General features: G+C 64.7%; 50 protein-coding genes and 1 pseudogene. 30 read left to right on the forward strand and 21 right to left on the reverse strand.

The annotated features are described in order from the left end of the window. The 4 genes from A5777_RS15865 to A5777_RS15880 all read right to left on the reverse strand — a co-directional run. On the reverse strand, positions 1-1031 hold a 1031-nt coding region (locus tag A5777_RS15865; RefSeq protein WP_156529398.1), incomplete at its 3' end, for a DUF222 domain-containing protein. Between the two features lie 132 nt (positions 1032-1163). Next, the gene (locus A5777_RS15870) at positions 1164-2021 is read right to left on the reverse strand and encodes a hypothetical protein (RefSeq protein ID WP_064863374.1); all 858 of its coding nucleotides are present in this window, start codon (positions 2019-2021) and stop codon (positions 1164-1166) included. A gap of 64 nt (positions 2022-2085) precedes the next feature. Then, positions 2086-2502, reverse strand: coding sequence for a type II toxin-antitoxin system PemK/MazF family toxin (locus A5777_RS15875; RefSeq protein WP_064863375.1), 417 nt, complete (start codon positions 2500-2502; stop codon positions 2086-2088). Beyond that, entirely contained in the window at positions 2499-3155 is a 657-nt protein-coding gene (locus A5777_RS15880) for an alpha/beta hydrolase family protein (protein ID WP_064863376.1), read from the reverse strand. Before A5777_RS15880 ends, A5777_RS15875 begins: the two co-directional genes overlap by 4 nt. Positions 3156-3179: 24 nt before the next feature. Between A5777_RS15880 and A5777_RS15885 the strand changes: the two genes are divergently transcribed. Genes A5777_RS15885 through A5777_RS15895 form a run of 3 tightly spaced genes read left to right on the forward strand, consistent with a single transcriptional unit; the run spans position 3180 to position 7706 of the window. Then, complete coding sequence (locus A5777_RS15885; RefSeq protein WP_197502394.1) at positions 3180-3710, forward strand: hypothetical protein; 531 nt, start codon at positions 3180-3182, stop codon at positions 3708-3710. 45 nt (positions 3711-3755) lie between these two features. Continuing rightward, entirely contained in the window at positions 3756-5639 is a 1884-nt protein-coding gene (gene lepA, locus A5777_RS15890) for a translation elongation factor 4 (RefSeq protein ID WP_064863378.1), read from the forward strand. A gap of 3 nt (positions 5640-5642) precedes the next feature. Next, positions 5643-7706, forward strand: a complete 2064-nt coding sequence (locus A5777_RS15895; protein ID WP_064863379.1) for a M3 family metallopeptidase — start codon at positions 5643-5645, stop codon at positions 7704-7706. Between the two features lie 102 nt (positions 7707-7808). Here the strand turns inward: A5777_RS15895 and A5777_RS15900 are convergent, their stop codons facing one another. From A5777_RS15900 to A5777_RS15910, 4 genes and pseudogenes are all read right to left on the reverse strand, one after another. After that, positions 7809-8687 (reverse strand): amino acid ABC transporter permease, encoded by an 879-nt coding sequence (locus A5777_RS15900; RefSeq protein ID WP_064863380.1) that lies wholly within the window; start codon positions 8685-8687, stop codon positions 7809-7811. Beyond that, on the reverse strand, positions 8684-9331 hold the full coding sequence (locus A5777_RS25495; protein ID WP_231895090.1) for an amino acid ABC transporter permease: 648 nt from the start codon (positions 9329-9331) through the stop codon (positions 8684-8686). The genes A5777_RS15900 and A5777_RS25495 overlap by 4 nt, the downstream gene beginning before the upstream one ends. 60 nt (positions 9332-9391) lie before the next feature. Further along, a pseudogene (locus tag A5777_RS25500) lies at positions 9392-10201 on the reverse strand (glutamate ABC transporter substrate-binding protein); the annotation flags it as partial. Between the two features lie 17 nt (positions 10202-10218). Next, a complete protein-coding gene (locus A5777_RS15910; protein WP_064863413.1) occupies positions 10219-10947 on the reverse strand; it encodes an amino acid ABC transporter ATP-binding protein in 729 nt (242 codons plus the stop codon). A gap of 451 nt (positions 10948-11398) precedes the next feature. Between A5777_RS15910 and A5777_RS15915 the strand changes: the two genes are divergently transcribed. From A5777_RS15915 to A5777_RS15940, 6 genes are all read left to right on the forward strand, one after another. After that, the gene (locus A5777_RS15915; protein WP_064863382.1) at positions 11399-12313 is read left to right on the forward strand and encodes a cation diffusion facilitator family transporter; all 915 of its coding nucleotides are present in this window, start codon (positions 11399-11401) and stop codon (positions 12311-12313) included. 212 nt (positions 12314-12525) lie between these two features. Then, entirely contained in the window at positions 12526-12726 is a 201-nt protein-coding gene (locus A5777_RS15920; RefSeq protein WP_064863383.1) for a hypothetical protein, read from the forward strand. Positions 12727-12929: 203 nt separating this feature from the next. After that, the gene (locus A5777_RS15925; RefSeq protein WP_231895089.1) at positions 12930-14045 is read left to right on the forward strand and encodes a sulfate ABC transporter substrate-binding protein; all 1116 of its coding nucleotides are present in this window, start codon (positions 12930-12932) and stop codon (positions 14043-14045) included. Between the two features lie 14 nt (positions 14046-14059). Next, positions 14060-14935: a sulfate ABC transporter permease subunit CysT gene (gene cysT, locus A5777_RS15930; RefSeq protein WP_156529399.1), complete on the forward strand. Its 876-nt coding sequence runs from the start codon at positions 14060-14062 to the stop codon at positions 14933-14935. Continuing rightward, entirely contained in the window at positions 14932-15858 is a 927-nt protein-coding gene (gene cysW / locus A5777_RS15935) for a sulfate ABC transporter permease subunit CysW (RefSeq protein ID WP_064863385.1), read from the forward strand. The genes cysT and cysW overlap by 4 nt, the downstream gene beginning before the upstream one ends. 1 nt (position 15859) lies before the next feature. Next, entirely contained in the window at positions 15860-16855 is a 996-nt protein-coding gene (locus A5777_RS15940; protein ID WP_064863386.1) for a sulfate/molybdate ABC transporter ATP-binding protein, read from the forward strand. Positions 16856-16942: 87 nt separating this feature from the next. On the opposite strand, the gene A5777_RS15945 is transcribed toward A5777_RS15940, so the two are convergent. After that, complete coding sequence (locus tag A5777_RS15945) at positions 16943-20290, reverse strand: NAD-glutamate dehydrogenase domain-containing protein (RefSeq protein ID WP_064863387.1); 3348 nt, start codon at positions 20288-20290, stop codon at positions 16943-16945. Positions 20291-20470: 180 nt separating this feature from the next. On the opposite strand from A5777_RS15945, the gene A5777_RS15950 reads away from it, so the two are divergent. The 3 genes from A5777_RS15950 (at position 20471) to A5777_RS15960 (ending at position 23017) form a co-directional block, all read left to right on the forward strand. Continuing rightward, complete coding sequence (locus A5777_RS15950; protein ID WP_064863388.1) at positions 20471-21607, forward strand: pyridoxal phosphate-dependent aminotransferase; 1137 nt, start codon at positions 20471-20473, stop codon at positions 21605-21607. Between the two features lie 32 nt (positions 21608-21639). Next, positions 21640-22302: a 4-carboxy-4-hydroxy-2-oxoadipate aldolase/oxaloacetate decarboxylase gene (locus tag A5777_RS15955; protein WP_064863389.1), complete on the forward strand. Its 663-nt coding sequence runs from the start codon at positions 21640-21642 to the stop codon at positions 22300-22302. Between the two features lie 115 nt (positions 22303-22417). Further along, entirely contained in the window at positions 22418-23017 is a 600-nt protein-coding gene (locus A5777_RS15960) for a TetR/AcrR family transcriptional regulator (protein ID WP_082933703.1), read from the forward strand. Positions 23018-23038: 21 nt separating this feature from the next. Here the strand turns inward: A5777_RS15960 and A5777_RS15965 are convergent, their stop codons facing one another. From A5777_RS15965 to A5777_RS15985, 5 genes are read right to left on the reverse strand one after another with little or no spacing between them, the layout of a single operon-like run. Continuing rightward, positions 23039-23770 carry a sirohydrochlorin chelatase gene (locus tag A5777_RS15965; protein WP_064863391.1) on the reverse strand — a complete coding sequence of 244 codons (732 nt, stop codon included), beginning with the start codon at positions 23768-23770 and terminating at the stop codon, positions 23039-23041. Continuing rightward, on the reverse strand, positions 23767-25077 hold the full coding sequence (locus A5777_RS15970) for a sulfate adenylyltransferase subunit 1 (protein ID WP_064863392.1): 1311 nt from the start codon (positions 25075-25077) through the stop codon (positions 23767-23769). Before A5777_RS15970 ends, A5777_RS15965 begins: the two co-directional genes overlap by 4 nt. Further along, on the reverse strand, positions 25077-26021 hold the full coding sequence (gene cysD, locus A5777_RS15975; protein WP_064863393.1) for a sulfate adenylyltransferase subunit CysD: 945 nt from the start codon (positions 26019-26021) through the stop codon (positions 25077-25079). Before cysD ends, A5777_RS15970 begins: the two co-directional genes overlap by 1 nt. Further along, the gene (locus A5777_RS15980) at positions 26018-26767 is read right to left on the reverse strand and encodes a phosphoadenylyl-sulfate reductase (protein WP_064863394.1); all 750 of its coding nucleotides are present in this window, start codon (positions 26765-26767) and stop codon (positions 26018-26020) included. Before A5777_RS15980 ends, cysD begins: the two co-directional genes overlap by 4 nt. Continuing rightward, on the reverse strand, positions 26764-28527 hold the full coding sequence (locus A5777_RS15985) for a nitrite/sulfite reductase (protein WP_064863395.1): 1764 nt from the start codon (positions 28525-28527) through the stop codon (positions 26764-26766). Before A5777_RS15985 ends, A5777_RS15980 begins: the two co-directional genes overlap by 4 nt. Before the next feature lie 436 nt (positions 28528-28963). Here A5777_RS15985 and hemW point away from each other — a divergent pair, with 436 nt between their 5' ends. Together hemW and A5777_RS15995 are read left to right on the forward strand one after the other, a co-directional pair. Further along, positions 28964-30175: a radical SAM family heme chaperone HemW gene (gene hemW, locus A5777_RS15990; RefSeq protein WP_064863415.1), complete on the forward strand. Its 1212-nt coding sequence runs from the start codon at positions 28964-28966 to the stop codon at positions 30173-30175. A gap of 63 nt (positions 30176-30238) precedes the next feature. After that, positions 30239-31336 carry a GGDEF domain-containing protein gene (locus tag A5777_RS15995; RefSeq protein ID WP_064863416.1) on the forward strand — a complete coding sequence of 366 codons (1098 nt, stop codon included), beginning with the start codon at positions 30239-30241 and terminating at the stop codon, positions 31334-31336. A gap of 59 nt (positions 31337-31395) precedes the next feature. Here A5777_RS15995 and A5777_RS16000 read toward each other — a convergent pair whose 3' ends face one another. Next, positions 31396-31863 carry a MarR family winged helix-turn-helix transcriptional regulator gene (locus tag A5777_RS16000; protein WP_064863396.1) on the reverse strand — a complete coding sequence of 156 codons (468 nt, stop codon included), beginning with the start codon at positions 31861-31863 and terminating at the stop codon, positions 31396-31398. 83 nt (positions 31864-31946) lie between these two features. On the opposite strand from A5777_RS16000, the gene A5777_RS16005 reads away from it, so the two are divergent. Next, positions 31947-33014, forward strand: coding sequence for a substrate-binding domain-containing protein (locus A5777_RS16005; RefSeq protein ID WP_064863397.1), 1068 nt, complete (start codon positions 31947-31949; stop codon positions 33012-33014). Here A5777_RS16005 and A5777_RS16010 read toward each other — a convergent pair. After that, entirely contained in the window at positions 33002-34090 is a 1089-nt protein-coding gene (locus tag A5777_RS16010; RefSeq protein ID WP_064863398.1) for an AAA family ATPase, read from the reverse strand. The two genes, A5777_RS16005 and A5777_RS16010, sit on opposite strands and share 13 nt — an antisense overlap. A 287-nt stretch (positions 34091-34377) precedes the next feature. Between A5777_RS16010 and A5777_RS16015 the strand changes: the two genes are divergently transcribed. Next, positions 34378-35415: an aliphatic amidase gene (locus A5777_RS16015; protein ID WP_064863399.1), complete on the forward strand. Its 1038-nt coding sequence runs from the start codon at positions 34378-34380 to the stop codon at positions 35413-35415. A gap of 27 nt (positions 35416-35442) precedes the next feature. Here A5777_RS16015 and A5777_RS16020 read toward each other — a convergent pair whose 3' ends face one another. Beyond that, complete coding sequence (locus A5777_RS16020) at positions 35443-35925, reverse strand: type II toxin-antitoxin system VapB family antitoxin (protein WP_064863417.1); 483 nt, start codon at positions 35923-35925, stop codon at positions 35443-35445. 252 nt (positions 35926-36177) lie between these two features. Between A5777_RS16020 and hrcA the strand changes: the two genes are divergently transcribed. The 4 genes from hrcA to A5777_RS16040 all read left to right on the forward strand — a co-directional run bounded on the left by hrcA (position 36178) and on the right by A5777_RS16040 (position 40038). After that, complete coding sequence (gene hrcA / locus A5777_RS16025) at positions 36178-37212, forward strand: heat-inducible transcriptional repressor HrcA (protein ID WP_064863400.1); 1035 nt, start codon at positions 36178-36180, stop codon at positions 37210-37212. Between the two features lie 93 nt (positions 37213-37305). Further along, the gene (dnaJ, locus tag A5777_RS16030) at positions 37306-38451 is read left to right on the forward strand and encodes a molecular chaperone DnaJ (RefSeq protein WP_064863401.1); all 1146 of its coding nucleotides are present in this window, start codon (positions 37306-37308) and stop codon (positions 38449-38451) included. Positions 38452-38506: 55 nt separating this feature from the next. Then, positions 38507-39256 (forward strand): 16S rRNA (uracil(1498)-N(3))-methyltransferase, encoded by a 750-nt coding sequence (locus tag A5777_RS16035; protein ID WP_064863402.1) that lies wholly within the window; start codon positions 38507-38509, stop codon positions 39254-39256. Between the two features lie 11 nt (positions 39257-39267). Then, positions 39268-40038, forward strand: coding sequence for an alpha/beta hydrolase family protein (locus tag A5777_RS16040; RefSeq protein WP_064863418.1), 771 nt, complete (start codon positions 39268-39270; stop codon positions 40036-40038). 13 nt (positions 40039-40051) lie between these two features. Here the strand turns inward: A5777_RS16040 and A5777_RS16045 are convergent, their stop codons facing one another. Next, positions 40052-40438 (reverse strand): winged helix-turn-helix transcriptional regulator, encoded by a 387-nt coding sequence (locus A5777_RS16045; RefSeq protein WP_064863419.1) that lies wholly within the window; start codon positions 40436-40438, stop codon positions 40052-40054. Between the two features lie 161 nt (positions 40439-40599). Here A5777_RS16045 and A5777_RS16050 point away from each other — a divergent pair, with 161 nt between their 5' ends. Beyond that, on the forward strand, positions 40600-41511 hold the full coding sequence (locus tag A5777_RS16050; protein ID WP_064863403.1) for a zinc-binding dehydrogenase: 912 nt from the start codon (positions 40600-40602) through the stop codon (positions 41509-41511). Between the two features lie 76 nt (positions 41512-41587). Here A5777_RS16050 and A5777_RS16055 read toward each other — a convergent pair whose 3' ends face one another. Then, a complete protein-coding gene (locus tag A5777_RS16055) occupies positions 41588-42016 on the reverse strand; it encodes a nuclear transport factor 2 family protein (protein ID WP_064863404.1) in 429 nt (142 codons plus the stop codon). Between the two features lie 227 nt (positions 42017-42243). On the opposite strand from A5777_RS16055, the gene A5777_RS16060 reads away from it, so the two are divergent. The 9 genes from A5777_RS16060 to A5777_RS16100 are packed head-to-tail and all read left to right on the forward strand — an operon-like array spanning position 42244 to position 50413. Continuing rightward, a complete protein-coding gene (locus A5777_RS16060) occupies positions 42244-43338 on the forward strand; it encodes a PhoH family protein (RefSeq protein WP_064863420.1) in 1095 nt (364 codons plus the stop codon). Continuing rightward, positions 43335-43928: an rRNA maturation RNase YbeY gene (gene ybeY, locus A5777_RS16065; protein WP_064863405.1), complete on the forward strand. Its 594-nt coding sequence runs from the start codon at positions 43335-43337 to the stop codon at positions 43926-43928. The genes A5777_RS16060 and ybeY overlap by 4 nt, the downstream gene beginning before the upstream one ends. A gap of 2 nt (positions 43929-43930) precedes the next feature. Beyond that, entirely contained in the window at positions 43931-45406 is a 1476-nt protein-coding gene (locus tag A5777_RS16070; RefSeq protein WP_197502396.1) for a hemolysin family protein, read from the forward strand. Further along, positions 45403-45738, forward strand: coding sequence for a hypothetical protein (locus A5777_RS16075; RefSeq protein WP_064863407.1), 336 nt, complete (start codon positions 45403-45405; stop codon positions 45736-45738). The genes A5777_RS16070 and A5777_RS16075 overlap by 4 nt, the downstream gene beginning before the upstream one ends. After that, entirely contained in the window at positions 45735-46649 is a 915-nt protein-coding gene (gene era, locus A5777_RS16080; RefSeq protein WP_064863408.1) for a GTPase Era, read from the forward strand. The genes A5777_RS16075 and era overlap by 4 nt, the downstream gene beginning before the upstream one ends. A gap of 27 nt (positions 46650-46676) precedes the next feature. Further along, complete coding sequence (locus A5777_RS16085; protein ID WP_064863409.1) at positions 46677-48311, forward strand: YhgE/Pip domain-containing protein; 1635 nt, start codon at positions 46677-46679, stop codon at positions 48309-48311. 48 nt (positions 48312-48359) lie between these two features. Then, positions 48360-49166: a DNA repair protein RecO gene (gene recO / locus A5777_RS16090; RefSeq protein WP_039855844.1), complete on the forward strand. Its 807-nt coding sequence runs from the start codon at positions 48360-48362 to the stop codon at positions 49164-49166. Next, entirely contained in the window at positions 49132-49968 is an 837-nt protein-coding gene (locus tag A5777_RS16095) for an isoprenyl transferase (protein ID WP_064863410.1), read from the forward strand. Before recO ends, A5777_RS16095 begins: the two co-directional genes overlap by 35 nt. Before the next feature lie 13 nt (positions 49969-49981). Continuing rightward, positions 49982-50413: a hypothetical protein gene (locus A5777_RS16100; RefSeq protein WP_064863411.1), complete on the forward strand. Its 432-nt coding sequence runs from the start codon at positions 49982-49984 to the stop codon at positions 50411-50413. A 13-nt stretch (positions 50414-50426) separates the two neighbouring features. On the opposite strand, the gene A5777_RS16105 is transcribed toward A5777_RS16100, so the two are convergent. After that, entirely contained in the window at positions 50427-50891 is a 465-nt protein-coding gene (locus A5777_RS16105; RefSeq protein WP_064863412.1) for a Fur family transcriptional regulator, read from the reverse strand. Beyond that, on the reverse strand, positions 50888-51252 hold a 365-nt coding region (locus A5777_RS16110; RefSeq protein WP_064863421.1), incomplete at its 5' end, for an ArsR/SmtB family transcription factor. The genes A5777_RS16105 and A5777_RS16110, both read right to left, overlap by 4 nt.

Genomic DNA, 51252 nt, shown 5'->3' on the forward strand with positions numbered 1-51252 from the left:
GTTTCGGGTTCGATGAGCGCGGCCTCGTTGCAGACGACGTGGATGACGAACCGCGGATCGGCCGGCGGGACGGTGCCGGGTTCGGGGATTGCCGCCACGCAGTCGGTGCTGTCGCAGGCACATTCGAACCGTGAACCAGAGAGCAGCGCGAACATGGCATCCGAGGCGCGTTGCTGACGAGTCCGACCGTCCCCGTCACAGACCGCGTCAGCCAAACGCCGGACCGCCGCGACCGCGATCTGGACGTTCTCCGCCGACATCACGGCGGTGATTTCGCCGACCCCGTCGCCACAGTTGTCGGTGAACACCCCGCGCTTGTCCAGGGCGCGTTCGCGGCGTTCCCGTATCGCGTCGGGGTCGTGGCGGAACACGATCCGATCGACCATGTCGCGCAGGCGGGGCCGTTTCCACGACCCGCGCCGCGTCCGCAAAGTGGTCGCGATCTGTTCATCGACAGCGGCGACCACCGCCGGCGGGGTGTCCGGTCCGCGCACCAGGTCGGTGCGTGAGATCACCAGTCGCGCTTGCTCGATCGAGATGATCCCCTCGCGTAGACAGCCGAACACCTGTGGCAGGTCATCGCGTAACACGATCGCCTCGTCGATCATCCGTTCAGCCTGCGGACGTGACACCGCGAAGATCCCCGAGATGCGTGCCGCCACATCGGAAAAGCCGTCGACGATCAGGCCATCAGACGCAGCGCGCTCGACGACCAGCCTGTCGTAGAGCACTCCGATCGACTGATACCGCGCCCACGCCAAAAACGCCTCACCGCAACGTAATCGGGTCAGACCCTCCAGAACAGCAACCGTGTCCGAACCATCGGGAGCGGCGGGATCGACACCACCCAACAACCCGAGCGGCAGGTCCTTCGCCCAGTCCAGCGGATCAGTATCGGGCGTCGACTCTTCAGCTTCCTCGTCGGCTCCTGACTCGTAAACGTCAGAACCGTCGGGCCCGAGACTGGCATTCTCCGAATCATCTTCTCCCGCACCAGAACCTGCGCTTGGCTCCACCGACTCGATCGACACCCCACACCTCCTTCCGGAAACCGATTCGAACGTTTGAGCCCATTGTACGACCAGCCACCGACAAGAACTTTTCGAAGAATTCCGGCCGTTCAGTTCTCGATGTCGATTGCCGAGCAACCGCCGAGGGCCGAATTATCGGCTACGGTACTGCTGCTCCATTGCCTCGAGGGTGTGCCGATCGCTGGCGGTGAAGTCTCCTCGAAATTGCCCGATGGGCGTCGCAATGATCGACTCTGCGCCGAATTCGGTCACGTCGAGGAGTTGCATCAGTGCTGCGCGCGCTTCGGCCTCGCTGTCGGCGGCGGTGATAACAGAAAGAACATCCTGCGCTCGTGTTTGTGCGGCGACACGGGATCTCATGAATTCGATGCGTTGATCCTCGTCGTCCCCGTCGTCCCCGTCGTCCTCGGTGCTCCGAGTGCGTCCGCGGCCGGGTCGTGCTGCGTGAACACGCCCGTCCCACACGAATAGTGACTCGGAGAATGAACCCAGTTCGTTCAGATCACTGACCTGCAGGCGAGTAACCCCAGCGGCGTCCTCGAGGCGCACCAGCACGCCCGTCGCGTCGTCGAACGTCATGATGATGTCGTGTCCCCCGGAGCCGAGGAGTGTGATCGACCACGCTGCTCGCCCGCCCACCTCGACGTGGTGTGCGGCGCCTTCGACGGAAACCGTGGTGCTCATCCTGTGCAGGAGTGAGCTGGGGCCCAACAGATCGAGCGGGCTGAACTGTGCGCCCATGATCGGCAGTCGGAAGTCGCCGTCGAGCCGCTGCATCTCACCGTCGACTCGAACAACAGAACTGCTGCCGCTCGAGAGATAGATCGGCTGTCCCTCGTGTTCGATACGCCACCGGCCCCCTTGCGCGTGTCGGAAGTCGAAACGGACGCTGCCCGAAAGTGGTTCATCGACAGCCATCATTCCGACCACGTTCACGGACTCCGCGGCCGCGTTGCGGCCCGCAAGCTCAACCCACGACGGTGTTCGCATGGGTGCAGCATAGGGTGACGCGCCGTAGAGCCGAGAGGTGTTGGAGATCAGCGGTATCGGCGACTCAGCGCCAGCCGTAGTCGCGGCGCAGTCGGTCGGCGACGGCGCCGAAACGTTGTTCGTCGAGGATTGCGCCTTCGCGTCGAATTCCGTGTTCGAGGACGTACAACACGCGGTCGAGACGGATGTAGCTCTCGCGGTGTTCGTCGTCCCAGACGCCGGTCCCCAGTTCCATCCAGTTCGGGTCGTCGCGGTGGTAGTCCTGGCTCGAGAGCATCAGGCCGAGGAGATGCGTGTGCTCTTCGCCGCGGTCACGTCCGACGACCAGCACCGGACGATCCTTGCCCTTGCTCGGGTCGTCCTCGTAGCGCACCCAGGTCCAGACGATCTCACCGGGATCGGCGGCACCGTCGAGGTCGGGGGAGTAGACGATCTCGCGCGCCGCCTCATGAGTGGGGCGTGCCTGCGTCCGGCCCGTCATCGAGTCGACCCGCTCAGAATCAGGTCGTCGACGGCGTCGGCCGCGAGCTGAGCAGTCGGCTTCTTGTCGGGTTTCAGGTCGTGGCCGGTTTTCTCGATCTCGACGAGCCGCGTCGGCGCGGCAATGAGCGCGATGGCGTCGGTGATCTCCGCAGTCGTCGCGAACGGATCGGTGGACCCGTGGACGATGACCGTCGGGACGGTGATGTCGCCGAGGTGATCGGTGCGTGCGCGTTCGGGCTTGCCCGGCGGGTGCAGGGGATAGGACGAGAGCAATAGACCTGCCACGTCGATGGCGTCGCCATCCTCTGCAACGACCATCGAGGCCTGCCTACCCCCGTAGGAATGTCCGCCGAGAATGAGCGGGCCGTCGGATTCGGAACGGAACAGCGACGCCGCCGCGCGTATCCCGTCCCGATCGCCGCCCGCACCCGATGGGCTCGGCGGCCCCTTCGGTCTGCGCTGCCGATACGGCAGGTCGATGCACGCGACGAAGACCCCACGGCCGCTGAACTCCGCGCCATACGCCCGCATGATCGCGGTCTGCCGGTTGCCTCCCGCGCCGTGCGCCAGCACGAGCACCGCGCGCGGTCGGCCGTCCGGTCGGTAGATATCTGCAACGACGCCGTCGGCGGTGAAGGTCTCGGGGCTCACAGTCTCACGCTATAAGTTGGCGTGGTGCGCGCGATACGAGTGGTGTGGATCGTGGCTGCCGTGACGGCGGCCGCCTACGCCATCTACTGCGGCTTCATCCAGGTCGGCGAGGTGACGTTGGGCTGCAGCAAGGGCGGCGAGCTGTCGGTCTACGATGCGCGCCCCGGCGCAACCTGCGAGGATTCGGTCTTCACCGCGTTGGGTCCCCGCCGGCCGGTCGTGTTGGGCCTGCTGTTGATGACGCCGCCCCTGATCGCTGCGTGGGCGCTGCGCATCTGGGTGTCGTGGCTCGTAGTACCCGCGATGGCAGTGTTGATCTTCGTGGGCATCGCAAGATGGGCTGACTTCTGGCTCCTGCTCTCGTTCGGCGCGCTTGTGCTGCTCGTCGCCTCGATCGTCGTGGCCACTGCACATCTCGTCGTGCGTGCACGCACGGATTCACGCCGAGCCCGTGACGAGGCAACTGGTTCGCTTCGCGATGTCCTCGACTCCGACAGAGCGACCCCGGGACGAGCGCCGACAACCCGGCCACGACGCGTCGACGGTGAGGCGTGAGAAACTGGACTCGACGACCACACCCGCATCGCACCCCGAGCATCGGTGCGTACCTGTAGGAGCAGTTCGATTCCCACCTTCGCCGACACCACGTTCACCGATCCCGCACGGATCCGGAACTTCTGCATCATTGCGCACATCGACCACGGCAAATCGACGCTGGCCGACCGGATGTTGCAGCTCACGGGCGTGGTCGCGGAGCGGGACATGCGCGCCCAGTACCTCGACCGCATGGACATCGAGCGCGAGCGTGGCATCACGATCAAGGCGCAGAACGTGCGCCTGCCCTGGAAGTCCGACGGTCCCGACGGGCCGCAGACCGACTATGTGCTGCATCTCATCGACACCCCTGGTCACGTCGACTTCACCTACGAGGTGTCGCGTGCGCTCGAAGCGTGCGAGGGTGCCGTTCTACTTGTCGACGCCGCGCAGGGGATCGAGGCCCAGACCCTGGCAAACCTGTACCTGGCGATGGACAAGGACCTGACCATCATCCCGGTGCTGAACAAGATCGACCTCCCTGCCGCCGACCCCGACCGCTATGCCGAGGAGATCGCGCACATCATCGGCTGCGAGCCCGACGACGTGCTGCGTGTGTCGGGCAAGACGGGTGCGGGCGTCACGGAACTGCTCGACGAGGTGATCAAGCTGGTGCCCGCTCCCCAGGGAGACCCCGATGCACCTGCGCGAGCCATGATCTTCGACTCCGTCTACGACACCTACCGCGGCGTGGTCACCTACGTCCGCGTGGTGGACGGCAAGATCGTCCCGCGCGAGAAGATCGCCATGATGTCGACCGGAGCGACGCACGAATTGCTCGAGGTCGGCATTGTCTCGCCGGAGCCGAAGTCGACCAAGGGGCTCGGCGTCGGCGAGGTCGGTTACCTCATCACCGGAGTGAAAGACGTGCGACAGTCGAAGGTCGGCGACACCGTCACGACCGCCCGTCATGGCGCCACCGAGCCACTGACCGGCTATCGCGAACCGCGCCCGATGGTCTACTCCGGCCTCTACCCGCTCGACGGCTCCGACTATCCGGTGCTGCGCGACGCTCTCGACAAGCTGCAACTCAACGACGCCGCGCTCACCTACGAGCCGGAGACGTCTGTCGCGCTCGGCTTCGGTTTCCGCTGCGGCTTCCTCGGGTTGCTACACATGGAGATCACCCGTGAGCGGCTTGAGCGCGAGTTCGATCTGAACCTGATCTCCACGGCGCCCAACGTCGTCTATCGGGTGGTCATGGAAGACGGCTCCGAGTCGATCGTCACCAACCCATCCGACTGGCCGGAGGGCAAGGCACGCCACATCTACGAGCCGATCGTCAAGACGACGATCATCGCGCCGAGCGAATTCATCGGCGCGATCATGGAGCTGTGTCAGTCGCGGCGCGGTGAACTCGGCGGCATGGACTACCTGTCGGAGACGCGCGTCGAGATGCGCTACACCATGCCGATGGCGGAGATCATCTTCGACTTCTTCGACTCCCTGAAGTCGCGCACCCGCGGTTACGCCAGCCTCGATTACGAGGAGGCGGGCGAGCAGGAAGCCGACCTCGTGAAGGTCGACATCCTCCTCCAGGGCGAGGCGGTCGACGCGTTCAGTGCGATCGTGCACCGCGACGCCGCGTTCAGCTACGGCAACAAGATGGCCACCAAGCTCAAGGAGCTCATTCCGCGTCAGCAGTTCGAGGTGCCCGTCCAGGCTGCCATCGGATCGAAGATCATTGCGCGCGAGAACATCCGGGCGATCCGCAAGGACGTGCTCGCCAAGTGCTACGGCGGCGACATCAGCCGAAAGCGCAAGCTGCTCGAAAAGCAGAAGGAGGGCAAGAAGCGGATGAAGACCATCGGTCGGGTCGACGTCCCGCAGGAGGCATTCGTTGCGGCACTCTCCACCGACTCGATGGGCGACAAACCGAAGGGTAAGTGAGTCATGGGTACAGACAACGTGAATCCCGTTCTCGCACAGAGCGATCTACCGCACGGCCTGCCCGACTTCGCGTCGATTTCCGACGACGACTTTCTGCCCGCTTTTCGCGAGGCCATGAGTTCGCAGCGCGCCGAAGTCGAGAAGATCGCCGACGATCCGGACGCTCCGACATTCGCCAACACCATCGAGGCGCTGGAACTGTCCGGACGCGACCTGGCCCGCGCATCCGGCATCTTCTTCAACCTGGTCGGCCCCGACACCAATCCGAAGCGCAACGAGATCTCCCAGGAACTCTCGACACTGCTCACCGACCATGCAAACGCCATCGCGATGAATCCCTCTCTCTTCGCGCGTATTTCGACGCTGCATGCTCACGCCGACGATCTCGACCTCACCGAGCCGCAGCGCCGTCTGCTCGATACGCGTTACCGCGAGGCGATCCGAGCGGGCGCCGGTCTCGACGACGCAGGTCAGGAAGAGATGCGCACGATCTCGTCGCGGCTGGCGTATCTGACGACCACCTTCTCGCAGATGGTCCTCGACGACACCAACGACTCGGCGGTGCTGCTTTCCGACGAGGCCGACGTGCAGGGCATGTCACGTGGCGCGATCGCGTCCGCCCGACGCGCAGCAGCCGGCGCAGGCCACGATTCCGGATACCTTGTGAGCCTTGAACTCCCGACGAGCCAGTCCGTGGTGAGTGAACTCCACGACGCCACGACACGCCGTCGAGTCTTCGATGCCTCCGTCGGCCGGTGCTCGCGCGGCAACGAGTTCGACACGCGCGAGATCGTCCTCGAGATCGTCAGGCTGCGCGCGCGGCGAGCCGAGCTGCTGGGGTACCGCGATCACGCCGAGTACGTCATCGCCGAGCAGACCGCACCCGATCCGGCAGCGGTCGACGATTTGCTCGGTGAGTTGATCACCGCCGCCATGCGAGCAGGTAGCGCCGAACTGGCCTCCCTGACCGAATTCGCGCATGCGGACGATCCCGACGCCGAGGTCACCGCTTCTGATTACACCTATTGGCTTGCCCGACAACGTAAGTCGTCGTCGGAGATCGATCTCGACGGTTTCGCCGACTACTGCGAACTCGACACCGTGATCACTGACGGCGTGTTCTACGCGGCGGGGCAGTTGTACGGGTTGAGCTTCCGGGAACGCACCGACTTGCACGCCTACCATCCAGACGTCCGGATCTGGGAGGTGTTCGACGAGCGCGGCACCAGCATCGGGTTGTTCCTGGGCGACTACTTCGCGCGGCCCTCCAAGCGGGGTGGGGCGTGGATGAACAACATCGTCGATCAATCCACCGTGCTCTCGGCGCAACCGATCACCGTGAACGTGCTCAACGTGCCCAAGCCAGACGAGGGCTCGCCCGCGCTGCTCAGCATCGACCAGCTCACGACGTTGTTCCACGAATTCGGTCACGCGCTACACGGTTTGCTCTCGACGGTCGACTATCCGTCGCAGTCGGGTACCTCGGTACCGCGCGATTTCGTCGAATTCCCGTCGCAGGTCAACGAGATGTGGGCGTTGCACCCCGATGTCCTCGCCCATTACGCGCGGCATCACGAGACCGGTGCCCCAATTCCGTCGGAACTCGCCGACGCGGCCCGCGCCAACGCCGGCGCCGACACGGCGCACGGCACCATCGAGTACCTCGCAGCCTCGGTGCTCGACCTCGCCTGGCATCGGCTGTCCACCGCACAGGCCGACGAGGTCGACGACGTCGAGGCATTCGAGGCCGACGCGTTACGCGAAGCCGGCATCGGCACTGAGCTCATTCCTCCGCGATACCGCACGGCGTACTTCAACCACATCTTCGGGGGCGGCTACTCGGCCGGCTACTACTCGTACATCTGGTCGGAGGTTCTCGATGCCGAGACCGAGCAGTGGTTCCTCGCCGAGGGCGGGCTACGCCGAGAGAACGGGAAGAGGTTCGCGGAGTCGACGTTGTCGCGCGGCGACAGCGTCGATCCGCTTGCCGCGCACGAGAAGTTGATCGGACGCAAGCCGGAGGTCGAACCGCTGATGCGTCGCCGCGGGCTGGTTGCCGCAGGCTGACTCTTCTGCGACGGTGCAGGCAGGGAACCGTCACGAGTGAGCGACGACCGCCGCCCACCGACACGATCGGTGGGCGGCGGATCTCGGGACTCCCTCCGTCGGTCAGATCGAGGGAACCGGTTCAACCCGCGTCGTCGGCATCTTGGGCGTACGCGAACCCCTTCTGCCCGTGCGGAGTCGCTGCTCGATGGTGCGTGCGAGCTTCCCCAGCGACGCGTTCACCGCGATCATCATGACTGCGGTGACGATCAGGGACGGGATGTAGTTGGAGAAGGCATTTCCGACCTGGATTCCCTGGCGAACCATCTCGATGTAGGTGATCTGATAGCCGAGTGCTGTGTCCTTCAGCGCAACGATCATCTGCGCGACGAGGGACGGCAGCATCGCCGTGATCGCCTGTGGCAACAGGATGAGGAACATCCGCTGCGTGGAATTCATACCCAGCGCAATAGCCGATTCGGACTGCCCGCGCGGTAGTGCCCGCACACCTGCCCTGACCAGTTCGGCAATCACGGCTGCGTTGCCGAGAGTGAGCGCCGAGACGACTGCGGCCAGGGCGAGCTGTCCTGCAGGAAACAGGTTGAGTGAGGCATAGAGGGCGAAGAAGAAGATCATCAGCACCAGCATCGGAATGGCTCGGAAGAACTCGACGATCGCTCCGGCGCAGATGCGTATGAATGTCACCTCCGACAGCCTGCCGACACCGAGGAGAACGCCGCCGATCAAGGCGCCGATGATCGCCAGAGCCGCGGCGACCAGGGTGCCTTTGATGCCCGGCAGTAGGAAGGTCGTCCAGACGTCACCCTGTAGAAACGGCGTCCATTTCGCGGAGTCGAACTGTCCTTTGACAGCGAGGCCGTGAAGAACCCACACCGTGATCGCCAGGACGACGATGACGAAGATGGTCGAAATCACGCGGTACCTGACCCGCGTCTTCGGACCGGGTGCGTCGTAGAGGAAGGCAGAAGTATTGGAACTCATTGGATCGCAAACCTTTTCGCAAGGAAGCCGAACAGCAGTCCGGTCGGGATGGTCAGGATGAGGAAGCCGATTGCGAACATCGCGCCGACCGCGAGCACCGCCGCGGTGTTCTCGATCATCTCTTTCATCAGCAGAGCGGCTTCTGCGACACCGATCACGGAGGCGATGGTCGAGTTCTTGGTGAGCGCGATGAGGATGCTGCCCAGTGGTGCGATGACAGCACGGAACGCCTGGGGGAGGATGACGATGGTCATGCTTTGTGTGAAGGACATGCCGAGCGCACGGGCTGCTTCGGCTTGTCCATGTGGCACGGTGTTGATGCCCGACCTCAGCGCTTCGCAGACGAACGTCGCCGTATATGCGCCGAGGCCGAGCACGCTCAGTCGGAATGCGCTGTCGGCCAATGATGTCGACGAGTTCCCGGACACGAGGGTGATACCGAGGGTCTGCGCGAGACCGAATGACATGAACAGAATGATGAGCGTGAGCGGGGTGTTGCGGACCACTTCGACGTAGGTTCCCGCGGCCTTGCGCATCGTTGCCATCGGCGACACCCGAAGTGTGGCCAGGACGATACCCAGCACGAGTGCGAGGATCGCGGAGAAGACTGTGAGCTTGATGGTGACGCCGAAGGCCGAGACCATCTGTCCGCCGTAGGAGGAGACCCGCGAACTCGAATCCGCTGCAGCAGAGTCAGACCTCGTGTATCGGTCGATCTGCGGTGGGGTGGGTGCCGGGTAGCCGGAGGGGCCGAGATTGCGGTCGAAAGACGCTTTCCAGGCGCCGGAGTCGATGTACTTCTGGAGCGCATCGTTGATCTTCTCGCGGAGGTTGTCGTTCCCCTTGTGTACACCGACGCCGTAGAGTTCATTGGAGAACGGCGCGCCGGCGAGTTTCAGCTGGCCTGCGCTGCGTGCGGCATACCCGGCCAGCACCGCGTCGTCGGTGGTCACCGCATCGACTGCGCCGTTCTTGAGCGCCTCGACGCAGGCTGCGAGGGTGTCGTACTGCTGCAGCTGCACATCCCGGCTGTACTTCTTCTTGATGTTCTGTGCGGGCGTGGAACCTGCCGGGGCGCAAAGCTTCTTGTTCCCGTTGAGAGACGTCGGACCGGTGATCGTGTCGTCGTCCTTACGGACCAGCAAACTCTGTCCAGCGACAAAGTAGGGGCCGGCGAAGTCGACTTTTTCCTTACGGGCGTCGGTGATCGAGTACGCCGAGACGATGTAGTCGACCTGTCTGTTCTGCAACATGGTCTCGCGCTGGGGGGTAGGCGTCTCGACCCAGGTGATGTTGTCTTCGTCCACACCGAGTTCTTTGGCGATGAATCGGGCTGTGTCGGCGTCGAATCCGGTGATGGTCCCGTCGGCGTTCTTCATGCTGATGCCGGGTCGATCGACAGCGACGCCGATGGTCAGAGTCTTCGACGAGCCGCTTCCGCCGCCGCAGCCGGCGATGAGGGTCGTCATGGCGAGCAGGGCGATGATGCCTGCGACGATCGAAGTTCGTTTCATGATAGGAACTCTCGAGATCAGTGAGCCAGCACGCGACTGAGGAAGTCGCGCGCCCTCTCGGTCTGCGGGTTGTCGAAGAAGTCGTCAGGCGTTCCCTGCTCGACGATCTCACCCTCGGCCATGAACACCACACGGTCGGCGGCGCGGCGTGCGAATCCCATCTCGTGGGTGACCACGAGCATGGTCATGCCTTCCTTGGCGAGATCGGTCATCACATCGAGCACCTCGTTGACCATCTCCGGATCGAGTGCCGAGGTGGGCTCGTCGAACAGCATCAGTGAAGGTCGCATGGCGAGAGCGCGGGCGATGGCCACGCGCTGTTGCTGCCCGCCGGACAGTTGATTGGGGTATTTCGCCGCCTGGTTTGCGATCCCCACGCGTTCGAGCAGTGCCATCGCATCGTCGCGGACGCTCTCCTTGTCTCGTTTGCGCACCTTGCGCGGTGCGAGCATCACGTTGTCGAGAATCGTCTTGTGACCGAAGAGATTGAACGACTGGAACACCATTCCGACGTCTGCGCGTAGACGTGTCAGGTCGCTGCCCTCGTCGGGCAGTGGTGTGCCGTTGATCTCGATGGAGCCGCTGCTGATCGTCTCGAGACGATTGAGTGTGCGGCACAGCGTGGACTTTCCGGACCCCGAGGGGCCGAGAACAACGACGACCTCACCTCGGGCGACGTCGAGGTCGATGTCACGCAGCACGTGCAGGTCGCCGAAGTACTTGTCGACGTGACTCATCCGGACCATGGCGACTGCGGGGTCGGAGAGTCCGGACTCCGAGTCAACGGTGGTGGACATGTGATCTCCTTCATAGAGTGGATGGATTAAGTAATACTGTGCTCTCAGTTCGACGGTTTGTCTACCGAATCGCGAAACTGTTTACATGACGGGAACGTAAGCGTCTGAACAGTAGGTATAGGTATCAAGCCTGTGCCGTGGGGTGCCGAGGACGCTGTGAAAGTTGTATATCGGTCTCTCATTGTCTCGAAACGAGTGATTTCGATCGGTAGTTGTCCATGGTTCTGCGTCCAGAAGTCCTGCTAGAGAGGGTTCGGCAGAGGGAATGTCTGATAGTCGGGTCTCACATGGGGGAAATGGGACCGCGCTAGGCGACTTTTCGACCAAGTAAGAAGGCCCCATCAGGTGGCCGATCTCGTGGCACTCCCATCGACAGCGGAATGCGTGATGAAATGGCGCAATGGCAAGCGCACCGTCTCAGACGCGGCCGGATCTGACCCGCTACGCACTGTTGAGCATCGCCACGGCGATCGTGGTGATCGTGATGAAGCTGATTGCTTGGCGCGTCAGCGGCTCGGTGGGCCTGCTGTCGGACGCACTGGAGTCGTTGGTCAATCTCGTGGCGGCTGTCGCAGCCTTCGTCGCGTTGCGAGTCGTCGCCAAACCCGCGGACGCCGAACACAATTTCGGCCACGCGAAGGCAGAGTACTTCTCGGCGGTGTTCGAGGGAGTACTGATCGTCGCCGCCGCGATCGCGATCATCTACGCCGCCGTCGATCGCCTCCTGCATCCCGCCGAGTTGGAATCGGTCGGACTCGGTCTCGCGATCTCGGTCGCCGCAACCGTTCTCAACGGAGTCGTCGCCGTCGTCCTGCTTCGTGCCGGTAAGCGTCATCGGTCGATGACACTCGAGGCCGACGGCAAGCATCTGCTCACCGACGTCTGGACCACGATCGGAGTGATCGTGGGTGTGTTCCTGGTCGCGGTCACGGGATGGCTGCCGCTGGACTCGATCGTGGCGATCCTCGTCGCCGTCAATATCCTCGTCGTCGGTGGTCGCCTCATCTGGCGTTCGGGTGACGGCCTCCTCGACGCCGCCCTACCCGCCGACGATCTCGCCACGGTCAATCAGGTGCTCGACCGATTCCGCTCGGACGAAGTGCTTTTCCACGATCTGCGCACGCGGGAAGCAGGCCACGAGCGGTTCGTGCAGATGCACATGCTCGTTCCGGGCGCATGGTCGGTCGAGCGCGGCCACGACCTGGCAGAGCGCGTCGAGGACGAGTTACACGCCGAACTCGATCATCTGCGTGTCAGCATTCACATGGAGCCGATCGGCGATCCGCGCGCGTACGAGTCGTGGCGGCTGGACTGAGATGTGCGCCGACGGTCGGCTGGTCGTCGCGGTGAGCTGACGGGAGCGGCCGGTAGCCGAGTAAACGTTTTCGATACCATGGCCTAGCCGCCTGTTCGCGGCACTCGAGCTCATCACGGTGCCCGAACCCACGGCGATCGCCGACTCGGCCCTGAATTCGAATCACACTGAACAAAACTCGGCGGTGTCCGGGCCGAAACGAGGTGACAGGCATGGACAGCTTCCTCGCGTGGTGGGATTCGGTCGAAGAGTGGCTGACAGGACTGTCGTTCGTTCCACAGCTTCTGGTCACCCTCGTGGTCGTTGTCCCCGTCGCCGTCGGTATCGCATTGATCCTGAATGTGCTGGTGGAAGCCGTGATGACCGTGTTCGATCGTCGTCGGTTCGCCGACGACGACGGAAAGGGGCTGTGACCGCGGTGATCAAGTCACGGGTGACCTGGGCGCTGCTCGCGCTCGTCGTTCTTGTCGTTCTCGCCTGGCTACTGACGCGCTGAGTCGTCAACTCCCACCGACGGGCCGTCGTTCTCGTCTTTGGGGCATGTGCTCGACGTTGCTAGCGTGATTCTGCTCCGGCCGCGAAGTCCCGCATGCCGGGAACCGTGGTGGAGGGTTTCGTGAGTCCAAGTCTGGCCCGCAAGAGGCGTGTCCCGATTGTGGCGTGCCTGCTGGCGCTGACCGTCGCACTGGTCGCCGGTTGTGGTGGCGGCTCGACGGACACGCCCGACGGTGTCGACATCTCCAGCGGCAGTCGTCACCTCGACCTCGTTGCGTACGCAACGCCGAAACCCGGCTTCGACAAGATCATTCCCGCGTTCCGCGCGACAGACCAGGGGCGAGACATCGGCTTCTCGGCGTCGTACGGCGCCTCGGGTGACCAGTCGCGCAAAGTGGCTCGTCACGTCCCGGCAGACGTCGTGAACTTCTCGGTCGAACCCGACGTGACCCGTCTGGTCAAGGCAGGACTCGTCGACGAGGACTGGAAGAAGGCCGAGCCGTACAACAGCACACCGTTCGGCTCCGTTGTCGCGCTCGTGGTGCGTAAGGGCAATCCCAAGAACATCCACAGCTGGGACGATTTGCTCAAGCCCGGCGTCCAGGTGATCACGCCCGACCCGGGTAGTTCCGGTTCGGCGAAATGGAACCTTCTCGCGCCCTACGCGGCGAAGAGTCAGGGAGGCAAGAACCCGCAGGCCGGTTTGGACTATGTGAGCGATCTGGTGCACAACCACGTCGCCGTGCGTCCCAAGTCCGGGCGCGAGGCGACGACGACCTTCCAGCAGGGCCAGGGCGACGTGCTGATCAGTTACGAGAACGAAGCGATCATGCTGCAGCGTAAGAACGCCGGTGCTGCGCAGAGCGCACAGGTCGAGTACCTGATTCCTCCGGAGACGTTCAAGATCGAGAATCCTGTCGCCGTCGTGAACACCTCGAAGGACCTGCCTGCAGCCAAAGCCTTCGTCGACTATCTGTTCACCGATGAGGCGCAACGTATTTGGGCCAAGCAGGGCTTCCGTCCGGTCGTACCGTCGGTTATCTCCGAGACCAAGGCACTTTTCCCCGGCGACATCACGAAACTCTGGACAATAGACGAGCTCGGTAAGACCCTGGGTAAAGGCACCGCCGCCAAGAACAAAGGCAAAGACCTGAAGGGGTGGAAGGCCGTGGACAACGCGTTGTTCGGTACCAAGGGTGCGATCACCAAGATCTACAACGAAGGCAGCAAGCAGTGACGGCCACGGGCGAGGTGGCGAACGAGACCACGTCCGCGCCGACCTCGCAGTCGTCGAGTTCGCTGCCGCCCAAGGGATTTCTGGGACGGTCGCGAACATTCGCCGGAGTCAGTCCCGCGGCCATCGGTACGGCATGGCTGTGGCTGAGCATCATCGTGTTGCTGCCGCTGGCCGCGATCACCGTGCAGTCGTTCGACAACGGGTGGAGCGGCTTCTGGGACGCGGTGACCGACGAGAACGCGCTCGACGCGATCTGGATCACGGTGCTCGTCTCGATCTTCGCCGCCGTAATCAACGTGGTCTTCGGCACCATCATCGCGTGGGTGCTGGTGCGAGATGACTTCCGCGGCAAGGGGTTCGTCAACGCGATCATCGATCTTCCGTTCGCGCTGCCCACGATCGTCGCCAGCCTGGTGCTGCTGTCGCTGTACGGCCCCAACAGTCCCGTCGACATCCACCTCGCCGCGACCAAGCCTGCACTGATCATCGCGCTGACGTTCGTCACGTTGCCCTTCGTGGTTCGTCAGGTCCAGCCGGTGCTGATCGAACTCGACACCGACGTCGAGGAGGCAGCCGCCGTGCTAGGGGCGAACAACGGGACCATCTTCCGCAAGATCGTGCTCCCGGCTCTCCTCCCCGCAATTCTCACGGGAGCGGGTCTGGCCTTCACGAGGGCGATCGGCGAATTCGGGTCGGTCGTTCTGATCGGCGGCAACATCCCCGGCAAGACCCAGGTCGCCTCGCAATACATCCAGCAGCAGATCGAGATCGACGAGCCGGTCAATGCCGCCGCCATCTCGGTCGTACTCCTGCTGATCGCCTTCGTCGCGCTGCTCGTCTTGCGGATCGTCGGGCAGCGTCAGACCAAGCGTGAGGAGCTCGACCGATGAAGCTATCGGCGAAGACCCGGTACGGGCTGCGCGCCATCGCACTCGTCTACCTGTTCATCCTGCTGATCGTGCCGGTGGCACTCATCTTCTGGCGTTCGTTCGAACACGGTCTCGGGCAGTTCTGGGAGTGGATCACCACTCCTGCGGCCATCTCGGCGTTGCAGCTGAGCTTGTTGATCGTCGTCATCGTCGTCCCACTGAACGTGATCTTCGGCATCATCATCGCGCTCGCGCTCGCCCGCGGACGCTTCCCGGGCAAGGGATTCCTGCAGGCTGTCGTCGATCTCCCGTTCGCGGTGTCGCCGGTCGTCGCGGGTGTCGCCTTGATCCTGCTGTGGGGCTACGGTGGCTGGTTCGGAGGAGTGGAGAGTCTCGGCTTCCGCGTGATCTTCGGATTCCCCGGCCTGGTGTTGGCAACGCTGTTCGTGACGCTTCCGTTCGTCGCACGAGAAGTGGAGCCGGTGCTCCGCGAGATCGGCACCGAACAGGAACAGGCAGCGGCGACCCTCGGCGCGAGCGGGTGGCAAACGTTCTGGCGCATCACTTTGCCCGCCATCCGCTGGGGACTCACCTACGGCATTGTGCTGACTGTCGCCCGTGCACTCGGCGAGTACGGCGCAGTGACGATGGTGTCGTCGAACTATCCGGGCATCTCCCAGACGCTGACACTTCTGGTGCACTCGCGCTACACCGACGACTACAACGAGTACGGTGCCTACGCTGCCGCGACACTCCTGATGCTCGTGGCCGTCCTCGTCCTCGTGGCGATGTCGTTCGTCGACCGACGTGCCCGCAACCGGTATGCCGAGGCGAGCGCCACCACCGGCGACGACACCGCGCCGGACGACATCCATCTGACCCCGCCGTATGCGCCCGAGAACATCGATTCGCAGCAGGTGCTTCACGAAAAAGAAAGAGTCTGACATGTCCATCTCGGTGGTAGGTGCCAACAAGCGATACGGCGATTTCGCAGCACTCGATGACGTGTCGATCGAGATCCCAGCCGGATCCCTGACGTCACTGCTCGGCCCGTCGGGCAGCGGAAAGTCGACGCTCCTGCGGGCGATCGCCGGACTCGACGATCTCGACTCGGGAACCATCGTCATCAACGGTGACGATGTCTCGGGTGCTTCACCGCAGAAGCGCGACATCGGCTTCGTATTCCAGCACTACGCGGCGTTCAAACACCTCACCGTGCGGGACAACATCGCATTCGGTCTGAAGATCCGTAAGCGCTCGAAGAAGGACATCGACGCCAAGGTCGACGAGTTGCTCGACATCGTCGGACTGACCGTCTTCCAGAAGCGTTTTCCCGCACAGCTTTCCGGTGGTCAGCGCCAGCGCATGGCGCTTGCCCGTGCCCTGGCCGTCGATCCCAAGGTGTTGTTGCTCGACGAGCCCTTCGGTGCACTCGATGCGAAGGTGCGCGAGGATCTCCGAAAGTGGTTGCGCCGCTTGCACGAGGACATGCAGGTGACCACGGTGCTGGTGACACACGACCAGCAGGAGGCGCTCGATGTGAGCGACCGTATCGCTGTGCTGAACAAGGGCAGGATCGAGCAGATCGGCGCACCTGACGATCTCTACGATCGCCCGGTCAATCCCTTCGTGGCATCGTTCCTCGGTTCGACGGTACGGCTCAACGGAGAACTCGTTCGTCCGCACGACATTCGTATCGGACGCAACCCTGAGCTTGCACTTCCCGCCGCCGATGCGTCACTCGACACCGGGGTCATCAAGGCCACTGTGCAGCGCGTGGTCAACCTCGGGTTCGAGACGAGGGTCGAATTGGTCGCCGTGGCGAACGGGGATGAGTTCCAGGCACAGATCACCCGCGGTGATGCCAATGCGCTGCACTTGCAGCCCGGGGAGGCGATCTACGCTCGCGCGACCAAGGTACCCGCCCTATCCGAGGTCTGAGGCGCTCCGCGTCGTGGACTCGGCGCAGTCGGTTGTCGCAGCGTGCCTCGCCGACGCACTTCTTTGCGGACGTGCTCGTCGAATGATTTACACCGAGGTCAATGGTTGTGCGGCCTGCGAGACCATCCGACGGATGTAGCGTGCGGCCACCGAAAGAGTGGCCAGATCAAACGATTGTCGCTGATCGAGTTTCGCGAGCATGGAGTGCGACCGCTGTAGTCGGGTGGCGTTGACCTGTTCCCATTCGACGAACCGCGTCGCGACGTCGGTCGCCGAATCGGTGGTGCTCAGGATGTCGATGGTGAGCGACCGCGTCGAGGCGTACAACTCTTCGCGTAAGGCCAAACGTGCCAACGCATTCCACTGATCATCTCGTCGGAGTCCCGACACCTCCATCAGCACGCGACTCACCTGCGTCCGGTCTTTTGCCAGGAAGTACATCTCACCGATGCTCTCGCGCGAATCGTCTGTGACGTGGCCGATCTCGACGATATCGAGCAGGCAGAAGAGGTCCAGCAGTCCGTAGACGTCGTCGACCAGGTCCGGCCGCGCGCCTCCTGCCAGCACGTCGGCGGTTCGTTCGGCTACATTGGCACGGTCGTAGTCCTGCTGCCAGTGCGGTACGTTGGCCCGGAGTTCCGCGATAGCGGGTGCGAATCGACGAACTGACGTCGAGATCTGCAGTGGCTGAGGACGATTGGTGAGCAGCCACCGAGTCGCCCGGTCGATCACCCGCCTGGCCTCTGTCACCAGTTCGTCGGTGACCTCGGTGGGGTGGCCGGAGATCTCGATGCGCCGCCAGATCGAATGGAGGTCGAAGAGTTCGGTGACCGTGGCAAATGCGCGAGCAGCGTCGGAGGTCGTGGCCCCGGTTTCCTCACGGAGGCGCTGCACGAATGTGATTCCTGCGATGTCGACGATGCGGTTGGCGAGCTGGGTGGCGACGATTTCGCGGCGCAACGGGTGGGCGGCGATCGCGGCGGCGACGGCTCCGGCACACTCGCCCTCGGACAGACGGGTCGGGAAGTAGTCGCTCAGCATCGAGTCGAAGTGCGGGTCGTCGATGGTGTCGTCGGCGAGCAGCTCACTCTTGATCAACAGTTTGGTGTAGGCCATCACCGTGCAGAGTTCCGGTGACGTCAGTGCGATACCGGTGCGCTCGATTCGTTTGGCGATTTCTTTGTCGGTCGGCAGCGTCTCCACCGCTCGGTCGAGGCCTGCCTCGTTCTCGAGTGCAGTGACCAATCGCCGATATGTTGTTGCCAGCGCCAGTGATTCGGTGCGCGCTACACCCATCAGCTCGTTGTGTGCGTGATTGTCGGTCAGCACCAGATCAGCAACGGATTCGGTCATGGCGGCGAGCAGGTTGGAACGTTGTGTGTCGGAGAGTTTGTCGTCGTCGACGAGCGCATCGAGAACGATCTTGATGTTGACCTCGTGATCGGAGCAGTTGACACCCGCCGAGTTGTCGACGGCGTCGGTGTTGATGCGTCCGCCGGCCAGAGAGTAGTCGATCCGGGCCAGCTGCGTGAAGCCGAGGTTGCCGCCCTCGCCGACGACGCGGCAGCGCAGCTCCGACGCGTTCACGCGGACGTCGTCGTTGGACTTGTCGCCGACGTCCGCGTGCGTCTCCGTATCCGACTTCGCATAGGTCCCGATGCCGCCGTTCCACAGAAGATCGACGGGAGCGGTCAGGATGGCACGGATCAACTCGGCCGGTGTCAGTCGCTGCGTGTTCGGTGCGATGTCGAGCGCTGCGCGGATCTCCGGCGTCAGAGGAACGGACTTGCTCGACCGGTCGAACACTCCGCCGCCGCGTGAGATGAGGTCGGGGGAGTAGTCGGCCCACGACGACCGGGGGGTGTCGAACAGTCGTCGCCTTTCTGTATAGGACTGTGCAGCATCGGGATCGGGGTCGATGAAGATATGGCGGTGGTTGAATGCCGCCACGAGCCGCACGTGTGGCGAACACAGCATGCCGTTGCCGAACACGTCGCCGCTCATGTCACCGATGCCGACGGCGGTGATGTCGTCCGTATCGACGTCGATACCGAGTTCGCGGAAGTGCCGTGTGACGCTCACCCAGGCACCGCGAGCGGTGATACCCATCGCCTTGTGGTCGTATCCGACAGAGCCGCCGGAGGCGAACGCGTCTCCGAGCCAGAAGCCGTGGCGAACCGATTCGGCGTTGGCGATATCGGAGAACGTGGCGGTTCCCTTGTCTGCGGCCACCACCAGATATGAGTCGTCCCCATCATGACGAACGATTCCCGGAGCCGGACTGACCTCTCCTGTTGCTCGATCGAGGTTGTCGGTCAGTCTCAGCAGTGCGGAGACGAATTGCCGGTAGCACTCGACGCCCTCGCGGTGCAGTGCATCCCTGTCGGCACCAGCGTCCCCGGTGGCCGCCGGCGGACGCTTGACGACGAATCCACCCTTCGCGCCGGCGGGAACGATCACGGAGTTCTTCACCGCCTGCGCCTTGACCAGGCCGAGGATCTCGGTGCGGAAATCCTCTCGTCTATCCGACCACCGCAGGCCACCACGGGCCACCGAACCCAGCCGCAGGTGCGCGCCCTCGACGCGCGGTGAGTAGACGAACGTCTCGAAGTGCGGTCTGGGCTGAGGGAGGAGCCCGACACTTCGTGAATCGAGTTTGACGGCAACGCAATTGTCGTCGGCGTTGGTGAGGTCGGTGACGAAGAACGTGGTACGCAGTGTCGCGTTGATCAATTCGAGAAGGGTCCGCAATACGCGGTCGGCGTCGAGCTCCCGCACCGCATCAATGGCCTCGAGCAGTTCGACGGTCGCCTGCTCGGCGCGTCGCCCGCGCGTCGTCGGATCGTGCTCGGGGTCGTGCAGGATCTCGAAGAGGTGCACGAGAGCGGCGCTCGTCTCGGCATTGTCACGCAGGATCTGCTCGATTCGGCCCGGAGTGACACCGATGGGCGTCTGGCGGAGAAAGTGTGTGTACATCCGCAACACCACGACCTGTCGGCAGGAAAGGCCGACTTCGGTCACCAGCGCGTTGAGGCGATCGCTTTCGACCTGACCGGCCCAAATGGCGCTGAAGGCTGCGGCGATCTCGGTGCCGATGCCTGGATGGTCGCGGGCAGCGTCGGGCAGGGTGATGTCGAAACCGAACACCCGCCCCACCGCTCCGTTGTCGAGGCGGACCGAATACGGGTGCTCTTCGATGACCTCGATGCCGAGGCCGTCGAAGATCGGCAGGATCTTGCTCAGCGGTGCGCGCAACCCGCCCGTGTAGAGGCGCAGCGACGCCGCGGGGGAATCGGAGTCGTCAGAAAGCCGAAGATCGACATCGATCGCGTCCGGCCCAAGCACCGTCAGTCGCGCGAGGTCATCGAACTCGAGCGGCGTGGTCACCGAGGCATTGTCGAAGCGCTTGCCGTTGTCGTGCGTGATTCCGGTCATGATTCCTCGAAGCTCGTGAACTACTAAGTGATGTGACAGTACCAGTTAGATTGGCCTTGTGCAGGCGAGCATGCAGGAAAAATCGCATGTTGACGTTCCTGTGAGTGAGATGCACAATAGAAAAACGATAGACAGATCCCAGTTTGTCCCCGCGCAGCTAACTCTTACAAGGACATCAATGTGACTCAGCGGACTTCACTCGCGGCCACCCGCATCCAGCAGGCCTCGCGTCGGCCGTCGGGCGGGCGCCCCTCAGGCGACGTGATCGCGCTCGACATGGGCGAACCGGATTTCGACACGCCGGAAGTGATCATCAACGCAGCTATCGACGCGTTGCGCTCCGGGCATACGCACTATGCGGACATGAACGGTGACCCGGAGCTGCGTGCTCTGATAGCCGCGCAGGCAACCGAATTGGCCGGCACCGAGATCGATCCGACGGATGTCTTGGTCAGTCATGGCGGCGCAGCGGGGATCACCGCTGCGGTTCTGGCCATGGTCGATCCCGGCGACCGGGTGTTGCTCCCGGAACCGACGTATTCGTTGTACGTCGATGCGGTTGCGTTGGCGGGCGGAATCGCGGTCCCGGTTCCACTGACCTCGGATCACCATCTCGATCTCGACGCCATCGCTGCAGAATCCGTGGGAGCTCGCCTCCTGATCGTCTGCAATCCGTCGAATCCGACCGGTGCGGTACTGGGCGCCTCCGAACTCGCGGCACTACCGGGCGTGCTAGACGACGACACGCTTGTGCTCGTCGATGAGGCCTACGGATTCCTGGTGTACGGCGACGAGCCGTTCGTTCCCGCCCTCGCGGTACCCGAATTGCTCGATCGGTTGATCTATGTTCAGACGCTGTCGAAGACCTACGCGATGACCGGATGGCGTATCGGCTACGTGATCGGACCGAAGGGCCTGATGCCTGCTGTCCGTCTGGTTCACCGCACGATGAACAGCGCGATCAACAGTGCGGTTCAGCGCGCATCGATCGTCGCGCTCACCGAGGGTGATCAGCTGGCCACTCCGATGCTCGAAGAGTATCGGCGCAGAAGGCAGTTCGTCGTCGAGAGGGTCGCGCAGATCGACGGCGCGTCGATGGTCGCCCCGGAGGGGGCCTTCTATGCCCTGATCAAGTATCCGGGAGATCTGCCATCGGCCGACGTCGTGGCGTTGCTGCGTGACGGCGGCGTCGCGGTCCGTGCGGGCGCCGAGTACGGGCCGTCGGGGGAGGGGCACGTGCGTCTGTCCTTTGCGGCCGACATCCCGACGCTGACCGAGGGGTTCGACCGCCTCGAGCGGGTCTTCAAGAGTCTGTGAAATCAGTTATCCCACAACGAAAGGCTTCACCCATGACGGCATCGACCGTTTCACCTGCGCTGACTCCCGACACGTGTGCCCGTCTCGGTGCACTCGGCGCCGCCACCATCTACGAGGCACAAGGACAGCGGGGGTCGATCGACCCGGCGATCAAGCCGCTCGACTCCTCGTCGGTTCTCGTAGGCCGCGCATTGACGGTCGATGTGGGGCCCGGCGACAACCTGATGCTTCATGCCGCCCTGGCTCACGCCCAGCCGGGTGACGTCCTGGTCGCCGACGCACACGGCTACCTCGGCGCCGGGGCGTGGGGCGACGTGCTCGCCACCGCCGCCAAGCATCGTGGAATTGCCGGCCTGGTGATCGACGGTGCGGTACGCGATGCAGCCGAACTGTCCGACATGAAGTTTCCCGTCTTCGCCCGCGGTCTCTGCATCCGTGGCACCACGAAGACGTACCGAGGCTCGATCGGCGAACCGGTGAGCATCGCCGGCACGGTGGTGCATCGGGGCGACATCATCGTCGGTGATCGCGACGGTCTGGTCGTTGTGCCCGCCGACGAACTCGATGAGTCGCTGCGACTGGCTCAGCTGCGTGAGGACAAAGAGACCGACTATCGCCGTCGTATCGCCGAAGGCACCTCGACCGTCGAACTGCTCGGTCTCGGCGAGACTCTCCGTGCGTACGGACTCGACTGACTCGCTGAGAGGCACCTCTCACTACGGACAGGTGGTGCTGCCTCGAGGGGGAGTACCATGAAATCCGGAAATCTCGCATCTTCAGCGGGATCTGCACTGTGTGAGGGAGAGATTCGTGGTGACGACGTCGGCCCCGATGCGCAAGGATGCGGTGCGTAATCGTCGTCGAATCCTGGCGGCAGCGGGTGAGGTTCTGAGAGACGATTTCCAGAACGCCAGTATCCCGCTGATCGCGGAGCGGGCAGGCGTGGGTACTGCCACCGTCTACCGGTACTTCTCGTCGTTGGAGAGTCTGCTGCGCGAGTACCTGCACGGGGTGATCGTGGAGCTTCGTGACTACAGTCATGACTCGACGAAATCGGGTACCGAGTTGTTCGAGGACGTGGTCGGCAAGCTCGGCGAAGTTCTCGAGGTCAACGGTCCCGCGATGGTCCACCTCCGTCGTCCCGTCGGCTTCCTCGAGCGACTGCGCGAAGGCGATCCCGTGATCCAGACGGTTCGGGACGCATGGGAGCGCCCGGTGCGGGCGGTGTTGCGCAGCAAGGGAATCGGCGATGAGCATTTCGACCACGCGCTGTTCCTCTACAACCAGATCTACGATCCCCGCGAGGTTCTCGATCTCGTCGCCGAAGGCATGACCATGGCGGAGGCGATGCGGTTTCTCACGCAGGTGTACTACGGCGCACTCGACGGGATGGTGGGCGCGCGGCGTTAGTGCTGCCGCGGTCCGTGGCCGTCAGAACTGCGAGATGACCGGCGCGAGCGGCGGCCGGACGACGGCGCTGCGATAGGAGTCGGCGACCGCATCGACGAGTGCGGGATGCGTGCCGATCGGTCCCGCAACCACGGCATCCGACACCAAGCGGTCGAGGGCGGCTTCGACCCGCTCCGTCAGCAGGCCCGCGGACAGGAAGTACGGACTCAGCGCGATTCGTCGCGCGCCCGCGGTGCGGAGTCGTCGAATCGCGTTGCGCAGCATGATGTCGCCGGAACCGAGCCTGGTCGCGAAGACCACCTCGACCGGGCGGTGCAGACGTGTCGAGAGTTCGATGGCTCGGCGTCGGACCACGTGTGCGGCAGCAGGATTGGTCGACCCGACCGCCGTGACGACGATGCCGTCGCCAGGTTGCGTGCCTGCCTCGTCGAGACGATCGGCGAGGGCATCGGTCAATCGATACGAGCCGACGACGGGGGTGATCACGACGCTTCCTCGACGATGCTCATCGACCACTGCAGGTAGGTCCACGTCGCTGTGATACCCAGGTGCCAGCAGTAGCGGCACCACAACGCAGTCGCCCGCGACGGCGGCGAGTTCGTCTGCCACCGAGGGGGTATCGAGGTCCAGAAAACTCAGACCGACCGACACACCCGGCAGTCGCCGCGCCACCGCCGACCGAACGCGCCGCGCCGTGTCACCGAACCTCGGATCTCGGCTACCGTGCGCGACGAGTAACAGCGTCGGGGTCACACCAACTCTTTGAGGTGCAGCGTCGACAGCGCGTCGCCCACCAGCCCTGCTGCGAGGGTGTTGCCGCCCTGCGGATCGATCAGCAGGAAGCTGCCCGACTCGCGACTCACCTGGTAGTCGTCCGCGGGGATCGGCTCCGCGGTCTGCACGGTGATGCGGCCGATCTGGTTGAGCTCCACGGTGTCCGGGGCGTCGACGAGTGTCAGGTTCTGCTCGTCGAACAGGGCGTCGAGTCCACCGACGATGGCCTGAGTGGTCTTGGTACCGTGCTTGAGGAGCAGCCGCGCGCCTGGGCGCAGCGGCTTCTCGGCGAGCCAGCACACCGTCGCGGTGAACTGAGCGATCGGCTCCGGCGCGTCGGCAACCGCGGCGATGAGATCGCCGCGCGAGATGTCGACGTCGTCGGCGAGCAGCAGCGTGACGCTGCGGCCGGTGTGTGCCGTCGCCAACTGGCCGTCGGCCGTGTCGATCTGGGTCACGGTGGTCCGGACGCCTGACGGCAGCACGACGACCTCGTCTCCCACCGAGACACGGCCCGCAGCGATCTGCCCGGCGTAGCCGCGGTAGTCGGGGTACTCCGGCGTGCGGGGACGGATGACGTACTGCACCGGGAAACGCAGCCCGACCTCGTCGTGGCGCTCGACTGCATTGGGGACCGTCTCGAGGTGCTCGATGAGCGTCGGACCGTCGTAGAACGGGGTGTTCTCGGAGCGGATGGCGACGTTGTCGCCATGCAGTGCCGATACCGGGATCGCGGTGACCTGCTCGGGCGACCAGCCGAGCGTGCGGGTCAGCTCGCCGAAATCGGCCGAGATCTCCGCGAAGACCGACGCGGCGTCGTCGACGAGGTCGATCTTGTTGACTGCCAGCACGAGTTGCGGCACACCGAGCAGTGCCATGACCGCGGCATGACGTCGCGTCTGGGCGACGACGCCGTTGCGGGCGTCGACGAGCAGCATCACCAGCTGTGCTGTGGACGCGCCGGACACCGTGTTGCGGGTGTACTGGACGTGGCCGGGGGTGTCGGCCAACACGAAAGACCGTGCAGGGGTGGCGAAGTAGCGATACGCGACGTCGATGGTGATGCCCTGCTCGCGCTCGGCGCGCAGTCCGTCGACGAGCAGCGAGAGGTCGGGTCCTTCGAGACCGCGGTCGACCGATGCCTTGGTCACGGCGTCGATCTGGTCTGCCAGCACCGATTTGGTGTCGTACAACAGGCGTCCCACGAGGGTGGACTTGCCGTCGTCGACGCTGCCCGCGGTCGCGATGCGGAGCAGGTCGGGGACGTGCTGGGTGGTCGATGCCATCAGAAATATCCTTCGCGCTTGCGGTCTTCCATGGCGGCTTCGGAGACGCGATCGTCGCCACGGGTTGCGCCGCGCTCGGTCAGTCGGGACGCGGCGACCTCTGCGAGGACCGCGTCGTTGGTTGCGGCATCGGAGAGCACCGCGCCGGTCGTCGAGCCGTCGCCGACGGTGCGGTAGCGCACCGAGAGTCGTTGCACCTCTTCGCCTTCGCGCGGACCGCCCCACGAACCGGACGTCATCCACATCCCGTCGCGCTGGAAGACCTCGCGCTCGTGGGCGTAGTAGATCGGGGGGAGCAGCACCTGTTCGCGTGTGATGTAACGCCAGACGTCGAGCTCGGTCCAGTTCGACAGCGGGAACACGCGGACGTGCTCGCCCGGAGCGTGCCGACCGTTGTAGAGGTTCCACAGCTCAGGACGTTGGCGCTTGGGATCCCACTGTCCAAACGCGTTGCGCAGCGAGAAGATCCGCTCCTTGGCGCGCGAACGCTCCTCGTCGCGGCGGCCACCGCCGAAGACCGCGTCGAAGCGGTTCTCGGTGATCGCATCGAGAAGCGGGATGGTCTGCAGCGGGTTGCGCACACCGTCGGGCCGCTCGGTCAGCCGACCGTCGGCGAGGTAGTCCTCGACCTTCGCCACGTGCAAGCGGAGGTTGTGGCGCTCGACCACCTGGTCGCGGAAGTCGAGTACCTCGGGCAGGTTGTGCCCGGTGTCGACGTGGAGCAGCGAAAACGGAAGCGGCGCAGGCCAGAACGCCTTGAGTGCGACGTGCAGCAGTACCGTCGAGTCCTTGCCGCCGGAGAAGAGGATCACCGGTCGTTCGAACTCGCCCGCCACCTCGCGGAAGATGTGGATGGCTTCGGACTCGAGTGCGTCGAGCGTGGTGAAGTCATCGGGTTCGGTCACGTCACGTCCTGTGCTGGCTGAGGTGTCGATGATGGTCATGCGTGGAGCCCACATTCTGTCTTGGCGCGTCCGGCCCAGCGGCCACTGCGCGGATCGGATCCGGGTTCGGGTTTCGCGGTGCACGGTGCACAGCCGATCGACGGATAGCCTTCGTCGACAAGGGGATTGACGAGGACGCCGTTGGCGTCGATGTACTGCTGCATCTGCTCGTCCGACCATGCGGCGATCGGATTGATCTTGACCAGGCCGAAACCTTCGTCGAAGGAGATGAGCGGTGCGTTCGCCCGGGTGGGGGCCTCGACGCGTCGGATGCCCGTGACCCACGCGTCGTAGTTGCTCAGGCCTGCCTTCAGCGGGACCACCTTGCGCAGCCGGCAGCACTCGCCGGGATTGCGGGCAAACAGGTTGCGGCCCAACAGCTCGTCCTGCTCGGCGACGGTGTGCTCGGGAGTGAGATTGATAAGTTCGACTCCGTACACCTGCTCGACGGCGTCACGGGTGCCGATCGTCTCCGCGAAGTGGTAGCCGGTGTCGAGGAACAGCACCTTCACCGGGTCGCCGTCGAGCAGGTCACGGTCGACGTGCTTGACGGCGAGATCGACGAGCGCGGCATCCTGCATGTTCGACGCGACGACGAAGTTGTCGCCGAACGTCTCCGCCGTCCAGCGCAGCAACTCCTCGGGAGTTGCGCTGTCGCCGAGTTCCGCTGCGCCGCGTGCAGCGATCTCACGCAACTCGTCCTCGCTGAACCGCCGTCCGGTTCTGCTCTGGGTGCTCGTCGTCATCGCAATGCCTCCTCGTCGGCACGCACTGCCCACTGTGCGAACCGCTCGCCTTCTTCGCGTTGGTCGACGAAGTTGCGGACCACGCGTTCGATGTAGTCGCCGAGCTCGGTGGATGTCACCTTGTGCTGGCGCAGTTTTCGGCCGAAGCCCGCATCCTGGCCGAGGCTGCCGCCCAGGTGTACCTGGAAGCCCTCGGTCTGTCCGCCGTCGGCGTCCTCGACGAGCTGGCCCTTGAATCCGATGTCGGCGATCTGTGAACGCGCGCACGAGTTGGGGCAGCCGTTGATGTTCACCGTGATGGGGACGTCGAGCTCGGCGTTGATGTCGGCCAGGCGCTCTTCGAGCTCGGGAACGAGGACCTGCGAGCGCTTGCGCGTCTCGGTGAACGAGAGCTTGCAGAACTCGATTCCGCTGCAGGCCATCAGATTTCGACGCCAGTTCGACGCACGGGCGACGAGTCCGAGCTTGGCCAGATCGGCGATGAGTTCCTCGACCTTGTCGTCGGCGACGTCGAGCACGACGAGCTTCTGGTACGGCGTGAACCGGATGCGGTCGGAGCCGACGCGCTCGGCGGCGTCGGCGACAGCGGTGAGCTTGGTGCCGGTCACGCGCCCGGCAATGGCGGCGAATCCGACTGCGTTGAGGCCGTTCTTGAGCTTCTGCACGCCGACGTGGTCACGTGGCTGCGTGAGCGGGGTGGGGCCGGGGCCGTCGATCAGCTTGCGGTGCAGGTACTCGTCCTCGAGCACCTGGCGGAACTTCTCGATACCCCAGTCCTTGATGAGGAACTTCAGCCTGGCTTTGGCGCGCAGACGGCGGTAGCCGTAGTCGCGGAAGATCGACACGACGCCTTCCCAGACGTCGGGGACCTCGTCGAGCGGAATCCAGGCGCCGACGCGCTGGGCAAGCATCGGGTTCGTCGACAGTCCGCCGCCGACCCAGAGGTCGAGGCCGGGGCCGTGCTCGGGATGCTCGACACCGATGAATGCGATGTCGTTGGTCTCGTGACTGACGTCCTGCAGACCCGAGATGGCGGTCTTGAACTTGCGGGGCAGGTTCGAGTACTGCGGATCGCCGATGTAGCGGCGCACGATCTCGTCGATTGCGGGGGTGGGGTCGAGGACCTCGTCGATGGCCTCGCCCGCCAGCGGAGAGCCGAGGATGATGCGTGGGCAGTCGCCGCACGCCTCGGTGGTCTTGAGGCCGACGCCCTCGATGCGCTCCCAGATCGTCGGGACGTCTTCGATGCGAATCCAGTGATACTGGACGTTCTCACGGTCGGACAGATCGGCGGTGTCGCGGGCGAACTCGGTGGAGATCTGGCCCAGCGTGCGGAGCTGTTCGACGTTCAGCGCTCCGGCGTCGCACCGGATGCGCATCATGAAGTGGCTGTCTTCGAGGATGTCGATGTTCTCGTCGCCGGTCCAGGTGCCGTCGTAGCCCTGCGCGCGCTGCGTATAGAGGCCCCACCAGCGCATCCGGCCGCGCAGATCCTGCTTGTCGATCGAGTCGAAACCCTGTTTGGAGTAGATGTTCTCGATGCGGGCGCGCACGTTGAGCGGGTTGTCGTCCTTCTTGACCTGCTCGTTGGGGTTCAGCGGCTCGCGGTACCCGAGCTTCCACTGGCCCTCCGCGCGACGCTTGGTCGGGCGCGGCTTGCGGGCCGGTCGATCGCCGCCCGGCGCGCGGGGCGTGCGGGTAGGGCGCTCGTCGGGCGTACCGGCGCCGCTGTTCGAGGTGATGTCCGTCGTAGACGTCATGAAGTCTCCTGTTGCCGGGCACACGTGCACCGGCTTTCGCGCGGTCTGGGCTGTGACTGGGCGGCAGTGCGCCGCGATGACGTGGCGGCGTTCCCGCTGTTCGCGGGGAACTCTCGGGGCCGTTCGTCGTCTAGAGACGACAGGTGGCGCTGCAGACGCGCTTCAGATCGACGTGGCGTCGCGCTGCGAGCCACACCCCGGGGAAATTCACGCCATCCATAGTGCCACGTCAGGTGACCGGTCGTCTACTTGCGCTTATTTTGCGTCATGCTGAGGCAAAGTCGGTGTGCGCACCGATCGGGTGACGGGTCGTCGCTCCGGGAGCTGCGATCAGGGGCGATGACGCGAGCCGCGTCGGGTGGAAGTCCGTGGTCGTCGCCCCGGGACCCGAGCCAAGAGTGTCGACGCGCATCATGGAGGTGTGCATGTGGAGACGATGGTCGAGTCGCGGTCCGCGTCGAATCGCGTAACCGAACCGATCGCCGACGCCTGCGCACACGCCGACCCCGACACGGGCTTCGGGCTGTATCTCCACGTTCCGTTCTGCGCTACACGCTGCGGCTACTGCGACTTCAACACCTACACGGCAGGTGAACTGGGATCGTCGTCGTCTCCGGAGTCGTGGCAGGCGGCGGTTGATCGTGAAATCGATGTTGCCGCAACACTGCTTGGGTCGGCGCGGCGAGTGTCGACGGTCTTCGTCGGCGGCGGTACACCGTCGCTGCTCGGATCCGACGGACTCGGGCGACTGCTCGACTCGGTGCGGCGTCGGTTCGATCTGACGGTCGACGCAGAGATCACCACGGAATCCAACCCGGAATCGACGTCCCCGGAGTTCTTCGACGGATTACTCGATGCGGGTTTCACGAGGGTGTCGCTGGGCATGCAGTCGGCTGCACGGCACGTACTCGCAACGCTCGATCGGACGCACACTCCCGGGCGGGCTGCTGCCGCGGCGCGTGAGGCCGCTGCGGCGGGATTCGAGCACATCAACCTCGACCTGATCTACGGCACACCGGGCGAGACCGACGATGACCTGCAGTCGAGCATCGACGCCGTGCTCGCCACGCCGGTCGACCACGTGTCTGCCTACGCTCTCATCGTCGAGGACGGCACGGCTCTCGCCCGACGCATCCGGCGCGGCGAGCTCCCCGCACCGGACGACGACGTACTCGCCGATCGCTACGTCATGCTCGACACCCAACTGCGCGCCGCGGGTCTCGACTGGTACGAGGTGTCGAACTGGGCGCGGTCGCCGGCAGCGGCATGCCGACACAACCTGGGCTATTGGCGCAGCGATGACTGGTGGGGTCTCGGTCCCGGCGCCCACTCGCACGTCAACGGCGTGCGGTGGTGGAACGTCAAGCATCCCGCGCGTTATGCGCAGCAGCTCGCGGAGGGGCACAGTGCGGCGGCCGACTCCGAAGAACTCACCGAGACCGATCGGCACAACGAACTCGTCATGTTGCAGCTACGGTGCCGCGCAGGGTTGCCGTCGACACTGCTGACGCGCGCGGAGCTCGACGAAGCGGATCGACAGTGTCAGATGGGGCTCCTGAGGCGATCGGGCGAGAGTCTGGTTCTGACCGACCGGGGCAGACTGCTCGCGGACGGGGTGATTCGCGAGATACTGCTGGCTGGGGAGTGATCGGCCAGCACGTGAGGGGGGACTGTGACGATCGTCGATCGGGTCCTGACGGGGTGTCGACGTGTGCAGAGCGTGTGGTCGGGACCCGACCACTACGAGTGGCTGTCCGAATACCTCGCAACGAGAGGTCGGCAGCGAGCCACAGCGCGTGTGATCGCCGTCGGTGTGCTTTTCCTCGCCGGCATCGAGGTGCTGATGATGTTCAGTCCCGCCGGTCCGACAGGCGCGGTCCAGCGCGGATGCGCACTCACGGTCGTGGCGGTGTGCGTCGCGATCTCCCTGGTCTGGATTCGTCCACGATGGCCGACACGGACAGCATCGACCGTGTTCGTGCTCGTGTCGGCGGCGTGTATCGGGGTGGCCTGTGTGGTCGAGGCCGACCCGATGTCGGCGATCGCGGCGTGTGGTCTCTACGGTGTGCTCGGCGGCTACATCGGCATCTTCCACTCGGTGCGTCTGCTCGCGGTGAACCTCGCCGTCGCGTTCGGGGTATCAGCAGTTGTCGCGTTCCGCATCGCCGAGCAGATCGACGCCGTCACCGCGGTGGCGAAACTCCTCGCGGTTCTCGGTGGCATCACGGTCATTCCGATTCTGTGTCAGTTGCTCCTCGAGAGGCTGGGACCCGATGCGATCAATTCCGATACCGACGCGCTGACCGGGCTGCTCAACCGACGCGCCCTCCACTCGCGGGCGGCCGATGTGCTTGACGGTTCCACTGGATCGAATGGGGCTGTGCTCGCGGTATATCTCGTCGATCTCGACGATTTCAAGCGCGTGAACGACACCTACGGCCACGCGGTTGGTGACGCGGTCTTGAGCACGGTCGCCCGAGCGATCCAGGCGAAGTGCGACGACTCCGCACTCGTGGCGAGATTCGGTGGGGAAGAGTTCGTGATCGCCGAGGTGGTCGCCTCGGATGATGCGGCCATGGCCGGAGCCCGACGCCTCTCGGCGGCGGTGTCGCAGACGCCGTACGGGATCACGGCCAGTGTCGGCGCAGCAACCGTAGCGCTCGCCCGCGGCGGCGTCGGCACACCGGCAGCGCGGCGACTCGGCGAGCTCATCGCAGTCGCCGATCGGGCGATGTACGAGGCGAAGCGGTCGGGCGGCAATGGCTGTCGTCACCACGCCCTCGACGGCACCCGATTTCCTCAGCGGTGACGCTACAGCCCGTGGAGGGGCAGCGGCGGTGACGCGTGATATCCGGGGCGGGCTGGCGCCTACCGCCCGCCGGCAGGCGCCGACACCGTGTCGAGAGCCGACACGAACCCCACGTAGCCCCGGGGGCCGAGGGCGTCAGCCACCGCACGCTCGGCGCGTGCCTCGGCTGCGAGCGCAGGCTCGATGGTCCGTGCGCCCCGCGCGCTCAGGTGGACCACGACGCGGCGCCGGTCGCTGGGGTCGGCGCGCCGGTACACCAGTCCGTTCGTGACGAGATGGTCGACGATGCGGGTGGCGGTGGCGGGGGGCACGACCGCCAACTGGGCGAGTTCGCTCATGATGTGGCCGCCGCCCGACGCGAGGACGGCGAGCACCCGCCACTGTTCATGCGTCAATCCGAGCGTCGACAGCGTCTCATCCAGCGATGTCTCGAGATTCCTCGCCGCCCGCAACAAGCGCGCGAGCAGGGGCAGTTCGACTGCGTTGTCGCGCAGCGTCGGTGTCTGCGGTGTAGTCTGACGGCTCATCTGCGGGTCCCGTTCGTCGCCACGATGTGAACGCGGCGGTCGACCATCGCAGGGTGGACGATTGCGGATGTCGGAGGAGTCGGATGTCGCATCGCGAGTTGCCGGTCCGCATCGCCTATGTTGTCCCCCTGCAGGGCACCGCTGGGATCTTCGGCCCGTCGTGCGAGGCGTGCGGTGACCTTGCCGTCTTCGAATTGTGCAGTGGTGCAGGCATACTGGGGCGTCCAGTAGAACTCGTGGCGGTCGACGGTGGACGCGCTCCAGATGTCGTGGCCCGAGAGGTCGCGACACTGTGGCGCGCGGGAGCGATCGATGCCATCGTCGGGTGGCACATTTCCGCCGTGCGCAAGGAGATCCTTCGCCACGTCGGCGGTGAACTGCCGTATGTGTACGCGGCATTGCATGAGGGTGAGTTTCGCACACCCGGCCTGTTCATGACCGGAGAGGCGCCCGGGGCGCAGGTCCTGCCTGCCCTCGACTGGCTGCATGGACAACTCGGTGCGAGGACGTGGTGTGTCGTCGGCAACGACTACGTCTGGCCGAGGCAAATCGCCGCGCGGGCGGAGGCGCATCTCGACGGCGCCGGGATGTCGTATCGTGGCTCCGTTTTCGCGCCGCTGGGTACATCGGAGTTCACCAGGACTCTCGATTGGCTGGAGGCCCGTGGACCCGATGCGGTACTCGTGCTGCTCGTCGGCGATGACGCGGTCCGGTTCGGTAGAGCGTTCGCGCGCAGAGGTCTCGACGAGATCATGGTGCGGTTCAGTCCGATCCTCGAGGAGAACCAGGTCCTCGGCATGGGGCCGAGCGCGACTGCCAACATGTATTCTGCCGCAGGTTATTTCGACACTCTCGCCACAGCGGAGACGATGGATTTCGCCGGTCGGTACCACCGCCTGCACGGTGTTGACGCGCCGTCGCTCAACAGCATCGGCCAGTCGTGTTACGAGGGCATCAATGTCCTCGCCGAACTGGCCGGACGCGCTGGTTCGCTCGCCGTTCCCGCACTCGAGGCAGTCGCACACGGGCTGAGGATCGAAGGCGCGCGAGGTGTTCTTCGGCTCGGCTCCGGAGACACGGACCAGGACGTGTACCTGGCTGCGGCGCGACACCTCGATCTCGACGTGCTCGAGCGGATTCACGTCGCCTGACCGTTCGTCGTCAGACCGTTGCCGCCCGTGCTGGTGTGCAGTACGAGTGGCCCCGTCTCGGGATCGTGACGCACGATGATGTCGGCGATCGACGCATGCAGCTCGAGTCGGATGACCCGCTTGAGGTTGCGAGCGCCGTAGACCCGATCGAAGCCCGCGGTGATGAGGTGTGCTCGCACGGAATCGTCGTACTCCCACCGAATTCCGCGGGCGTGCAGGTTCGCGGTCAATCTGGTCAGTTCGAGGTCGACGATGAATCCGGCGTTGCGTTCGTCGAGCGGCGCGAACCGGACCACCTCGTCGAATCTGTTGTAGAGCTCGGGGTCGAAGAACTCCTCCACGGCCCGGTCGACGATGTCGTCGTCGGATTGGGTTGTCGGCGATCCGCCGAGGCGGCGCGGTAGGAGGCGTTGCGGGAGGAGTCTGCGAATCGGCGTCTCCGTGCGCGAACGGCTGTTCGCGGCGAGTTCTGCCGAGCCGAGGTTCGAGGTGAGCAGCACGATCGCATTGCGGAAATCGATCATCGACGTGCCCGCGGTGAGGCGCAGTGTCCCGCTGTCGAGGATCTGCAACAGCGAACGCAGGACGGTCGTGTGAGCTTTCTCGACCTCGTCGAACAATACAATTCCCGGACGAGAAAGGTTGCCCTCCACCAGTTCTCGGTCAAACAGGGTGAACTGCTCCTTCGCGCCCGCATACCCCGGCGGTGCGCCGGACAGCGATGCCGCGTAGTGCTCCTGGGCCAGTGTGTTCATGTCGATTCGACACAGCTTGTCCGGATCTCCCGCGATCTCCGCAGCGAGGCGTCGGGCGAGTTCTGTCTTTCCGACACCGGTCGGTCCGACGAACAGCAGCGAGGCAATCGGGCGGTGTGGGTCTCGAATCCCCGCGGCGGCGATGGTCAGGCCGCGGACCACCGAATCGATGGCGTGGTCCTGTCCGATGATCGATCCACGCAGCGCAGCGGACAGCTGCTCCGGCGAACTGGCGCGACCCATCCGGAACGATCGCGCACGACCAGCGGTCAGGTGACCGGAGTTGAGGTCATCGACCTTCTGAGACAGGTAACCCGACACTGTGTAACCCTTCCGTGGCTCCGGCTGTAGAGCCGGCTGTAGATACCGACACCGTCGTCGATCCTCGACCTTGCCGTGTGTTCTGCTTCCGAATGAAAGCAGGAATATCGACGTCGCGCTCGGTTGCCAAGCCAGTCTTGTGCACCCGAAGCGCGAGAGATTCTGTCGGGTAATGATATTCATACATCCGCGCAATCGCTCCGTAACGCAGTCGCCTCTAGCCTCGACGTGATAGTACTTCCATTCAGAATAATAATGACGACGGCCGCGGGGCCAGAGGAGACAGCATGCGACACGGAGACATCTCATCGAGTCCGGACACGGTCGGCGTCGCGGTGGTGAACTACAAGATGCCGCGCCTGCACACCAAAGCCGAGGTGCTCGAAAATGCACAGAAGATCGCCGACATGGTGGTCGGCATGAAGACAGGTCTACCCGGCATGGACCTCGTCGTGTTCCCCGAATACTCGACGATGGGGATCATGTACGACAACGACGAGATGTACGAGACCGCCGCGACGATCCCCGGTGACGAGACCGACATCTTTGCCAAGGCCTGCCGCGATGCGCGCACCTGGGGCGTCTTCTCGATCACCGGTGAACGCCACGAGGAACATCCGAACAAGCCGCCGTACAACACCCTCGTCCTGATCAACGACGACGGCGAGATAGTCCAGAAGTACCGCAAGATCCTGCCGTGGACGCCGATCGAGGGGTGGTACCCCGGCGGTCAGACATATGTCACCGATGGACCGAAGGGTATGAAGATCTCGCTGATCATCTGCGACGACGGCAACTACCCCGAGATCTGGCGCGACTGCGCGATGAAGGGCGCCGAGCTGATCGTGCGTCCGCAGGGCTACATGTATCCCGCCAAGGATCAGCAGGTACTGATGGCCAGGGCGATGGCATGGGCCAACAACTGCTACGTCGCGGTGGCGAACGCCACCGGATGGGACGGTGTCTACACCTACTTCGGGCACAGCTCGATCATCGGATTCGACGGCAGGACTCTCGGCGAGTGCGGCGAGGAGGACTACGGCATCCAGTATGCGCAGCTGTCGTTGTCGACGATCCGCGATGCCCGTAAGTACGACCAGTCGCAGAACCACCTGTTCAAGCTGCTCCACCGCGGTTACACCGGCGTGCTCGCAGGCGGCGACGGAGACAAGGGAGTGGCCGACTGTCCGTTCGACTTCTACAAGAACTGGGTGAACGACGCCGAGGCAACGCAAGCGGCCGTCGAGGCGATCACCCGGGACACCGTCGGTGTCGCCGAATGCCCTGTCTACGATCTGCCGACAGAGAAGACCATGGAGGTGTGATGCCGCGCTGAGGGCCTCGGGCGACCCTCACCAACCCCGCGGATTGGGCGGTGCCGACCAGCCGGTGCTGCGACCACTGCGGCGGTGCGCGCCACCCTGCGCGGATGAATTACGCGCAGGGTGGTCGACGGGCCGGATCGGGCGGTCCGTGGTCGGGATCTCGGCAGTGTCGTCGAGTTGCTCTTCAAGGGGCAGCGCGCCGGCGGAGAGATCGTAGGAGTCGAGATCGAGCAGACGCGCGTGGATGATGTGCCGATTCCGCAGCGCCGAGCGCACCGCGCGGTGTAGTCCGTCCTCGAGGTAGAGCTCGCCCTGCCACCGCACGACGTGGGAGAAGAGGTCGCCGTAGAACGTCGAATCCTCGCTGAGAAGCTTGTCCAGTGCGAGCACCGTGGTGACCGTGACGAGCTCGTCCAGGCGCAGCTGGCGAGGGGGGATCTTCGCCCAGCCGCGCACGGACAAATTGTGATCGGGGTAGGGCTTTCCCTCGCGTACACCCTTGAAGATCATCCCGGCGCTCTCTCTGTCATTCCTCGGGCCGCGTCGTCTGCGATGACGGTGCGTGCCGCGATCCATCGGATCGACGTCGGTCGTCACCTAGGATGGATACGACCAACTGTATTGGCCAGACGATGTTGCCCCCAGACGGTGACGGTTCGAGACGGTGATGGCTCGAGACGATTCCGCCGGCCCGGGCCGTCGTGGACCGAGTGTATTTGTCCGACCGTAGTGGAGAGTAGGCCCCGAGGAGGTGCGGCGAAGGTGTCGGCGACCGACGATCGACGATTCGAGGTGCTGCGAGCCATCGTGACCGATTACGTGGACACGCAGGAGCCGATCGGTTCGAAGGCACTGGTGGAACGTCATCACCTCGGGGTATCGAGCGCTACGGTGCGCAACGACATGGCGGTACTCGAGGCCGAGGGATACATTGCGCAGCCACACACCAGTTCCGGTCGGGTTCCGACGGATAAGGGCTACCGCATGTTCGTCGACCGGATCAGCGAGATCAAGCCGCTCTCGGCGGCGGAACGTCGCGCGATCCTGTCGGTGCTCGACCGCGGCGTCGATCTCGACGACGTCCTGCGCCGTTCGGTCCGACTGCTGGCGCAACTAACCCGGCAGGTGGCCGTGATCCAATATCCGGTGCTCTCCACGGCGACCGTGCGCCACCTGGAGGTGGTCACGCTCTCGCCGTCGCGTCTGCTGCTCGTCGTCATCACCGACACCGGCCGCGTCGAGCAGCGCATGGTCGCTCTCGGCGACGATCGGTCGGAGGACGAGATCGCCCGGCTCCGCGACATGTTCTCGGCAGCGCTGCACGGCAAACGACTCGAGGAGGCCTCGGCTGCCGTCGCCGAGTTGGCCAACGAAGCGCCCGACGACATCCGGGACGAGGTCATCAGGGTGGCCACCGTGCTCGTCGAAACTCTCGTCGAGCGTGGAGTCGACCGCCTGGTGCTCGGCGGAACGTCGAACCTCGCGCGGTCGGCCGCCGACTTCGCCGTGCTCAACGGCGGGATGGACACAGTTCTCGAAGCACTCGAAGAGCAGGTCGTGGTGCTCAAACTGCTGGCAACCACGCAGCGTATGGGCAGGGTCACAGTGCAGATCGGCGAAGAGACCCAGGCGGAGAACCTGCGTGGAACGTCTGTGGTGTCCACAGGGTACGGTGCTTCGGGAACGATTTTCGGCAGTGTCGGCGTGGTTGGCCCGACCCGCATGGACTATCCGGGAACAATCGCCTCGGTCGCAGCCGTTGCGAAGTACGTGGGAGAGGTCCTCTCCGAGCGCTGACCTGCGCCGAATCGCCTGTAGGACCCCCCACCCGCAGGATTACTGACACACACGGGATCACTGACATACATACAGAGGACCAGGACGACAAGCGTGGCAACTGACTACTACGGAATCCTGGGCGTGGCGAAGGGCGCCAGCGACCAGGAGATCAAGCGGGCCTACCGCAAGAAGGCTCGTGAACTGCACCCCGACGTGAATCCCAATGAGGAGGAGCGCTTCAAAGAGGTCACCACCGCCTATGAGGTGCTCAGTGACCCGGAGAAGCGACGCATCGTCGACGCGGGTGGCGATCCGCTCGCCGGCCCGGGTGCTGGTGGATTCGCCGGAGGTTTCGGTGGCGGCGGTCTCGGCGACGTGTTCGAAGCGTTCTTCGGGGGTGGTGCCGGGTTCGGCGGTGGTCGTGGACCGAAGGGGCGTGTACAACCCGGCGAGCCGGCACTCGTGTCGGTGGAACTCACACTCGAGGAGTGCGCGTCCGGGGTCAACAAGGAGATCACCGTCGACACGGCGATCCTGTGCGACGTGTGCCACGGCTCGGGAACCAATGGCGATTCGAAGCCGGTGACCTGCGACATCTGTAAGGGTGCTGGCGAGATCCAGGCGGTGCAACGCTCGATTCTGGGTCAGGTCATGACCGTCCGCGAATGCCCGACCTGCCACGGAACGGGCGAGGTCATCCCTGATCCGTGCCACAAGTGCGGTGGCGATGGCCGCGTGCGTTCGCGGCGCACCATGACCGTGCGCATCCCCGCAGGTATCGAGAGCGGTATGCGCGTCCGCCTGGCAGGCCAGGGCGAGGTCGGCATGGGTGGGGGACCCGCAGGCGACCTGTACGTCGAGGTCTCCGAGCGTCCGCACGACGTCTTCATTCGCGACAAGGACGACCTGCACTGCACGCTGCGCGTGCCCATGGCCGACGCCGCGCTCGGTGCCGAGTTCACCGTCGAATCGATCCTCGGCGACGACATCACCGTCGCCATCGAGCCGGGGACTCAACCCGGCCAGGTGGTCAAGGTCCGCGGGCAGGGTATGCCGCATGTCAACAGTGGTGTGCGCGGCACGCTGCACGTGCATCTCGACGTGCATGTACCGACCAAGCTCGACGCCGGACAGTCGGCGGCGCTCTCGGCGTTTCGCGAGACGTCGGGCGAGCAGATCGATCTGGTCACCACCACGGCTGCCGCGGCACCGGGCGGGCTGTTCTCGCGGCTGCGCAACGCCTTCGCCGGACGCTGACAGGTCACAGCGGAGTGGCACGCCGAGTGGATCGTGAATTGAAAGGTCGACGTCGGTGAGTCCTCCGTTGTTCTGGGTCGACGAGGTGCCTCGCGTGGGCGGTGAGGTCGTGGTCGCCGGCAACGAGGGACGTCACGCCGTGACCGTCACGCGCCTCGGCGTCGGCGAACAACTCCTCGTCGGGGATGGCCGGGGTTCTGTCGCCGACTGCGCGGTCGAGGCGATCCGGTCGAAAGACACGCTTGTTGCGCGCGCTCACGGGTACACGTTCATCGACCGGCCGCGCCCGACAGTCACGGTGATCCAGGCGCTCCCGAAAGGCGAGCGCTCTGAGCTCGCCGTCGACCTCGCGACGGAGGCGGGTGCGGATCGCATCGTGCCCTGGCAGTCCGCGCGATGCGTTGCGCGATGGACTGGCAAGGCGGACAAGGGAATTGCGAAGTGGAAGGCCGCGGCGTCCGCGGCGGCAAAGCAGAGTCGGCGTCCGTGGATTCCCGACATCGGTGAACTGGCGACGACGACGGATGTGCGTGCGATCTGCGCTGAGGTCGCCGCGGACGATGGTGTGGTCGCGGTGCTGCACGAGGACGGAGCCGTGCCGCTGCGGTCGCTACCGCTGGCAGGTGCCTCCCAGATCGCCCTCGTAGTGGGGCCTGAGGGTGGACTCGACGACGCCGAGATCGCCGATCTGACCGCGCTGGGGGCGACGTCGGTGGTCCTGGGGCCACAGGTGCTGCGTACGTCGGCCGCCGCCGCTGTCGCACTGGGAGCAATCGGCGTGCTCACCGATCGGTGGGAGCGGTGAAGCGCTGCGCGGTGCACCGCTCGAAGATCGCGTACGGCGGTGAGCCCTCGCAGTTCGGTCACCTCTACCACGTGGCGAGCCCCGACGACCGTCCGGACCGGATGCGCCCGGTGGTCCTCGTACACGGCGGCTACTGGACCACAGAGTTCAGCCTGACCATCGAATCGGCGATCGCGCGACAGTACGCGGAGCGGGGCGCATTGGTGTGGAACGTCGAGTATCGACGCATCGGTGAGAAGGGTGCCGGATGGCCCGCCACGGGAACCGACGTCCGATCCGCGATCGAGGCGCTCGATACCGAGATTCCCGACGCACTCGAACCCGACCTGCGGGCGTGTGTCGACTGGACCGATGTGGCTGTAGTCGGGCACTCCGCCGGTGGTCAACTCGCGCTCTGGTCGGTCGCGCAACTGCGAGCGAAGACGGCGGCGACGACGATCACCACGGTCGTCGCGCAGGCAGCGGCACTGGATCTCGTAGGTGCAGGTCGTGCCGCGCGACCCTCGGTCGAGGGCCTGATGGGAGGGCCGTACGACGCCACGCCCGAACGCTACCGGCAGGCCTCGCCGATCGAACAGGAGCCGTTCGACGCGCACATCGTCGCCATTCACGGCACGCTCGACACCGCGATTCCGGTCGACGGCAGCCGCCACTACGTTGACACAGTGAGTTCCCGCGGACAATCCGCGGAGCTTATCGTGGTGCCCGACGAAGGTCACGACGCCTTCGTCGATCCCCGGAGCGTCTGCAATCGGCAGACGCTGCGAACTCTGGGCATCTGAGGGTATCCAACCTTCACTGCATGTCGCTGTCTGCTGCCGCGTCGTACGAGTGACGGGCTATCTCGATCCGTTCGATGTTCTCGTAGGCCCAGACGCGTACGCGCACCACTACGTCAGACAGTGAAATTCCCAGCGCGGTAAGTGAATACGTGACCTGTGGTGGCGTCGTGGGTGCAACGGCGCGGTCGACGAGGCCGTCACGCTCGAGTCCGCGGAGCGTCTGTGTGAGCATCCGCTGGCTGATTCCCTCGACGGCTCGCTGCAGTTCGCGGAAGCGATGAGGGCGCTGGGACAACGCGTACAGAACAAGCAGAGTCCACTTGTCACCCAGTCGGTAGACGACCTGGCGGGTCGGACATGCCTCCGCGAGCAGGTCGTAGCCGGTGAGCCCTGTTGCCATCGCTGATTCTTTCGCGACCACTTTGCTTCGCCCTCTCGCCGCTGTCGGCATCAGTGGTTACCAAATAGTGCCTACTTACTATTTCATACCATGCCTGTCATCGTAAAAGGACGAATCGATCGTGCATCCGGGCGCGATACGACGAGACGAGGGGACAGACGATGCGAGCGTTGATCAGCGATGACGCGGGATCGGTGACGATCGGTTATGTCGAGGAACCCACTCATGGCCAGCGGCAGGCGTTGATCGAGGTGCAAGCCATATCGATAAATCGAGGAGAGACGTTCCTGTTGGAGGCGCCAGCACCCCGCTGGCGTCCCGGAAAGGACATAGCGGGAGTCGTCATCGAATCTGCGGCGGACGGGAGTGGTCCCGCAGCGGGTACGAGGGTCGTGGCGCACGTCGGCGAAGCAGGCTGGGCAGACCTGGTCGCAGTCGACACTGATCGCATGGTCGCTCTACCCGACGGGGTGTCCGTCGAAGTGGCTGCCGCGCTCCCGCTCGCGGGGTTGACCGCATTGCGCCTCGGTCGCGCGGCGGGGTTGGCTCCCGGCACATCGCTCCTAGTCACCGGTGCCAGCGGAGGCGTCGGCCACTACCTCGCTGAGATCGCGGCTGGTTGCGGTGCACTGATGACCGCGGTGGTCGCGTCGACGGCGCGCGGCGGACGACTGCGTGAGTTCGGCGCAACCACGCTGCTCGACCTCGAGGACGCCCGCAGCGGATTCGACGTCGGGCTCGACTCGGTCGGCGGCAACTCGCTCGGCAAGTTGCGGCGTCGCGTGACACCGGAAGGACGGGTCATCTGGTTCGGCCAGGCGAGCCGGGAACCGGCGACGCTCGACTTCTTCGACTGGGTCAACGGTACGGTCGGCGCGCCTGTCATCTCGTTCGACTACACGGCGAGCGACCGGCCGATCGGCCGGGATCTGGCCACACTGGTCGGGCTGGTCGGCAGCGGGCGACTGCATCCGGTTCTCGATGAGGTGCGGACGATCGCCGATGCTGCCGAATCCATCGCCGCATTGCGCGAACGTCGCATCGTGGGAAACCTCGTGTTGAAGTGGGGCTGAGGTGACCACCACGACAAACTCGTCGACCGAGAACACCGGCTCTTGTGTTCACAAGGCGTTGTTCTTGTGACGCTCGTCATCCGTAAAAAGGCTTGCCGAACGCCGACACCGACCAGACCTCGACGATCCGACCCTCGCGCACACGAAGGATGTCTGTGCCACTGATCCGAATCTCGGGGTGTTCAGCATCAGCGGGGATCACTGCCAGGTACGGCCGGGCGACGTGGTAGCTCTCGTCGCCGTCGACCGACACAACTGCAGGCCCCTCAGCCTGGTAGTGGATGCCAGGGCGGTCTGCTCGGAAAGCCGCTACGTGGTCGGTGAACGTGTCGGCGTCGGAGATCTGGTTGATTTCCTCCGCTCCGACCTGCGCATATCGCAGCACGAATGTCGGTGCCATCAGATCCGCTGCGTGGAGCTCACCGTTCCAGAATTGGGCCCAGCGGTCGTAGAGGGCGATTCCGGCGGCGGTGTCGGTGACGTTGGGGGTGACACTGGTGGGCATAGGTGCTCCTCGATAGTCGATGAAGTAAAACGAGACCACAGCGTCTCTGGATGAACAGGCGTCTGGTGGAAGAACCTCGCCATCGCAAACGCTACTCGTGGGGTATGACAGGACCGGCTCCGCGGAATAATGCCTGCTGATCCACTATCGGGGCGCGATAGACTGGTAGCGGATACAGTCCCGTTTGTATCCCCGATTCTCGATCGAACCCAGGAGTGATTGCATACGTGAGTGACGGCACCCCCGACGTGAACGCGCCGAACAGCGGAACATCAGGGGGCAGACCTGTGGTCACCTCCAACGTGGAAATCTCTCCCGAGGTGGTTTTCGGTCTGCTCGGGGCCAGTGACATCAACCTGCGCACCCTGGAGAAACTTCTCCCCGCCGACATCCATGTCCGCGGCAACCAGGTGACGCTCAGCGGTCAGCAGGCCGACGTCGCGGCGTCGGAAAGAGTTGTCGCCGAACTGGCCGACCTGGTGGGACGCGGAACCCCGCTGACCCCCGACCTCGTGCGCCACAGCGTGTCCATGTTGAGCGAGGGATCGGCGGAGTCGCCTGCTGAGGTGTTGTCACTCGACATCATCTCCCGCCGCGGAAAGACGATCCGCCCCAAGACGCTCAATCAGAAGAAGTACGTCGACGCCATCGACAACAACACGATCGTGTTCGGCCTCGGACCAGCAGGAACGGGCAAGACGTACCTTGCGATGGCCAAGGCCGTGCAGGCGCTGCAGGGCAAAGCGGTCAACCGCATCATCCTCACTCGCCCCGCTGTCGAGGCGGGGGAGCGACTCGGCTTTCTTCCGGGAACGCTCAGCGAGAAGATCGACCCGTACCTGCGTCCCCTCTACGACGCGTTGCACGACATGATCGACCCTGAGTCGATACCGAAACTCATGGCGGCGGGCGTCATCGAGGTCGCGCCTCTCGCATACATGCGTGGACGGACGTTGAATGACGCCTTCATCATCCTCGACGAGGCGCAGAACACCACGAGCGAGCAGATGAAGATGTTCCTGACCCGTCTCGGGTTCGGATCGAAAGTTGTTGTCACCGGCGATGTCACGCAGGTCGACCTTCCCGGCGGAGCACAGAGCGGCCTCAACGCCGCGACACGCATTCTCGAGGGCATCGACGACATCCACTTCTCGCACCTGAACAGCTCCGACGTCGTGCGTCATCGACTTGTGGCCGACATCGTCGACGCGTACGGCCGCGACGACGAGGCACACCGTTCGTCGGGTCGATTGCGTGACGCGGGCGTGCAAGGCGGCAATCGTGCGGCTCGACGCGCCGCCGGAGGGGGACGACGCTCATGAGTATCGAACTCGCCAACGAGTCGGGCGTCGAGGCCCCGGCGGAACTGATCATCGGTGCGGCACGGTTCGCCGTGGGCGCGATGGATGTCAATCCGGCAGCCGAGCTCTCGCTGCTGTTGGTCGACGAGGACACGATGGCCGACATGCACGTCCAGTGGATGGATCTGCCCGGCCCGACCGACGTCATGAGCTTCCCGATGGACGAACTCGTCCCCGGCGGCCGCCCGGACGCCGCGGAACCTGGTCCGGCGATCCTCGGCGACATCGTGATCTGTCCCGCTTTCGCGAAGCGCCAAGCCAAAGAGGCACGACGCTCCTTCGACCACGAACTCGCAATGCTCACGATCCACGGTGTCCTGCACCTCCTCGGCTACGACCACGCCGAGCCGGAGGAGGAGAAGGAGATGTTCGGGCTGCAGAACAGCATCCTCGAAGAGTTCTACGCCGAACGTCACCGCATAGCGCAGGTACAGCGTCAGTCCGACCGTGACACCAAACTGTTGACCAACATCGGTTTCTCTGACATCGCGTCGGTCGACGCGGCTCCCGACGTCCCCGACCCGGGACACACCCCGCCCAAGGACACGTGACCTTGTCGCAAGACATCTGGTTCCTCATCGTCGCTCTCCTCTTGCTCGCTGCCGCAGGTTTGTTCGCGGCCGTCGACACCGCCGTGTCGACGGTGTCGATCGCTCGTGTCGAAGACATGGTCAAAGAGCAGCGCGCCGGAGCGCGCAGGCTCGTCTCGGTGCTCGACGCGCGCGCCACCTACGTCGGTCTCGCCGTGTTCCTGCGCGTCGCCTGCGAGACGGCGTCGGTTGCACTCGCCGCCGTCGCGGCGGTCGATGCGCTCGGGGTCGGGTGGGGGCTGGTCGTCACGATCGCGGGCATGACCGTGCTCTCCTATATCGCGGCAGGTGTCGGACCTCGCACGCTGGGCAGGCAACACGCCTACAGTGTCGCGCTGGCCTCTGCGGTGTTCCTGCAGGCGCTCGGTGTGCTGCTGACACCGGTCACCCGACTTCTCATCCTCATCGGCAACGCATTGACCCCCGGACGCGGATACCGCAACGGTCCGTTCGCCACCGAGGTCGAGTTACGCGAGGTCGTCGACCTCGCGGAGGCAAGCGGAGTGGTGGCGGCAGATGAGCGCCGGATGATCCAATCCGTCTTCGACCTCGGCGACACCAATGCCCGTGAGGTGATGGTCCCGCGCACCGAGATGATCTGGATCGAAGACGACAAGACCGTTGCGCAGGCGCTGAATCTCGCACTGCGGTCCGGACATTCGCGCATACCCGTGATCGGCGAGAACCCCGACGACGTGCTCGGGGTGCTGTATCTCAAAGACCTCGCGTCGACACTGAATGCGGGAGAACCGATCACGGTCATCCGGGCGCGAGATCTCATGCGTCCGGCCGAGTTCATGCCCGACTCGAAGCCACTCGACAAGGTGCTCGCAGACATGCAGCGCACCCGCAACCACATGGCGCTCCTGGTCGACGAGTATGGCGGCATCGCAGGCCTGGTCACCATCGAGGACGTGCTCGAGGAGATCGTCGGTGAGATCACCGACGAGTACGACACCGACGAGGTCGCCCCCATCGAAGATCTCGGCGATGGCAGCATTCGGGTGTCGGCCCGACTGCCCGTCGAGGATCTCGGCGAGCTCTTCGACATCGAGATCGACGACGATGAGGTCGAAACCGTCGGCGGACTCGTCGGGCTGGAGTTGGGCCGCGTGCCGCTGCCGGGTGCCGACGTCGAATCCCACGGGCTGCGGCTTGTCGCAGAGGGAGGCCCCAATCATCAAGGGCGCCAACGCATCACTACTGTGTTGGTGACCAAGTTGCCGTCTGCGGACGATGACGATGCAGACGTGGTGTCGCGCGATGACGACGACTCACGACGTGATCGACGCAGCGGTGACGCCCGCTCGGACTCCGACGCAGGCGCGCTCCGTCGAGTGCGTGACGCCGACGCCGACACCGATGGGGAATACTCAGAGCGGAACGGCTCGGACCGCGGCACGTCGGTTCACGCACGCAACGGCAAGGATCACAGGTGACCCAGACACTCGACGACGAGGACAACAAACTCGTCGTGCTCGCCAGGGGAGCGCGCGCCCGCGCAGAGACCGCATCGGGTGCGGCGGTTCGCGACGGTGACGGACGGACCTACGCCGGAGCCGACGTCGAGACGCGCTCGCTGCAGTTGACAGGTCTTCAGGTCGCGCTCGCAACGGCGCTCGGCAGCGGAGCGGGCGAGTTCGAGGCCGCCGTCGTCGTCGGCGGCCGAGCAGACGATCCCGGGCTGGCAACCCTGCACGAGATCAGCCCGTCGGCGCCTCTGATCGTCGCCGATCCAAGCGGCGCCGTCGTCGATCGCGTCGAGTCATGAGCGACGAATTCCGCTCAGGATTCGTCTGTTTCGTCGGCAGGCCCAACACGGGGAAGTCGACGCTGACGAACGCCCTCGTCGGCGAGAAGATCGCGATCACGTCGAATCGTCCGCAGACCACTCGGCACACCATTCGCGGAATCGTGAACCGGCCAGACGCGCAGTTGATCATCGTCGACACGCCTGGCCTGCATCGACCGCGTACGCTGCTCGGGCAGCGACTCAACGATCTCGTCCGCGACACCTACTCGGAGGTCGACGTGATCGGGATCTGCATCCCGGCCGACGAGGCGATCGGTCCCGGTGACCGTTGGATCGTGTCGCAGGTGCGACAGATGGCGCCCAAGACGACGGTGCTCGGCGTCGTGACGAAGATCGACCGCGTCACGCCGGACAAGGTCGCGGCCCAACTGCTCGCACTGAGTGAGCTGCTCGGCAGCGAGTCAGAGGTCGTGCCGGTGTCGGCGACCAGCGGCGCGCAGCTCGACGTTCTCACAGACGTTCTCGTCTCGCTGATGGAACCGGGCCCCGCGTTCTATCCCGACGGCGAGCTGACCGACGAACCCGAGCAGGTCCTGATGGCGGAGTTCATCCGCGAGGCCGCCCTCGAGGGAGTGCACGATGAGTTGCCGCACTCGCTGGCGGTCGTGATCGAGGAGGTCATCCCGCGCGAGGACCGACGCCCCGATCAGGCACCGATGGTCGACGTCCACGCGATTCTCTACGTGGAGCGCGACAGCCAGAAGGGCATCATCATCGGACACAAGGGTTCGCGTCTGAAGCAGGTTGGCACCACCGCTCGGACGCAGATCGAAAATCTACTCGGCGTGAAGGTCTACCTGGATCTACACGTGAAAGTGGCAAAGGACTGGCAGCGAGACCCCAAACAGCTGGGACGAATGGGCTTCTGACGGCCGATCTCTTCAGGAGGTACGACGGTGGGCAAGCATGAGGGATCGGACGAAACGGCACCAGCCGACTCGGTCGATTCGACGCAGGACAGTCACGATCAGAACAGTCACGGCGGAGGCACTCGCACCGACGAGAGTCGCACCGAGCAGACCGGCGCTGACGGCTACCCGCACGAGGAGCAGGCGGTCAGCACCATCTCCGAGGTGCTCGGTGCGCCCAAGTTCTGGCTACTCCCGGTGTTGCTCGTCGTCGTCATCATGTCGTTCATGGCGGCGCTGTACATGGGCGCGATCGCCGATCCCGAACGCAATCTGCACGATTTCCCGATCGCCTTGTCCAACCAGGACAACGGCGGCGAGGTCCCTAACGCCGACGGCGGCACCGACAAACAGAATTACGGCGATCAGATAGCCAAGGGCATCATCGACGAGGCGGCGAAGAGTGGAATCGCGGTGCACAAGACCGACCGCACCACCGCGCTGAACGAGTTGAACACGGGCAAGGTCTACGGCGTCGTGATCATCAGCCCGAACTTCACCAACAAGGCTGTGGCACTTGGCCAATCGGCGGTACTGCAGGCCAAGCCCGAGAAGCTGCCGATCGACATCTACATCAATCGCGGGTCGGGAACCTTCGCCTCGGCTATCACGACGACATTCTCTGAGCGGGTGTCGACACAGGTCAACAAGCAGGTGGGCGACCAGCTCACTCAGTCGGTCAGAGAGCAACTCGCCAAGGCCGACGTACCGTTCAGCGGCGCAGCCCAGCTCGCGCTCTCGCAGCCGGTGGACGTGCAGACCGTCGAACCCAATCCGCTGCCCGAAGGCTCCGGAAACGGATTGTCGGCGTTCTACTACACACTGCTGCTGATTCTCGCCGGTTTCACCGGCGCGATGATGGTGAGCATCGTGGTCGACGCCGCGCTCGGCCAGACGCCCATCGAATTCGGCCCGTTCTACCAACTGCGTCTGCGACTGCCGATCTCGCGCTGGGGAACCCTCGCCGCCAAGTGGACGATCATGTTGCTGATCGCGTTCATCCAGTCGGCGCTCTACATCGGCGTCTGTACGGCGGTCGGGACCTCGTTACCGAACGCGTTTGTGTTGTGGACGTATTCGGTATTGGTGATCTTTGCCGTCGGTGTGTCGGCGGCGTCGGCGATGGCCGTCTTCGGAAACCCGGGTCTGATCTTGAATCTGGTGTTCTTCGTGATCCTCGGTCTGCCGTCGTCTGGCGGCACCGTGCCGCTGGAGGCCAGTCCACGACTGTTCGCCTGGATCGCGTCGGTCGAGCCGATGCATCTGGTGTACCTCGGTGTTCGCTCGATCCTGTACTTCGATGCCGACTGGGACGCCGGCCTCGGCCGGGCCGTGATCCAGACGATCATCGGATTGATCGTGGGCGGACTGCTCGGCTGGGCGGGAACCAAGTTCTACGACCACAAGGGCTGGCATCGCTTCCCTGGCGGCATGCGACTGACGCCGCGGATGGCCAAGCTCTTCGACGGCGGAAGCGGCAGCCTCCCGACGATCACCACGCCTGCACCCCAGCACGTGGCCGGGGTCGCAGGCGCCAGCGCCCGCAAGCGAGAGGCGACGGCAGGCACTCATGTCGGCTCCCACGAGCGTGAGCCGGACGACTCCCGAAGTGGCAGTGGTTAGCGGCATGTCTCGGCGGGCCATGTCGGTCGCCGGTGGAACAATGGCACGGTGAGGTTCTACCAGGATGAAGCGGTTGTGCTGCGCCAGCACAAGCTCGGTGAGGCCGACCGCATCATCACGTTGCTGACCGCGGAGCACGGATTGGTGCGTGCGGTCGCCAAGGGAGTGCGACGGACGAGGTCGAAGTTCGGTGCCCGGTTGGAACCGTTCGCCCACGTCGACGTGCACCTCTATCCGGGACGCAACCTCGACGTCGTCACACAGGTCCATTCGATCCACGCGTTCGCCGACGCGATCGTCGCCGACTACGCCCGCTACACCACGGCGTGCGCCGTCCTCGAGACCGCGGAACGCCTTGCCGGTGAGGAACGTGCTCCCGCTGCGCAGTTGCACCGCCTCACCGTCGGTGCTCTCGAGGCGCTGGCAGATGATCGACGGCCGGGAGGGCTGATCCTCGACGCCTTTCTGCTCAGGGCAATGCACTGTGCAGGCTGGATGCCCGCGTTGGATGTGTGTGCACGCTGCGCTTCGCCTGGCCCGCATCGCGCGTTCCACGTCGCTGCCGGTGGTGCGGTGTGCCTGCACTGTCGTCCGCCGGGAGCCGCGACCCCGTCGCCCGGCGTCCTCGACCTCATGGACTCCTTGTACCGGGGGCAGTGGGAACACACCGCGGACGCGACCGAATCGCTACGACGTCAAGCCAGCGGATTGGTCGCCGCGCATCTGCAATGGCATCTCGAGCGCCAATTGCGCACCCTGCCGCTCATCGAACGCGCAACCCCTCATAGTCTGGTTTCACCGAACGTGAGAGGAGCCGGCGATGGCGCTACGGTCGCGGTCCGCGGCTCGGGATGAACGGGCAAAGCAAGCCGCAGCACAGGAACGACGCGCGGTTCGTCCACCCGACCCGCATCCGAGCGGTGCCACGCCGCCCGCACTGCCCGCCGAACTGATCCCACGCCACGTCGCGCTCGTGATGGATGGCAACGGCCGGTGGGCAACCGAGCGTGGACTGCCGCGCACCGAGGGGCACAAGCGTGGCGAGGCGGTCCTCATGGACACCGTCTGTGGCTGCATCGAGATGGGCGTGACGTGGTTGTCGGCCTACGCGTTCTCGACGGAGAACTGGTCGCGCAGCCCCGACGAGGTCCGGTTTCTGATGGGCTTCAACCGCGACGTGATCCGACGCCGTCGCGATGAGATGAACGAGATGGGCGTGCGCGTGCGCTGGGCCGGACGCCGACCACGGCTGTGGCGCAGCGTGATCAAAGAACTCGAAGTGGCCGAGGAACTGACCAGGGACAACACGGTCATGACCCTCACCATGTGCGTGAACTATGGCGGACGAGCCGAAATCGCCGATGCGGCAAAGGAGATCGCTCGACGCGCCGCGGCGGGTGAACTCGATCCCGAGCGGATCACCGAGGCGTCGTTCGCGAAGTATCTCGACGAGCCCGACATGCCCGACGTCGACCTGTTCCTGCGTCCGTCGGGGGAGCAGCGCATCTCGAACTTCCTGCTCTGGCAGTCGGCCTACGCCGAGATGGTCTATCAGGAGAAGCTGTTTCCCGATTTCGATCGCCGCGACCTGTGGGCAGCGTGCGTCGAGTATGCGTCTCGCGACCGTCGCTTCGGCGGCGTGATGACGACGGAGTGAGCGTGAGTAGTCGGTGAGCGATGAGTCGAGCCCGAATCCTTCCGCCGCGCAACAGGTTCTACTCGAAAGAGTGGCCGCACTCCTGACCGAGATCGGCGACGTCACCGACGCCGACCACGAATCGGTAGTTGTGGCCGTCGGCTCGACGCGAGCGTCGGTTCGCGTCATCGCGCTGGCCGACGACCTTCAGGTGGTCTCGGTGACGCAGTTGCTCGCGCTCAACCTTCCCAACACCGACGCGCTCCGTTCCGACGTCGAAGAACTGGACGCGACGCTGAGCTTCGGTCACCTACGACGCTCCGATCTGACCGGCGTCACCACAGATGTGTTGCAGTACTACACGTTTCCGGTCGACGGCCTCACCGACATCCCACTGCTGACGGTGCTGCACATCGTGCTCTCCGGCGGCGACGACATCGCCCGCAAGCTCGTCGACGCGAGCTGAACTCCTCGGAGTGTCAGCGCGCGGCGCGGCAGTCGGCGCACACTCCGAACACCTCAACGGTGTGGTGGATGTCGCTGAATCCGTGTTCTGCCGCGATCTTCGAGGCCCAGCGCTCCACAGGCTCCGCCTGCACCTCGACGGTCGTGCCACAGACGCGGCACACCAGGTGGTGGTGATGCACCGACGAGCAGTGCCGGTAGCGCATCTCGCCCGAACCGTCCCAGAGAGCATCGATCTGACCCGCTTGGCTCAGTGCCTGCAGATTGCGATAGACGGTGGTCAGTCCGATCGATTCGCCACGCGCCTTGAGTTGCTCGTGAAGCTCCTGAGCTGAGCGGAAGTCGTCGCCTTCCGACAGTGCGTCGGCGATTGCCGCGCGCTGCCGGGTGGAACGGATGCCGGTGACGGGACGCTCGCGGCCGGCGGCGTCGTTGGGTGCTGCGGTGTCGGTCGTCGCTGTGGTGTCGGTGCTGCTCATAGGGTCGCTTCGTCGCTGTGGGTAGTCGATGGCGCCGTGGTGTTCGCGGCTTGCGTGTTGGTGCTGGCCGCATCGGGGCCACTCGGCTGCGGCGTCGGTCGAGGCTCGGTCGCGTGTGTGAGGGCGTCGGTGACGATGTGTGCGAGGTGGTCGTCGATCAGCGAGTACATGATCTCGCGGCCGTTGCGTTCACCGCGCACGACGCCCGCGTCCTTCAGTACGCGCAGGTGTTGGCTGACCAGGGGCTGGCTCACGCCGAGCGAGCCGACCAGCTCGTGCACGCAGCGGGCGTCTTCCTGCAGCGCGAGCACGATGGCGATCCGCATGGGCGATGCGAGTGCTCTGAGCAGGTCGCTGGCGG

Source organism: Gordonia sp. 852002-10350_SCH5691597 (assembly GCF_001665715.1).
In the GTDB taxonomy this organism is placed as follows: Bacteria; Actinomycetota; Actinomycetes; order Mycobacteriales; family Mycobacteriaceae; genus Gordonia; species Gordonia sputi.

Bases quoted from the DNA above. Each gene is read 5' to 3' on its own strand.
- A5777_RS16095 (WP_064863410.1), top strand. From the start codon at position 49,132: ATGGCGCTACGGTCGCGGTCCGCGGCTCGGGATGAACGGGCAAAGCAA.
- A5777_RS16055 (WP_064863404.1), bottom strand. From the start codon at position 42,016: ATGCCCACCAGTGTCACCCCCAACGTCACCGACACCGCCGCCGGAATC.
- A5777_RS16015 (WP_064863399.1), top strand. From the start codon at position 34,378: ATGCGACACGGAGACATCTCATCGAGTCCGGACACGGTCGGCGTCGCG.
- era (WP_064863408.1), top strand. From the start codon at position 45,735: ATGAGCGACGAATTCCGCTCAGGATTCGTCTGTTTCGTCGGCAGGCCC.
- cysD (WP_064863393.1), bottom strand. From the start codon at position 26,021: ATGACCATCATCGACACCTCAGCCAGCACAGGACGTGACGTGACCGAA.
- A5777_RS15915 (WP_064863382.1), top strand. From the start codon at position 11,399: ATGGCAAGCGCACCGTCTCAGACGCGGCCGGATCTGACCCGCTACGCA.
- A5777_RS16020 (WP_064863417.1), bottom strand. From the start codon at position 35,925: ATGATCTTCAAGGGTGTACGCGAGGGAAAGCCCTACCCCGATCACAAT.
- A5777_RS15940 (WP_064863386.1), top strand. From the start codon at position 15,860: ATGTCCATCTCGGTGGTAGGTGCCAACAAGCGATACGGCGATTTCGCA.
- hemW (WP_064863415.1), top strand. From the start codon at position 28,964: ATGGTCGAGTCGCGGTCCGCGTCGAATCGCGTAACCGAACCGATCGCC.
- A5777_RS16105 (WP_064863412.1), bottom strand. From the start codon at position 50,891: ATGAGCAGCACCGACACCACAGCGACGACCGACACCGCAGCACCCAAC.
- A5777_RS15920 (WP_064863383.1), top strand. From the start codon at position 12,526: ATGGACAGCTTCCTCGCGTGGTGGGATTCGGTCGAAGAGTGGCTGACA.
- A5777_RS15875 (WP_064863375.1), bottom strand. From the start codon at position 2,502: ATGACGGGCCGGACGCAGGCACGCCCCACTCATGAGGCGGCGCGCGAG.
- A5777_RS15980 (WP_064863394.1), bottom strand. From the start codon at position 26,767: ATGACGACGAGCACCCAGAGCAGAACCGGACGGCGGTTCAGCGAGGAC.
- A5777_RS16005 (WP_064863397.1), top strand. From the start codon at position 31,947: ATGTCGCATCGCGAGTTGCCGGTCCGCATCGCCTATGTTGTCCCCCTG.
- A5777_RS16045 (WP_064863419.1), bottom strand. From the start codon at position 40,438: ATGGCAACAGGGCTCACCGGCTACGACCTGCTCGCGGAGGCATGTCCG.
- A5777_RS15985 (WP_064863395.1), bottom strand. From the start codon at position 28,527: ATGACGTCTACGACGGACATCACCTCGAACAGCGGCGCCGGTACGCCC.
- A5777_RS15900 (WP_064863380.1), bottom strand. From the start codon at position 8,687: ATGAGTTCCAATACTTCTGCCTTCCTCTACGACGCACCCGGTCCGAAG.
- A5777_RS15870 (WP_064863374.1), bottom strand. From the start codon at position 2,021: ATGCGAACACCGTCGTGGGTTGAGCTTGCGGGCCGCAACGCGGCCGCG.
- A5777_RS15945 (WP_064863387.1), bottom strand. From the start codon at position 20,290: ATGACCGGAATCACGCACGACAACGGCAAGCGCTTCGACAATGCCTCG.
- ybeY (WP_064863405.1), top strand. From the start codon at position 43,335: ATGAGTATCGAACTCGCCAACGAGTCGGGCGTCGAGGCCCCGGCGGAA.
- A5777_RS16050 (WP_064863403.1), top strand. From the start codon at position 40,600: ATGCGAGCGTTGATCAGCGATGACGCGGGATCGGTGACGATCGGTTAT.
- A5777_RS15955 (WP_064863389.1), top strand. From the start codon at position 21,640: ATGACGGCATCGACCGTTTCACCTGCGCTGACTCCCGACACGTGTGCC.
- A5777_RS15895 (WP_064863379.1), top strand. From the start codon at position 5,643: ATGGGTACAGACAACGTGAATCCCGTTCTCGCACAGAGCGATCTACCG.
- A5777_RS15910 (WP_064863413.1), bottom strand. From the start codon at position 10,947: ATGGTCCGGATGAGTCACGTCGACAAGTACTTCGGCGACCTGCACGTG.
- A5777_RS25495 (WP_231895090.1), bottom strand. From the start codon at position 9,331: ATGGTCTCGGCCTTCGGCGTCACCATCAAGCTCACAGTCTTCTCCGCG.
- A5777_RS15970 (WP_064863392.1), bottom strand. From the start codon at position 25,077: ATGGCATCGACCACCCAGCACGTCCCCGACCTGCTCCGCATCGCGACC.
- A5777_RS16000 (WP_064863396.1), bottom strand. From the start codon at position 31,863: ATGAGCCGTCAGACTACACCGCAGACACCGACGCTGCGCGACAACGCA.
- cysW (WP_064863385.1), top strand. From the start codon at position 14,932: ATGAAGCTATCGGCGAAGACCCGGTACGGGCTGCGCGCCATCGCACTC.